The sequence below is a fragment of the Streptomyces sp. NPDC031365 genome, assembly GCF_055569765.1.
Window position 1 is genome coordinate 14,554 of the sequence record NZ_JBVIIM010000020.1, and the last position, 57,240, is coordinate 71,793.

Here is a 57,240-nt window from a genome sequence, read left to right on the forward strand (position 1 = left end):
AACCGTCAAACACATGGGGGGGGTGGGGGTCTGAAACCTCCTTCTCGCGAGGGGCAAACCTTTCGCCCTCAACGGGGGCCTGGGGGGGGGGGGGGTCCCCCCCCCCCCCCCCCCCCGCGCCGCTGCTTCCCCTCACATACCGGGAAACACGCATGAACCACTTGCAACTCGTGCTCAGCGGTCTGTTCGTCGGCTCGTTCTACGCCCTGGTCGCACTCGGCTATTCGATGGTCTACGGGGTCATCAAACTGCTCAACTTCGCCCACGGCGACCTCTACATGCTCGGGGCGTTCACCGGCTTCACCATGCTCAGTGTCAGTGCCGGTGCACTCGGCGGCGGACTCGTCGCGCTCATCGTGATCATGATCGTCGCGATGATCGCAACCGGTACCTTCGGCATGGTCCTGGAACGGGTGGCCTACCGGCCGTTGAGGAGCGCGCCGAGGCTGTCCGTTCTCATCACCGCCGTCGGCGCGAGTTTCGCGCTCGAGTACGGCATCGCGGTCGCCTTCGGGCCGACGCCTGAGGTGTACCAGATCGAAGTCCGTGGTGGCACGCTGAACATCGCAGGCGCGCAGATCACCCAGGCGCAGTTGGCGATGACGGCCATCGCGGTCGTCCTCATGATCGCTCTTGACGCTCTGGTCCGGAAGAGCCGGACGGGCCGCGCGATGCGGGCCGTCTCCCAGGACCCCAAAGCTTGCCTGCTCATGGGGGTCAACGTCGACCAGGTCATTTCGCGGACGTTCTTCCTCGGGTCGGCCCTGGCCGGCGCGGCGGGGGTCATGGCCGGCGCGTACTACGGGAAAATCGACTTCCTGATGGGCTTCATCATCGGGCTCAAGGCGTTCACCGCGGCCGTCATCGGCGGTATCGGCAACCTGCGCGGAGCCGTTCTCGGCGCGATCGTGCTCGGTCTGCTGGAGTCGTTCGGAGTCGCCTACCTCGGCAGCGAGTGGCGTGATGTCTTCGCGTTCGGCTTCCTCATCCTCTTTTTGACCGTGCGCCCGACAGGGCTGCTCGGCGAGCGTGTCACGGAGCGTGTGTGATGAACGACGAGCCCACCCTGCGTGCCGACGCGGAAGCCTCGGTGTATGCCGCCGTCGTGGAGGAGCGCGCACCCGCGAACGTCGCGCTCGCCGGCCAGGGGGCCGGAACCCCGAAACCGGGCCGCGCGGTGGCCGCGGAGGCGGTGTCGGACTTCCTGGCGAGCAAGTGGCTCGCCCTTGGCGTGGCCGTCGCCGCGCTGGCGCTGCCGTATCTCAACTCCGGCACCTATGTCATCCGGATCGCCGTGGACGCGCTCATCTTCGTTCTGCTCGCGGTCGGGCTGAACATCGTGGTCGGCTTCTGCGGGCTGCTCGACCTCGGATACGCCGCGTTCTTCGCGATCGGCGCGTACACCTCGGGTCTTCTGGCCACGGCCTTCGGGTGGCCGATGATCGCGACCGTCCCCGTGGTCGTGGTCGCAGCGGTCGTCGGCGGGCTCGTCATCGGCGGGCCCACGCTTCGGCTGCGCAGTGACTATCTGGCCATCGTCACCCTCGGGTTCGGGGAGATCATCCGCATCACGGCAAACAACCTCGATTTCACCGGCGGCCCAAACGGGCTGTACGGCATCCCCGGTTTCGGTGATGTCGGCCTGCGCGCCGATATCACGCTCTACTGGGTCACCACGGTCGTCGTGTGTGCCGCGGTGCTGTTCTCGAGCCGGCTCGGACGCGGCCGGATCGGCCGGGCGTGGCGGTTCGTCCGCGAGGACGAGGACGCCGCCGAGGCAATGGGCATCCACACCTACAAGGTGAAGTTCGCGGCCTACATCGCCGGCGCGGTCTTCGGCGGCATCGCGGGCGTGCTGTTCGCGGCACACCAGACGGCAATCTCTCCGCCAAGCTTCAACTTCCTGTGGTCGGCGCTCATCCTGATGGCCGTCGTCCTCGGTGGTATGGGCTCCACGCCGGGTGTCGTCGTCGGAGCTCTTGCCATCTCGCTGCTGCCCGAACTGCTGCGCGGCGCCGAGAACTGGCGCTATCTCATCTTCGGCCTGCTGCTGATCGTCGTCATGGTCTTTCGCCCGCAGGGACTGCTGCCGGCCCGTACGGGCGAGCCGGGAAGGCGGCGCGGACGCCGGGCACGGGGAGGTGTGTCGTGAGCAAGGTGCTCCTCGACGTAAAGGACATGGCGGTCTCGTTCGGCGGAGTGCGTGCCGTCGACGGCCTCACCTTCTCCGTCCACGAGGGAGAGGTGCTCTCGGTCATCGGTCCGAACGGCGCCGGCAAGACAAGTGCCTTCAACTGCGTCACGGGCTTCTACAAGCCGTCCGCGGGCTCCGTGACGTTCCACGGCATCGACATCACCGGAAAGCGGCCGGCCCGCATCGCCGCGAGCGGGATTGCACGGACGTTCCAAAACCTCCGGCTCTTCGGCGACCTGACAGTGCTGGACAACGTGCGAGCGGGTATGCACGTCCGCATCAAGCAGAACTTCCTCGACGCGATGCTGCACACCCCGCGCTACTGGCGAGGCGAGGACGCCGCCACCGACGAGGCGCACAAGTGGCTCGACTTCGTCGGCATGCGGTACGACCGGACCGCACGGATCCGCAACCTTCCCTACGGAGAGCAGCGGCGCGTCGAGATCGCGCGGGCACTGGCGCGCGAGCCCCGGATGCTGCTGCTCGACGAGCCGGCGGCCGGGCTCAACCACGGGGAAAAGGCACGCCTGCTCAACCTCATACGGTGCATCGCCGGCCTCGGGATCGCGGTGGTCCTGATCGAACACGACATGGGGCTGGTCATGGAAGTGTCCGAACGGATCGTCGTACTGAGCCACGGCAGGGAGATCGCCGACGGCACGCCGGCCAAGATCCGGTCGAACCCGGCGGTCATCGAGGCCTACCTCGGAGCAGAGGACGAGGAGGCTCACGCGGAGGCCGAACGCATCGCGGCCGAAGCGAGCCCGGGCGGCACGACGGAGGTAGAACGGTGAACACCGTCCTCGACATCAAGGGACTGGAAGTCGCCTACGGCAAGGTGGAAGCCCTCAAGGGCCTCGACCTCACCGTCCGCGAGAACGAGATCGTCGCCCTGCTGGGCAACAACGGCGCGGGAAAGTCCACGACCGTCTCGGCGGTCTCCGGAGTCGTACGGCCCCGGGCCGGGACCGTCACGGCGTTCGGGGAGGACATCACGAGGGCGACGCCCTGGTCGATCGTCGAGCGCGGAATCGTGCACGTCCCCGAGGGACGACGGATCTTCTCGCGGCTGACGGTGCACGAGAACCTGCAGATCGGCGGCTACACCGTGCGCGACAGCACGTCGATCGACAAGCGGATCGACCAGGTCTACGCACTGTTCCCGCGCATGGCCGAACGGCGTGACCAGCAGGGCGGAACGCTTTCCGGAGGTGAGCAGCAGATGCTCGCGATCGGCCGGGCGATGGTCGCCGGGCCCCGGCTGATCATGCTGGACGAGCCGTCGATGGGCCTGGCGCCCCTGATCGTGGCCCAGGTCATGGACGCCATCGTGTCGATCAACCAGGCGGGCACCGCGGTGCTGCTCATCGAGCAGAACGCGCGGGCCGCGCTGAAGGTCGCTCACCGCGGCTGTGTCATGGAATCCGGCCGGGTGGCGGCGACCGGATCGGCCGCCGAACTCCGCGCCGACCCACAGGTCGTCGAGGCATATCTGGGAGCGTGACGGGTTGACGAGAACGACGGAGCCGATCGGGACGATCGACTGGCACACCGGCGGTGAACCGTTCCGGATCGTGCCGGACGGTCCCGCCGCGGTGAACGGTGACGGGCTCACCGTCGCCGAACGCCGGGTCGTCGCGATGGCGAGCGACGAGGCGCAATGGATGAGGGCGCTGCTGTGCAGTGAGCCCCGCGGCCACGCGGACATGTACGGCGGCTTCCTGGTGCCACCGGACGACGACGGAGCCCATCTGGGCGTCCTCTTCTGGCACAAGGACGGATTTTCGACCGCGTGCGGTCACGGCACGATGGCTCTCGGGGCCTGGGCAGTGGTCTCGGGCGGGGTCCCGGCCCCTGACGACGGTGTCACCGACGTCGTGATCGATGTGCCCTCGGGGCGTGTCACGGCGAGTGTCCGTACCAGCGGGGGCCTGGTCGAGGACGTGACGTTCACGAACGTCGCCGGTTACGTCCACGCCCGCGGAGTCGACGTGGCGACCTCGCACGGAACGGTCGCCGCGGACATCGCCTTCGGCGGCGCGATGTACGCCGTGTTGCCGGCGGAGGCGGTCGGTCTGCGGGTCCGGCCGGAGAACGTCACGCAGCTCATCGCGGCGGGACGCGAGATCCGCAACGCCCTCAACGCCGCCGGCGCTGCCGAACACCCGGGCGATGCCAGACTGTCCGGCGTCTACGGAACGGTCTTCACCGAGGAGGTCCGCCCTCCGGTGTTCCGGGCCGACGGCAGCCGGCGACTGCACCAGCGCAACATCACGGTGTTCGCCGATGGTGAGGTCGACCGGTCTCCGTGCGGTTCCGGCACGTCGGCCAGGGTGGCACTCCTCGCCGGCACCGGAGAACTGCTTCCCGGTGACGAGTTGCTGCACGAGTCCGTGGTGGGTTCCGCGTTCCGCGCGCGGATCGCGAAGCAGACCACGGCACACGGAATCCCGGCGGTCGTCACGGCGGTGACGGGCACGGCTCACGCGGTCGGCACGTGCCGGTTCACCGTCGATCCCCGTGACGTGCTCCTTCCCGGGTTCGTGCTGCGGTGAGCGCGGTTCTCGACGCCGAGGACGTCTTCGCGCTCGGTCCGGTCGCCGCCGTCGCGGCGGTCCGTGACGCACTGGCGGCGGGGCTCGATCCGGATGACGACGTGCCCCGCGCCTTCGTTCCGCTGGCCAACGGCCAGGGACTGCTCATGCCGTCGGAGGCCGGCGGCTGGTTCGGGGTGAAGGTCGCGACGGTCGCTCCTGGAAATGCCGCACGCGGCCTGCCACGGATCAACGCGACCTATCTCCTGCACGACAGCGAGACACTGACCCCCCTCGCCCTCCTCGACGGGGTCGCACTGACCACCTTGCGCACCCCCGCCGTCTCGGTCGGAGCCTGTCTGGACCGGCTGCGCGTTCTCGCGGACTCCTCCACCGGCGGGCTGCGGCTCGTGGTCTTCGGCGCGGGTCCGCAGGGGGAGGGACACGTCCGCACGATCCGGGCACATGTGCCGGTCATCGATGTGACGGTCATCACACGTCGTGGGGGCGTGTCCCCGGTGTGGGCGAACCGCCATCTGCCGGCGGAGGACGCGGCGGTTGCCGGCCGCGTTCACCGCGCGGACGTCGTCGTCACGGCGACCTCCGCCCGCGAACCGGTCCTCGGTGGACACCTCGTGCGCGACTCCGCGGTCGTGCTGGCCGTCGGCTCCCATGAGCCGTCGGCGCGCGAACTCGACGGCGTGCTCATGGGACGGGCGACGGTCGTCGTCGAGAGCCGAGACGTCGCTCTCCGTGAGGCCGGCGATGTCGTTCTGGCGGTCCAGGAGGGCAGGCTCGCTCCGAGCTCACTGGTGACCATGGCCGATCTGCTCGGCTCGGGCGCAACCGTCCGCGCCGATCGCCCCATGGTCGTGAAGACGAGCGGCATGGCGTGGGAGGACCTGGTCGTCGCCGTCGCGGCACACCGACGCAAGCAGCAAGCATGAGCAGAAGGACGGAGGGTGGCCCATCAGATGACCGTTCCGCCCTGACATCAAGCCCCACGGCTGATGGACAAGTCGGCGATGACCCCGACCTTGACGAAAGGGGGCTGCCCACTCCAAATCCTTACATGACCGTCCATAAGGCGGCAGTGAGGTGGCGGACTGCCGGTGGATCTTGAAGCGGAAGTCTCTGCGCAGCCTCCTCCGCGCAGCCTCCTCGAGGGAACAGCCGTGACGCGCCGGCCGGTCGAGGGCCTGACGGAATCTGCGGACCGATCACTTCGTCCTGTCAGCCACGGTCGGCTGCCGGCAATGAGATCAACGGGCGCCCAGCTTCCTCACTGAGGAGGTGCGTTCTACGGCCTTCTCCTGCTTCCGTGCTGCCCACAAGGTCCGGACATGCGCAAGGTGATGGCGCATGCGTTCCTCGGCCGCTGCGGCGTCTCCGGCCAGCATGAGGTCGAGCAGTGCGGTGTGCTCCTGAGCGGAAGCCACCAGCGCCCCGGCTTCCGCGAGCTCGGTCAGGCCGTAGAGTCGGGAGCGTTTGCGCAGGTCGGCCACCGTCTCGACAAGACGGGAGTTGCCGGCGAGGCCGAGTAGGCCGAGATGGAAGCGGCGGTCCGATTCCAAGTAGCCGATGAGGTCGCCGGCGCGGGCGGCGGCTACGATTTCCTCGGCCACGGGGCGCAGGGCCTCCAGCTCTTCCCGCGTGGCCGACCGGGTGACCCTGCCAACGGTCGGGATCTCGATGAGGGAACGAATCTCGGTGAACTCGTCCAGGTCGCGCTCGGACAGCTCGGTGACGCGGAACCCCTTGTTGCGTACGGCCTCGACCATGCCTTCACGTGCCAGATCCAGCATGGCCTCGCGTACAGGAGTCGCGGAGACGCCATACTCGGCCGCGAGGGTGGGTGCGGAGTAGATGACCCCGGGCTTCAGGTCGCCCGCGATCAGTGCTGCGCGGAGGGCATTGGCCACCTGGTCACGCAGGTGCTTCTGTACCGAGATGAGTGTGCGGGGCTTCAGCTCGCTCATGGATTCCCCTCCGTGGATTTGTTACCTCACTATACAATGTCACGTTGTGCCACATCCACGCGCCCCGCCCGGTGCGACCGGTAAGGTCGGGTCCCCTTCTTGTGGCGAGCTCAGGCCGACGCAGTGGGCAGAAGGGACACCGTTCGGGTAGAGGTGTAGAAGTCCATCGTGGCTCGCTCCTTCTCCCGCACTCTGCACGGATCCTTCTCCCGCTCGAAGGGGAGAAGGAACTCGACGCCGGTGGTCGGTGCGTTCACCCGCACCATCGCCGTGTCCAGGCGGTCCACCGCCAAAAGCGCTTTTTCCAGATCGCTCGTATGCAGTGAGGACACCACGCCGTGGCGGCCGCTGTTCGCGGCCCGGATCGCCTCGTCGAAGTCCGCCGCCCCTGACAACACCGCGACGGGGCCGTAAATCTCACGGCGGTTCAGGTCATGGTGGCCGGGCACATTCTCCAGCAGCACGGGGTCGACATACCAACCCGGTGCTTCCCTCCGGCCACCCTGGGTGTTCCCCGCCAGTGCATGTGCTCCCGAAGCGAGAGCGCTGTCCCTGAGGTGGATGACACGGTCACGAGCCATTCTGGAGATGACAGGGCCGCACACCGCGTCGGTCGTGTTCGGATCACGAGCGGGCAGAGCTCGCAGAGCCTGCCTCAACGCCTCGCGCAGCTTCGGCAGGACGCTGTCCACAGCAATCACTCTTTTGGTGGCGGTGCGCTTCTGGCCCGCATAGCCGACGACCGCCATGGCGATGTCGGCGGCGGCGCGTACTACATCGGCATCCGGCAGGACCACGGCAGTGTTGTAACCACTCATGTCCGCCTGGACGGGTACGCCGCGGGACGTCGCGGCGCGTACCACCGCACTACCGACAGCGGGAGATCCGGTGAAGGAGACCACATCGACCAGGCCGGCCAGGGTGGCCCCGACTTCGGCGCCTCCGGGAGCAACCTGCAGGACGTCCACAGGGAGGACTCCCCTGAGAATCTCCGCCAGGCGCAGGGCGCACGCGGTGGCCTCCGGCGCGGGCTTGAGAACCACGGTGTTGCCGGCCGCGAGGGCCGGTGCCGCCTTCCAGGACGGCGCGGCCAGCGGGAACTGCCACGGGGTGATCAATCCAGCGACGCCGTGCGGACGTCGGCGGGTGAGCAGGAGCCCTGGCCCGGAGGTCGGCTCGTGCGCCGCTCTGGGAGCGTCCTGGGGGAGCTGGGCGTAATAGCGCCAGATCGCCACCGCGCGTGCGAGTTCCTCGCGGGCCTCGGTGAGCGGCTTGCCGACTTCTCGGACCAAGAGTCCGGTCAGTTCTTCGTACGCGGCCTCGAGGGCGTCTCCGGCCCGGTGCAGGGCCGCAGACCGCGCGGCGGCACCGATGGTGAGCCATGCGGCCTGGGCGCGGGCGGCCCGCTGCACGGCTCGTGTGGCGGTGTCAGGGCTGCAGCCGTACAGCTCGACGAGCACGTCACCGGGGTCGGCGGGGTTGCGTGAGAGCACCACGCTGTTGGCCATCGGACCGGGGTGGATGTTCACAGGAGGGGCCTTCCGGGATGAAGTCGTGATGCAGGGGGACCTCTGGACGGGCATGGAGGCCGTCTGTTCGCGCCGGTACCGGTTCCGCAGCGGGAGCAGGGGGACGTGGTACCGACGCACCTCGGGCTGATGGCGATGTCATCGCGAGGCGCCTCACGAGCACCACAGTAATATGTCACATGTCTTCCTGGGTGGGGAGGTTTGAATCCTCCCGGGGAGCAAAAGCAGAAGCCGGGGCGGGCGCAAGGATCGCGCCCGCCCCGACGGTCGGCGGTGAATCAGGGCTCAGTACTCGGTCTTGACCGTCGCTCCGGAGAAGTCCGCCGCGGCAGCCAGGCTGATGTAGTTCCAGCCGGCGGCCGGATTGGTGATGGTGAGTGTCTCGCTGTTACCTGCGCCTGTGGACCTGCTGGTGTAGCTGGAAGTGGTGGCCCAGGTGCTGCTGTTGTAGTAGAGGTCGGCGTTGCCGGTGCCCCCGGACGAGGTGATCTTCAACTGCTGGACGCCGGAGGGGATGTAGATGTAGAGGTAGGTGTAGTTCCCCGCAGTCGCGGACAGGTTGCTTCGCTTGCAGTTGCGGTCGAGTTCCCGGGTGTCGCTGCCCGTGCACTCAGGAGTGGGGTTTGCACCGCCGACGCCGATGCTCTGGGTTGCGGTGCTGGTGGCGCCCTTGTCGTCGGTGACCTTCAACGTCACGGTGTAGGTGCCCGGAGCTGTGTAGTTCTTGACGGGATGGGTCGCGGTGGAAGTGGTTCCGTCGCCGAAGTTCCATGAACGTGCAGCAATGGTTCCGTCGGAGTCTGTGGAGCGGTCGGTGAAGTCGGCTGTCAGGCCACTGACGGAGACGGCGAACGCCGCGGTCGGCGCCTGGTTGCCCGGCGGGTTGGTGGAGCCTCCGCAGTCGCCGGCCGCGCACCGTGACAGCCAGTTGTACCAGTCGCTGTCGTGGCGTGTGCCGATGCTCCCGGTGAGGTAGGCGCGGGCAGTGTTCCAGCTGCCGGCGCGGTAGTACCCCAGGACGGTGTCCATCTCGGCGCGGTGGGACTGGAGCATGTAGCGCACGGCGAGGTAGCCCCATCGATACACGCGTGTGCTGTCGTGGCTGTAGGTGGTGTCGAACAGCGTGCTCAGCGCATAGGTGCGCCTGCCTGCTTCGGTGATGGCGGCGTCGTAGCGCAGGTTGCGGTAGGAGTAGGACACGTACTCGGCGAAGCCCTCGATCCACCAGATGGTGGGAGTCGATACGTTGGCGTTGAAGTCGCCGTACATGTTGAAGCGGCCGTCGAGGTAGTGCGTGTACTCGTGGTTGAGGTTCCAGATCTGGAAGTCCGGGCGCACCCACTCGGCCTCGTAGGCGATGAACCTGGCCTGGTTGCCGGCCGCGGAGGGGTTCCCCTCGAGGTACATGCCACCATTGTTGGTGTTGATGCCCCAGTCGGCACCGGCGTAGGTCTGGTAGTCGGTGCTGCTGTTGTAGACGACCACTTCCAGGCTGGTGTTGCGGTCACCCGCGACAGGCCCGTTGTCCTTGGCGATGCTGTGGAAGTAGGCATCCTGGTTGGCCAGGCTGCGGCAGGTGGACGCCAGCTGCGCCGAGGTCATCTCCTGTGCGCGGATGCGAAGGCTGGCGCTGCAGGTGTGGTTGATCACCAGTACGCTGGCCGCCAGGCGCTGCTGGAGGTTGCAGGTGCCGTAGTAGCCGCATCGGGACTTGTCGTAGCTGGTGGTCATTTCGGCGATGCCGACCCACAGCGGAGCGGTGGCGCCCTTGAGGGAGCTCTTGCCCAATAGCGCGGCCACCTGCGGCCGGACCGTCTTCTGCATCGATGCGTGCTGCAGGAACCGGGCGAGCTCACGTCCGGCGTTGGAGGCGAGGTAGCTCCGGTCGGTACCGAGGAGGTTCCTGTGCGAGGAGGCGAAGTCGTACAGGGCCTCCAGGATGCTCCGGTCGGAGGACACCGCGTTGACGAAGCCGGGTATCCGATGGCCGCGGAAGAGAACGGTGTGGACGTTGTTGACAGCGTTCAGCATCCACCAGGAGGAGTTCCAGGAGGAGTTGTAGTCCGCCAGCAGGCGCTTGACGATGTACAGGTAGCGGGCGTTCTCCTCGGAGCTGTCGATCAGGGTGACTGCTTCGGCCAGGGTCTCGCCGTTGGCGTCGCTGACGTCCCGGGAGCGGGGGCTGGCGAAGAACGCGTCGAGACCGGCACGGATGGCAGTGCGCAGCTTCGGGCCGTAGGCACCCCCCGTGGCTTCGTCGTGCCAGTGTGCGTAGTAGCCGGCGCGCAGATAGAGCATGAGTTGGGGCATGCCGGTGCTGCTGTTGCCCGGGTAGGAGGCGGAGCCGTCCCGCAGTGCGTAGGCGACGCTCGTCATCCGGTCTTCGCGGAAGGCTCGGTGTGCGTCGCTCCCGCTGAGGTTGAACAGCGTGTCGATGCAGTCGGTCGTGGACGCCTTGATCTGCTGGACCAAGGCGTGCCCCGAACGGCTGGTGAAAGCCTTCGGGTCGCAGTCCGCGGGAGCGGACGCCTTCGCCTTGCCCCCGGCCTCCTCCGGGAGTGCTCGCATGGACGGCCTCTGAAACGGTGCAGGGGAGGCCGGGTCGTCGTAGTCCCGCCGCAGCGCATTCGTGGTCGACGGAAGCGGTGCCCGCTCCTCGACCTTCAGTGGCTCGCCGCGGACGTGCTCAGGATCTTCTCCCGAACCTGTCTGCAGCGAAGCCTGGGGCGGCACATCCTCGCGGGCATGCTGTCCGGTCGCCTGTTGGACGGCGGGAACCGGAGCGGCGTGACTCGGAGCGGCGAGCAGCCCTGTCCCGAGGCACAGGGTCAATATCAGCCCGCTCAGTCTCACGAGATGTGGTCGCTCGAGATTTCTTTTCACGCACTGCCTCCTGGGGAAGGAGCGGCCGTGCGGAAGACACGGCCGGTTGGACCCGGCAGCCCGGAGGAATCCCGGAGAGGCTCCGGGCTGCCGGCCTCGGCATGCAATGCGACAGGTGACATTGCATATTGCCGCCAATATGTGGGGGCGGAATGCAGGAACATCCACGCCTGCCCGGCTCTTCGGCCGAGTGTGCCGTCACACGTCCCGCTTCTCGTGCGACAGCGCCTTCCTGGTCAGCCGGCCAACAGGCTGACTCCCAGGGAGGACAGAGCTCGACCGATCGGCTCGTGGATCATGCCGCATCCGCTGTTGGGGCCACCGCTGAGGATGCCGTGTGCGGTGGATCCGTTATAGACACCGCTGCCGCTGTCTCCCGGTGCCACGCACGCCGTGCTCCAGGTCATGCCGGTCAGGGTGCGTCCGGGGTAGTGGACGGTGGCGTTGGTGTCAGTGATCTGTCCGCAGGTGTAGCCGGTGGTGGAGCCCTGCTTGCAGACGTACTGGCCCACATAGTCGTAGTCCCAGTTCCGGATGGGCTGAGTGGTGTAGACCCAGCCTCGCGGCTGCCAGAAGGCGGTGTCGCTGATCCGCACGATGGCATAGTCGCCGTAGTAGCCGAAGTGGTAGTCCGCCGTGCTGCCCACGCCCTGGTAGCCGTAGCTGTAGGTCGGCACCTCCCAGTAGGAGGCGGCCTCGGTGCAGTGCCCGGCGGTCATCATGTAGTAGCCGTAGCGGTCATAGGCCATGAAGGCGCTGGTGCATCGGGTATTGCCGCCATAGATGGCCAGTCCCGAGCGCAGCGGCGGGTCGCACGAGTACTGGCCGCCGCAGTACACCGGCCGGGACGCGTGCCGGTAGCTGTCGACGACCAGTGCGTTGCCGAACTTCTGCTTGGCCCAGCGCACGACGTGCCGCTGCTCGTCCGTCAGCTTCCTTCCTCGCGGGAGGTCCAGTCGCAGTACGTTCTTCTCGGTCACCACCGCGGACTGCAGGCCGTGCCGCACTCCCTTGTTCGCCTTGGCGATCCGCTTGCCCAGCGAGTCCGACATCTTCTGCAACTCGCTCATGCTGCGCTCGACAGGCACGGCCTCGACCGCAGCCTTCCCCGACGCCAAGGTGCTCACGACCGATGCCGAGGACTTCTCGGTCACCGCGACCCTCAGTCTCCCCCCTCGCTCGTGGTCCACCCACGCCCCACCGAATCGCGCTCCCAGTTTCTCGCGCAGTTCGGTGGCGAGAGCGGCCTGTTCATCCTGCCGCGCGATGCGGCGCTCGCCTTCCGCGGCCGAGACGCCGTAGTCCTCGACCAGTTGGGCCACCGCGGCCTTCTGCTGTGCGTTCGGGCCCGGCCGGGCCGGGACATCTTCCCTGGCCGAAACCGTCGGCGCGAGAAGGAGCGTGGCGATCAGAGCGGTCACCGCCGCCCCTATCGGCCCCGACAGCCGTAACGGAACACCGTGCATGGAGCACCTCCCTGTGGTGGAGCGGACGCCGGGCGGAGAGCGCGCCGCGCTCGACGCGGCCATGAACGCCCGGCGTCGGGGACATGACAGGGAACAATATGGAGGGTGACATGTCACATCGCAAGACTCAGACCCTCTTTTCGGAAGGCCGATCAGCGGAGCATGGTGATACCTCCTGGTCGGACGGCACAACGACGACGGGAGTTTCGTCGGCCCTTCACGGGCGGAGGGCCGTACGGACACTGCCGGATACGAGCTGGTCTCCGTTCGAGTGCCGCCGCCCATGGGGCGGCACTCGAACGGAGGGGGAGTGGGGTGCGAGATGCACAGCTCTCAGGGGCACCCTGAGGGCCGTGCTTTCCGGTACGGTCGCCGGTCAATGCTCCAGCAGCCGGGCCATCCACTCCTCCACGTCGGTCGCGTTACGGGGCAGGGCGTCCGAGAGGAGCTTCGCGCCGTCTGCGGTGATCAGCAGGTCGTCCTCGATGCGGACGCCCATGCCACGCAGTTCCAGCGGCAGCGTCTCGTCATCGGGCTGGAGATAGATACCGGGCTCGACGGTGAGGACGTGGCCCTCCTCCAATACGCCGTCCAGATAGGTCTCCGCGCGTGCCTGCGCGCAGTCGTGAAGGTCGATGCCGAGCATGTGCCCGCTGCTGCATAGCGTGTAGCGGCGGTACAGGCCGCTGTCCTCGGCGAGCGCCCTCTCTGGGGGTATGCGCAGGATGCCCCACTCGTACAGACCCTCGGCTATGACGCGCATGGCCTCCTGATGGAAGTCGCGGAACCGTGCGCCGGGCCGCAGGACGGAGATGGCGGCGTCCTGGGCGGCCAGGACCAGTTCGTAGACATCGCGTTGGGCGGTGGAGAAGCGTCCGGACAGCGGAAGGGTGCGGGTGATGTCGGCCGTGTAGAGCGTGTCGGTCTCCACGCCCGCATCCAGCAACAGCAGCTGAGAGGGGTCAAGTGCGCCGTCATTGCGGATCCAGTGCAGGACGCAGGCGTGGGCGCCGGATGCGGCGATGGTGTCGTAGCCGGTTCCGTTGCCCTCGGCCCGTGCACGCAGATTGAACACACCCTCGATCCAGCGTTCGCCGCGGGGATGCCGCAGGGCCCGCGGCAAGGCGCGGACCACGTCGTCGAAACCCACCGTGGTGTGATGAACGGCCAGTTGGAGCTGGCCGACTTCCCAGGGGTCCTTGACGAGCCGGAGCTCCGCCAATGCGCTCTCCAGCCCGGAGTCTCCGGCCGGAGTACGGCTCTCCCGGGTCACCAGACCGTCCAGCGCTGGATCGACGCCGGTTACCAGGCGGGTAGGCGGGCGCGGGCCGGTGAACAACTTGGGCAGGTCGTCCCGGTGCTCGCAGCGCAGGCCGGTCAGCGACGCCGTTTCGTCCATGTCTGGCCGGCGGCCCACCCAGAACTCGCCATAGCGGCGGTCGCGGTAGAAGCCACTGCTGTCGCGCGGCGAGCGGGGGCGGACATAGAGCACCGCCTCATGGCCCTCGGACCCCGTCGGTTCGAGGACCAGCACATGACCGGGCTGGTCCTCGCCGGTCAGGCCGGTCAGCCAGGCGTAGGCGCTGTGCGGGCGGAAACGGTGGTCCGTGTCGTTGGAACGGACCTTGAGGACACCGGAGGGTACGACGAGCCGTTGACCCGGAAAGCGGGCCGAGAGCCGTTCACGGCGGGCCGGCAGATCGGTGTAACCGGGTACCCGGGTGTCCTCAGGGAGCGGGGAGGGCGCCCAACCGGTGCGTATGAACGAGTCCAGTGCTGCGGAAACGGGCAGGTCATGACTGCCGGTATGCGGGCGGGCAGTGGCGTCGGGGGGCACGGAGCGCTCCTTAGGTGGTCGATCAGCGGCAAGGGGACGCAGGACGTGGTCCTCCAGCACGACACAGCCTTGGACCCCTATAAAATGTCACATTACTATGTAACGGGTTACACCTCGCCAGTCGCTGCACTGCGATCGTTGCCGCCGGCTGTTTCGGAGGCCGTGCCGATGCCGTAGTGAGCCGACTGGCGGACCTGCCACGCTCTCCGGGCATGCACCAGCGCGACATGATCGCCATGACCCTGTCCTGCGAACCCCACGCCCTCATCGCCGTCGAGCCCAAGCCCTGTCGCCCGGCAGACCTGCGGACATCGGCCAGTTGAGGACCGTCAGAAGCCAGCCGAACCCTTTGTTGCCCCGAACCCGCACCCGCGGGACAGCCTCCAACCCGGTCGGCAGCCGCCAGCGCCCGGCGATCGGGCCGGGCCGCCGGTCCGGAAAGCAGGACCCGGCGGTGATCCACCGCGAACAGCCCGCAACCATCACCAGCTCCGGCGGCCGTCCGACCTGGCCGAAGCCGCGCTGGCTGCCGACGTGCAGAACCACAGGTCTCACTGGCCGCCCCGCCCGGATCCCCGAGCACGGCCGGCCCGCGGTCCGGGCCGATGCGCTCGGCGATCATTGTCGGCGGCATCTCCGGCCACTGTTCGAGCAGTTCACAAATCTGTGGCTCGACAGCGTCCACGCCGAGTCCTTCGGCGCCCGCCGATACCTCGGCGGCGTCGTCCGCGATCGCCCTGCGGACCGTGCTTCTCGCGGCCCCGGTTTCCTTGCCATCACCCACACCGGCATCTGTTCGGCCGATGAAGCCGACGGTTCTTCGGCGTCGCCGACAACCCGGCACCTCGTCAGCCGTCGCCGACGAGTCCCGTCTGCACGCTCAAACCCACTGCCCAGAAGGCCGCACGTCTCCCCTGCTGCGCGTCAAGTTCCGGCATCCGTGGATCAATTGGCAACCCTGGATTCACCCGAACGCCTTCCATGCAACATGTCACCTGTGCAATGGTACACCTCACAGGTTGTGGTCATGCCAATCACGCATCAGACGTGCCCCATTTGATCAACGGCGTGGCCCGTCCCGATCCATGTACCTCCTCACCCCCATAGGCCACGCACCGCGTGGCTCAAACCCTCACGGGAGGCGTAGTGAGAAAGTCACTCGTCCGGCGAAGTCTGGGCGCGGCGCTGCCGCTGGCCCTGACCATCGCCATGGGCGCCGGTCTGCTGGCGCAGCCGGCCAGCGCCCGCAGCGGAAGTCCGGTGCCCGTCACACAGGCCGCGACCGCGAACGGGAAGCACACCGCTCCCCCGCCCGTGGCCCAGTCGACCACCGCGGACACCGAGCACGTCGCCAAGGGACGTCAGAAGGCTTCCGTGCTCCCGCCGCTGGCGGCGAGCAAGGACGTACTCAAGAAGTCGTACGCGGAGCACGGCAAGCCGCCGGTCCCCTCCAAGTCGATCGATACGGCAGCCAAGGGTGCCGCCGGGAAGAAGGCCGGCGCTGCGGCCGCCGCCTGCAACGTCTCCGACTTCACCTCCCGTACCGGCAGCGCGCTGGTGCAGCAGATCAAGACGTCCACGACCGACTGCGTCAACACGCTGTTCAGCCTCACGGGCAGCGACGCCTACTACGCCTTCCGTGAAGCGCAGATGACCAGCGTCGCGTATGCCGTGCGCGACGGTTCGGCGTCCTACCCGGGCAACTCCAGCACCGGTATGCCGCAGCTCGTGCTCTACCTGCGCGCCGGCTACTACGTCCACTACTACAACGCCGGTACGGTGGGCACCTACGGCAGCACGCTGAAGACTGCCATCCGCTCCGGCCTCGACGCGTTCTTCGCCAGCCCCCGCTCCCGGGACGTCACCGACGCCAACGGCGAGACCCTGGCCGAAGCAGTCACCCTGATCGACAGCTCCGAGGAGAACGCCCGCTACCTGTACATCGTCAAGCGCCTGCTGGCGGACTACAACTCCTCCTGGAACTCCTCCTGGTGGATGCTGAACGCTGTCAACAACGTCTACACGGTGACCTTCCGGGGCCACCAAGTGCCCGAGTTCGTCAGTACCGTCCAGGCAGACCCCAGTGTGATCGATGCCCTGCACAACTTCGCCTCCGGTCACATCGCGCTCCTGGGCACCGACCAGTCGTACCTGACCTCCAACGCCGGACGCGAACTGGGCCGGTTCCTGCAGCACACGAGTCTGCGAAGCAAGGTTCGTCCCCTGGCCGCCGGCCTGCTGAACCAAAGCGCGATCACCGGCCGCACCGCCCCACTGTGGGTGGGCGTCGCGGAGATGACGGACTACTACGACAAAGCCAACTGCTCCTACTACAACACCTGTGACCTTCAGGCTCGCCTGAAGAGCGAGGTGCTGCGGGTCAATTACACCTGCAGTTCCAGCATCCGCATCCTGGCCCAGCAGATGACCTCGGGCGAACTGTCCTCCAGCTGCAACAGTCTGCGCAGCCAGGACGCCTACTTCCACAACATAACCCGGGACAACGGGCCGGTCGCGGGCGACAACAACAACACGATCGAAGTCGTGGTGTACGACTCCAGCACCGACTACCAGACGTACGCCGGCGCGATGTACGGGATCGACACCAACAACGGCGGCATGTACCTGGAGGGTGACCCGGCCGCTGCCGGCAACCAGCCGCGCTTCATCGCCTACGAGGCGGAGTGGCTGCGCCCGGACTTCCAGATCTGGAACCTGAACCACGAGTACACCCATTACCTCGACGGTCGCTTCGACATGTACGGCGATTTCACCGCCAACATCACCACCCCGACCATCTGGTGGATCGAAGGCTTCGCCGAGTACGTCTCCTACTCCTACCGCGGCGTCCCCTACACAGCGGCGATGACCGAGGCCGGCCGCCGTACCTACTCCCTGAGCACGCTGTTCGACACCACGTACAGCCACGACACCACCCGCGTCTACCGCTGGGGCTACCTGGCCGTGCGATACATGCTCGAGAACCACCGCGCCGACATGGACAAGGTGCTCGGCCACTACCGTGCCGGCGACTGGAACGCCGCCCGCACCTACCTGACCGGCACGATCGGCACCCGCTACGACAACGACTGGTACACCTGGCTGGCGGGCTGCGCGGCCGGCGACTGCGGTGGAGGGACCAACCCACCGGGCAATCAGGCTCCCACCGCCGCCTTCACCACCGCCGTACAGGACTTGAAGGTCACCTTCACCGACCAGTCCACCGACTCCGACGGCACCATCGCGTCGCGGTCCTGGAACTTCGGAGACGGCACCACCTCCACCGCCACCAATCCCAGCACGACGTACACCACCGCCGGCACCTATACGGTGAAACTGACCGTCACCGACGACAAGGGCGCCACTGCTTCCGCCACCCGTACCGTCACGGTCGGCAGCGGTGGTGGCATCACCGAGTGCACCGGCACCGACACTCGGGAGCTGGGCCAGAACTGCCGACGGAGCAACCAGTCAGCCACCACCGGGAACTACGCCTACCTGTACCTCTACGTACCGGCCGGCACGACCCAACTGAGGATCACCACCTCCAGCGGCACCGGTGACGCAGACCTGTACTACAGCAACACCGGCTGGGCCAGCACCACCAGCTACACACAACGCGCCACGGGCACCGGCAACAGCCATACTCTGACGGTCAACAACCCGCAGGCCGGCGCAAACTACATCAGCCTGCACGCCGTGGACAGTTTCTCCGGCGTCACAGTCACCACCAGCTACTGACAGGCCGCAGCTCGAGAACGACCGATCCACCTTCTGGCCCGGAGCGGCTCCCCCCGCTCCGGGCCGGAAGGGCTTCTGCAGGGCAACAGCGACTGAAGCAACTTGACGTGCTCCCTGGCCCAAAGTCCAGGGATTCCGGCCTGGGTCGGCTGCCCCTTCCGGGGGCTTCCTGCTTCAACGCGCTGTGCCGGGACTTTCGTCCTGGTCCTACCGGCGCTCCACGAGGCGTTTAGCGTCTCCGCCCGTCCGGCGGCGACGATTCGGAGTCCTTCGAAGAGGACGTTGCGGGCTGCGTTGTGGTCGCGGTCGAGCACGATGCCACAGGCCCCGCATGTCCACTTCCGGACGTGCAAGGGCTTGGGGCCGGACGGGGAATCACTGCCGAGCCGCCCGTCTCCGGATCGAACCACCACTAGGATGGATGAGTTCCCAAGTGGCCATGAGGAGCGGGCATTGAGCCCCGGCCGGATCGCCCGTACCGGGGGAGAGTTGCAGGCCGCCTGCCCCCACTTCGACGCCGCCTCCTTCACTGCCCAGGTCACCGCCGATCTCCCCCGCCTGGAGCTCAGGGCCCGCATCGCCCGCACGGCAGAGGGCCTGCACCAACACCTGTCCGTCACCAGGCCGGCCGCCCTCGACACCCTGCTGCGCTCCCTGCCGGCCACGAACCCGGACGTGGTGAGCCCCGCGGGTGATGGGGAACCGGATCACCCGGTCGTAGCGTTGAGGATTGTGGACGGGCCCCGCGGTTTCGCGCCGGGGACTCGTGGGGTTGGGATTCGGCAACGATGGAGAAGCGTGTGATGACGGACGGTAAGCGGCGCAGGGGTCTGGCGGCCGCGTCCGCTCTGCTCGGCGGAGTGCTGGTGCTCTCGGCGTGTTCCGGCGGTGACGGTGGTGCCTCCGGCGGCGACGGCAAGGACACCTCGCAGGCGCAGGTCGACGAGGCGGCGGCGAAGAATTCCTCCGAGGCGCAGATCAAGATCACGCCGAAGGACGGCTCGAGCAACGCCTCCGTCAACAACTCCGCGGCCGTGACCGTGAGCAAGGGCACGCTCACCCAGGTCAAGATGACCACCTCCGAGGGCACCGCCGTCGCGGGCGAGATATCCGCCGACAAGAAGAGCTGGAAGCCCAGTGCCCAGCTGGAGCGTGCCACCACCTACAAGGTGGCGGCCACCGCCGAGGACTCCGAGGGCCTCGCCGCCCACGAGAACGCGTCGTTCACCACGGTCTCCCAGGCCAACAGCTTCATCGGCAACTTCACTCCGGACGACGGCACCACGGTCGGCGTCGGTATGCCGGTGTCGGTCAACTTCGACAAGGCGATCACCAACAAGGCCGCCGTCCAGAAGGGCGTCACCGTCTCCACCACCAGTGGTCAGGAGGTCGCCTGCCACTGGTTCAACGCCAACCGCATGGACTGCCGGCCCGACGAGTACTGGCAGGAGGGTTCCACGGTCACCCTGAAGCTGGCGCTCGACGGAGTCGAGGGTGCCGAGGGCGTCTTCGGCGTCCAGCAGAAGACGGTCAACTTCAAGATCGGCCGCAACCAGGTCTCCTACGTCGACGCCGAGACCAAGCAGATGAAGGTCACGCAGGACGGCAAGACCGTCCGCACCATCCCGATCTCCGCCGGGGCGCCCGAGAACAAGACGTACGAGGGCGAGATGGTGATCTCCGAGAAGTTCAAGGAGACCCGGATGAACGGCGCGACGGTCGGCTTCACCGGCGCCGACGGCAAGGGCGAGTACGACATCAAGGACGTGCCGCACGCCATGCGGCTGAGCACCTCCGGCACCTTCATCCACGGCAACTACTGGGGCGCCAAGTCCATCTTCGGCAGCGTCAACACCAGTCACGGCTGTGTGGGCCTGGCCGACGCCAAGGGTGCCGGCGACCCGAACACGCCCGGGTCCTGGTTCTACGACAACTCGATCGTCGGTGACGTGGTCGTCGTGCAGAACACCGGCGACAAGACCATCGCCCCGGACAACGGCTACAACGGCTGGAACATGAGCTGGGAGCAGTGGAAGGCGGGTTCGGCCCTCTGACGTCCCCTCCGGACACCGGAGCGAACCCACCCCGCGCGGCCGGGGCCCTCATCCCTTCCTCCGGGAGCGGACGGGGGCATCGGCCTTTCTCGCCGCTTCCCCGCGCGGGCGACCGCGGCAAGGGTGACGAGGCGCCAACCACGTGTGGCGGTGCCGGCCGAAACAGCGACAGACCGGCGGGGCAGTAGGCGCCCAGTTACAGACCCGCCGGGCGTCTACATGGCGATCACGTCCCTCGACCCCACCGGCAAGGGCCAGGCCCGCTGGACCATGCGCTGGAAGACCGCCCTGAACGCCTTCGACATCACCTTCGACGGCCGACTCTCCGCAGCACGCCAGTAACCCTCAACAACCCGAGTTACACCGCTCGATTGACCCAGGTCCGTATCGCGATCATCTGCGACAACTTCTCCCCGCACCTGACCACCAAGAAGTGCCAACGCGTCGGCACCTGGGCCGCGGCGAACAACGTCGAAATTGCCTACACCCCCACCAACAGCTCCTGGCTCAACCGCATCGAGGCCCAGTTCACCGCCCTGCGCTACTTCACCCTCGACGGCACCGACCACGCCAGCCACAAGGAACAGGGCAGCATGATCCGCCGCTACATCATCTGGCGAAACCGCCACGCTGACGACCAACGCCTACGCGCTGTCATCGGCAGGGCTAACGCTGCCTGATCCAACGCTAAACGCCGGTGGCGCCATCGATGCGTTCCCGGACCAGGTCGGCGTGGCCGTTGTGGCGGGCGTACTCCTCGATCATGTGGACGTAGATCCAGCGGAGGTTGACGGGCTGCTCCATGAAGCAGCCCGTATCGGCCAGAGCACGGTCGGCACAGTGCTCGCGGGCACGGGCGATCTCCGCGTGCCAGGTGGCGAGGGCGTCACTCAGGGCGGCGCCCGCAGCAAGGTCGAAGCCGCCGTCGGGGCCGTCCGGGTCGGCCTGCGGGTCGTAGATGGGCGGGGCCTGTTCTCCGGCGAGCACACGGCGGAACCAATTCCGCTCCACCTCCGCCATGTGCTGGACCAGGCCGGTCAACGTGAAGCCGGACGGCGGCACGGACGCGACGGCGGCCTGCTCATCGTCCAGACCCTCGCACTTCATGGCCAGTGTGGTGCGGTGAAAGTCGAGCCAGCTTTCAAGCGTCGTGCGCTCGTCGGCGTTCAGGGGCGGCACAGGGCGATCGATGGCGCTCATCGGTCGATTATCGCCAGCGGCCGAAGCCCTTGACAGGCGGGGCCTCACTACAGGGCGAACGTTGCCTGATGCGGCACCAGCTTGTGAGCGGCCTGGGCCGGTCCGGCCGCGCGGAAGAAGCAAGCGGTCACGTACTGACCCGAGACGCGCCTTCTCGGGTCAGTACCCGCGCACAGGCCGTCCGACATGACGAGGGCGGTGCTGTACCTGGAGCCTTCAGCACCCTCGCCGCCTGCTCCAGCCGGCGGCTGCTCGGCCGCGGTCAAGACCGGCCTACGGCCGCAGCAGGATGGACAGCACCGACTCCGCGTAGGCGCGGGCAGCATCGCCGCGCGGGAGCAGCTCGCGAACGGAGTGGGCAAGCTGCTCGTGGCCGAGGTAACCGACGTAGGCCATCAGCGCCCGTCGGCGCGCCTCGCCGTCGTCATACCCGTACTCCGCGAAAAGGCCTTCCACATACGCGATCCGGCGTTCGGTAACCCGGCGCAGGACCGGGGCGACGGCCGGGTGAGCCGCGTCGGCCTGCAGCGCCAGCTCGATCGCGTCCGGTTCGCGCTCCGCGGCCGCGCTGGTGATGGCGAGCAATCGCCTCAGCCGCTCCCGGGGTGTGCCGTCCTCGCCGACCGCGGCGATCACGGCCTCGGTCTCGCGCTCCTCCCAGCGGGCTAGGGCGGCCTCGACCAGCGCGTCCCGGCCGTTGAAATGCCAATAGAAGCTGCCCTTGGTCGCGCCCAGTCGAGCTGCGATCGGTTCCACGGCGACGGCGGCCAGGCCCCCTGCGCGGACAGCGGCGAGGGCGGCGTCCGCCCAGTCCTGGGCCGTCAGGCGTGGCTTACGGGGGCTCTTCGAAGCAGGCACGACCATACGGTAGCGTACGGAAAACCATACGGCAGCGTATGGAAGGCATCGCACTCCGGGAGCACCGATGCGCATGGTCCGCAATACGCACGAGCGTCTGATCAACGCCCCGGCAAAAAGGGCGGGCGCACTGCTCGACCGCCTCTCCGCCACGGACGATCCCATCTGGCCCGCCCCGGCATGGCCCCCCATGCGACTCGACCGCCCACTGGGCGTCGGCGCGACGGGCGGCCATGCCGGCATCCGCTACACCGTCGAGGAGTACGAGCCCGGGGCCCGGATTCGCTTTCGGTTCTGCGCGCCGCGCTCGGGCTACCACGAGCTTTCCATCCATCCACTGGACGACGAACGCTGCCTGGCCCGCCACGACATGCTCATCGGCACCCCCGGCGCGGACCTGCTGCGCTGGCCGCTCGTGGTGCGCCACCTGCACGACACTATTGTCGAGGAGGTCCTGGACAACCTCCAGCACGGCGCGGGAGACAGAGTGGCCCGTCCCGCTCGGCACTCACGCTGGGTACGCCTGCTGCACGGCCTGCGCTGGCGCCGGCCGTGCAAGGTCGATCCCCCCACCGACTCACGACTGCTGCCCGGCGCTTTGCGGCGGGTCGACTTCGCTGACGCCTTCCAGGTCCCTCTGCACCCAGCAATGCCGTCCGGTTCCGAGCTCTGGCTGCAAGAGTTCCTGCAGCCCCCCGCAGTGGTACGCGGCCTGCTGATGGTCCGCAACGCATTGGTCGGGCCGCTCGGCATCCGCCCGGCCTCCGGACACGACGCCTTCGCGGTAGTAGCCCGGGACGAGGACCGCGAGCTGATGGTGGGCAGCGACGAGGAACACCTGGACTTCCGCATCTCGGTGCTGACAGACGACGGGCACGTCACTTTCACCACGTTGGTCACCCTGCACAACCGGCGTGGCCGCCTCTACTGGGCTGTTGTACGCCCCTTCCACCCGGCCGTGGTGCGCGCCATGGCGCGCCGCGCCCACCGGCAGATCGCCCTGCGCTCCACCCCCACCGCCCGCCCCGGCGCGGTCTGAGTGGACGTTGACTGTCCCTATCAAAGCCGTTGAACGTGGCGGTGGGTGATCATGCAGAGGGCTAGCCCGAAGGGCTCCGGCCGCTGGCTGGTGTACGCGCGCGATGGTCGAGTCAACCGAGACAGCCGAGTTGAGGTCGTCGTCAGCGTCGGCCTGTGCGACCAGCGCGGTGAACACCCGCTCCCAGGTGCCATCGTGGCCCACGTTCGCAGCCGGTTGTAGACGCCTCGCCAGTTGCCGTACCTCTCGATGGAGGTGGACCCTAGTCCGACACCCTGACCTTGCACGCGTGGCAACAACCGAACGAGCCCCGCACGCTACCTGTCACCCCCGCAACGGCAGGGGTCTCACTGGCCGTTAAAGCCTGCTGGAACTGGCATGCCCGATATCTGCCTTCGACAGCTTCGCAGGGCAGTCTGAGCCTCGCAGCAGGCTCCCGATTCATAATCTTAGCCTTGCCCGACGGCCCGGGATCTCCCCGCCGAGGCCCCGACCTGAGACCAGTGAGAAGAGAGACGACGACGCGTTGATGAGAAGTTGCGCGCCCGCGCGTGGACCCAAGCCACCAGTACCCCGCCGCCTCCGGCCGTCCCTCAGGTCCTGCTCGTCGCCCTGGTGGCGTGCGGCACCTGCGGCGCGGTCATCGACGTACTCTTTCGCCCCCGCAGACCCGGCGGACCCGTCCTGAGGCGGCGCCTACGCGCTCGATACACCCAGGCGTGGTCGTGCTGCCGGACCGGGACATGAACCTCGACCACCTCGCCGCCTGGCACCTGGCGCCTGGACCCGCACGGCGGCCCTGCCAGAGAGCCTCGCCGCTTCTCCTGAGACCTCACCGGCCACGCCGCTCACCGTGACGCCCCGACCCGTCTCCTGCCCTGGGACGACACCTGCGGCATGAAGGCCATCGTCGTCGAGGGCCTCCACTTCACCGCCGAGAAGACTTGGGAGGAGCACGGCGCGGGAAGGTGTTTCAGGCAATTGGTCTCCGACATGTCCACCGGCCGGCTCCGAGCCCGCCAGAGCGATGGACACCGGCATCGGAGCGCCCAGACTGGCCCGGACAACCAAGGACGCGGGACCCTCCGCCGTGGCCCCGGACCACGGACACATACGTGCCATCGGACACGAAGCGAACCCCGGCAGCCAACACCGCTCGGGGTGTCCGCAGCGGCAGGAACGGATCCAGGACTCACCCCTGCTTACTAACTGGTCACCATCGCTACGCTGCGCGCATGGACATCGTGATACCGCTCTTCGACGGGTTCGAGCCACTCGACGCGATCGGACCGTACGAGATACTCGCCTACGCACCCGGCGCCACGGTCCGGTTCGTCACGAACCGGCCCGGTCCCGTTCAGGATGCCCTGGGTTCGCTGCCGGTACACGTGCCAACCCGCTACTCCGACGTCGAACGCTGCGACGTGCTACTGATCCCGGGCGGAGACAGCCGCCGGACCATGACCGCCGACCGGGACTTCCTGGAGTGGGTGCGCCGCATTCACGCCGGCACCCGCTTCACCACGTCGGTCTGCACCGGCGCCCTGGTCCTGGCCGCGGCCGGGCTACTGAACGGACTGACCGCCACCACGCACTGGCAGTGGACTGCCGAACTGGAGTCGTATGGCGCCGTCTACACCCCCGAGCGCGTGGTCCGGCACGACCGTGTCATCACCTCGGCGGGGGTGTCCTCGGGCATCGACATGGCCGTCCGGCTGGTCGCGCTGCTCACCGACGAGGTGACCGCCCAGGCGATCCAGCTCTACACCGAGTACGACCCCGAACCGCCCTTCGACACCGGCTCGGTGGCCAAGGCCCCGTCCGATGTGCTGGCACATGCCCGGACTTTGGGCTGAGCCAGCGGGTCGTTCGAGCCGGGCTCACAGCCGGTGGGTGAAAGCGAGGGCGGCCGCTGGTGACTCCACCGGCGCCCCGGGCCGTGACGCGGTCAAGCGATGGGAGACGGGCAAGGTCATCCCCGGCAAGCACTGGATCGGGCACCTGTCCCGCGTACTGGGCGTCCCTGTCGAACAGTTGGAGGCGGAGGCTACGCTCGACCGCGTGAACCGACGAGCCTTCCTGGGACTGTCCGCCCTGGCCGTCACGCACGGCGCGCTCACCACCGAGATGGCGGCCAGCATCGCCGGGAGCGACCCAGTCCCCCTGGCCCAAGTGCAGACCACTCACGGCTCGGACATCGTCACCGCGTCGCTGACGGACAAGGCCGCCACGGCGAACCTGCGCCGGTGGATGCTGGACGGCGACGTACCGATCCTGCGCGTCAACGCCGCAGGCATCCTCGCCAAGCTGCCCGGCCAGGGCCAGGCCAACCAAGTCGCCCGCGTCCTGGCCCACGACGAGGAGGTCCGCCACCTCTACATGACGGCCGTGACCTCCCGCGTCTGCGCCGTGGACTGGACGACGGCCGGTCGGATCGTCTCCCAGCCCGCCGCGTACTGCCACCGCGCGGACTTCCTCGCCACGCGCTTCGCGAGGGAGGCCCTCAACCCCCGGGACTCTGGCGCCCGATGGTGCTCCTCGGTCATGCTGCGGGAGCTGAGCCCCATGATCGGACGGAGTCCTGCATGATCGTCTTTGAAGTCCCCGCCGGCGAGCTGGTCGACGAGCTGAACCGCCAGGCCGCCGCCGCAGGCATCACCGACGCGGCGATCGTCTCCCTGATCGGGGCCGCCGACTCCTTCACCGTCTCGACCATGCCCGAAGGCGACGCGCTCAAGGACACCATCACCAAGTACGACCTGCCCGGCGAGATGACCGGCACCGGCGAGATCCGCAACGGCTTCGCCCACATCCACGTCGTCATGGGCGTCGAAGGCGACCGCGCCATCGCCGGACACCTCCACGAAGCGCACATCGGCACCCACTTCGCCCGCGCCTACGTCATCCCCGTCACCTGACCCCGCGTTCAGGGTGTCCGCACTCGGCCCCGGCGCCGCCCTCCCCCCGTGGGCCGCCGCCGGGGCCGACCGCTCCCCAGGCCCCGCACCCGGCACGGTCACCGCACCCACTCGTACTCGTCGTCCTGCCCACCGGAGTCGCGGTCGTCGTCGCTCAGCAGGTCGTTCACCTCGTCCTCGGTGAGCTCACGCGCATCGTCCACGGCACTCAGGATGCCGTGCCGCCGTCCCTGACCGCCCGCACGGCACGACCGCCCTCACCGTCACCCCGCGCGTCATCGCCGGCCACGGCACCCTGAACGCTGACCCCTGGCGTGACGCTGGGTGGACCGTCCGCGCCTTCGACGCCCCTGAGCCGCGGTTTCGTCGCCCGGCCCGTGACGCCTCGGCAATCGGCGCACGCGGCCGGGGCCACGCCAGAGCCGCCAAACCGTCCTGACGATCATGGACAGGATGGCACACTGGTGGGCCCAACTTTCCTATAATGCCCGGGAGATCACCTTATGAACGCCACCCTCGCCGCCGACGCCCAGGGAGCCGAAACAGCTGGGGAGCGCACCGGCGGCTGCCTCTGCGGCCGCATCCGCTTCACCGCCCGCGGGCCGGCAGTGTTCCCCCACACCTGTGAGTGTGAACACTGCCAGAAACTCGGCGGTACCCCTGTGATGTGGTGGGTGGGCTTCAAGACGATCAACTGGACCGGTGAGGGTGGCGACCCAACCTGGTACGAGACCTTCCCCGGTGAGGCGAAGCGCGGCTTCTGTCCGACCTGCGGCAGCCGCGTCGCGGCGATCGACAGCGACATCCCGGAGATCGGCATCAACGTCACGGCCCTCGACGACGCCAGCGGCGAGGACCTCGTGCCTATCCAATCATCCTTCCACGACAACGCCGTGCGCTGGCTGCCCTCGGTGGCACAGGCAGAGCAGAGCACGACCGGCTGACCCAAGGAAGTTCAGGGACGCTCAGGGCACTCCAATATGCGAAGGGCTCCTGCTTCGACGAATTCGGGCTGCCGCCCCCGCCGAGGGGCGAAAGCGGAAGTGCGAGTCAGGGCTTTGAGTTTTCGGGCGGTGCCGGTTTCGAGGAACCTGGGTGCGCCGAGCATCGGGGAATCGTGGATGAATCCCGAGCCGCTCGTGACCGGGTTTATCGACTTCATCGAAGCAGCGCTCAACGCACCTGTAAACGCGGCAGAATTGGTCTTACAGGCACTGTTCATCGCGTAGTGCTCCTCCCTGCCGCCCGTGGTTCCCGGAGCCGGCACACGGTCTCCGGGAACCACGGGTGTGGTGCGTCAGGGTCGCCAAGGTGTCAGGTTCGCAGGCACGGGACGGTGCGGCAGTCACCGGACCGCCGCCATGGCGTGCGTCAGTCCCAGGTGGGGCCAGCGCGGGGCAAGCCTCCCGAGCAGCCCGCGTAACTCGTGCCCCACGGTCACCCTCGTCGCTGCCAGGGCCTCCGCCAGCAGCGGGGAGGCAGCGGAGACCGCACTGTCCGGCCGGCCGGCGCAGGCGTGGCAGTCGGCCAGCCGTAGCCCGAGGAGCACGGCCGCGGGCCGGGGCGGATCGGGCACGAGCGACATCGCGCGTTGCATGACGTCGAGGGCGTCCCGGGCCAGTCCCCGGTCGCTCGTGGCCACCGCGGCGTCCCGCAGCGCGCCGCCGATGCCCGCCTCGACGAGCATGGCGCCCTGGGTGCCCTGGATCCAGTTGGGTCCGTCCGCGCCGTCCCGGGCCGACTCCGCGAGCGCCTCCCGGCACCTGGCGACACTGCGCATGGGCTCCCCGGCCTCGCCGAGCAGGGCGAACCCGCGGGCCAGGTGCAGGTGGGCGAGGGACTCGGCCCAGCCTTGTCCACGGACGGCCGACAACATCGTCCGGGCATGGCCCACGGCGCCCGCCCCGTCGTTCTCGAGTCGCGCGAGTGCGTTCATGTCGCACAGGACGGTCAGCGTGAGTGCGGTGTCGGCGCAGAGTGCGGCCCATCTCAGTCCTCTGTCGTAGAAGGACATCGCCGCGCCCAGTTGACCACGCAGCATTCTCAACTGGCCTGCCAGGGAGGCGTATCCCGCGGCGAGCCGGGTCAGGGCCGGGCCGAGAGGGCAGTCCGGCTCGCGACGCAGGCGGACGATCAGGCCGAGCGCGGCCTCCACCGCCTCACCCTCCAACGAGGAGTCCTTCGCCTCAGTACCGTGCACCCCCACGGACAGGTGCGCCGCCAGCACGTGGACGACCTCCTCGCTGACGATCCGCAGCGGGTCGGCCGCGAAGGCGCGCCAGATGCCGTTCGCCCTCCCGGGCGGAGGTACGGCACAGCCTGCGGATCCGTGCAGTGGACACGGTACGCCGTGGTGGGGCAGGCGGGAGGGCCAGGCCGTGACGTCCCGCACGACCAGGTCTGCGTGTCCCTGACCATAAGGGGCGCGGGAGGCCAGGTCGTGCGGCCACAGGTCGAAGTCACGGTCCGCCTCGGCTTCCGTGCGCAAACGGATGAGACGGCCACCGGTGCGGAGAAGGTCGTCGAGTCGCTTCAGTTGATCGAGCGGCGGGTTACGGTCACCTGTCTCCCAGCGGCTGACCACACTGTGGTGGTAGCCCAGTTCGGCGGCGAGTCTCACCTGGGAATAGCCCGCCAGGAGGCGCAACTGCCGCAGTGTGGGTCCCAAGCCGGGGGGCGTCGGACGGTCCGATGGGGCGACCGTGTCGTTCACCGTTCTCTCCTGCCCGTGAGGCGGGTGGGGACGGACGCGAGTGTGCCGCACGATCCCCGGCCGCACAACGAGCACGCGCGAGGCGCCCGGACCGCACAGGGAAGCCGGCCGGGCGCCTCGGGCGGGTGCTTCCCCGCCGATCGGTCGACTGTGTGCCTCAGGGGGTGTCGTAGCCGAGGGTGTAGGCACCGTTGCCGCTGTAGGCGTGGACGCGGTAGCGGTAGTAGCCCGCACCGCCCGTGTACGTCAGCTCCTCGTCGGCCGCCGGCGACGTCCCGCGCGCCACCGTCGACCAGCCCGCACCACTCCACTTCTGCAGGTACAGGTCGTAGTCCGCGCTGTCGGGACCGTCCAGACATGCCTCGAACCGGCCCGTCACCGTCGTACGGAAGTAGCCACCGTCCGGCTGGTACGCACTCGAACCGGACGTCAGTGAACCCGACTTGACCGTCTCGGCATCCTCACAACCCTCCGGAGCCGAACCCTTCACCGTCAGGGTGAAGGCCGCGGTGCGGGTGACGTCGCCGCCCGCGCCGGTGGCGGAGACGGTGACCGGGTAGGTGCCGGGGGCCGTGTCGGCGGTGGTGGCGAGGGTGAGGGCGGAGGACTCACCCGCGGTCACGGTCTTTGGGGTGAACGTCGCGGTGGCTCCGGTCGGCAGGCCGGCCGCCTTGAGGGCGATGCTTCCCGGGTCTCCCTTCACCAGGGAGGTGCTCAGTGTGGCCTTCACCGAACCACCCGGGTCGGTGGCTCCGGCCTCCGGCGAGAGCAACACGGAGAAGTCGTCCTCGGCCGGTGCCTCGTTGCCCACGTGCAGCAGCTTGTTCGGGGAGCCGGGCCCGGGATCCGTGACGACTCCGTTCGTGGCGTCGGCGACCATCGCGTCACGCACCTGCTGGGGCGTGAACGTGGAATTGGCGGCGGTCACCAGCGCTGCCACCCCGGCCGCGTGGGGCGAGGCCATGGACGTGCCGCTGATCGTGTTGGTGGCCGTGTCACCGGTCCACCAGGCCGACGTGATCCCGACACCCGGTGCGAACAGGTCCAGACACGCACCGTAGTTGGAGAAGGAGGCGCGCTTGTCCGCCTTGTCGGTGGCGCCCACCGTGATCGCCTCGGGGGTACTGGCCGGTGACTTGCGGCAGGCGTCCGTGTCCTCGTTGCCCGCCGCCACCACGAAGGTCACGCCGTCGGCGATCGCCGCTGTGATGGCGTCGTTGACCGACTGGGTCTTCTCGCCGCCGATGCTCATGTTCGCCACGGCCGGTTCGCCCGGGTCGTGGTCGGCGGCGACCCAGTCGATGCCAGCGATCACGTCGCTCCAGGCCCCGGAGCCGGCGCAGTTCATGATGCGTACGGGGACGACGGTGGCGTTCTTCGCGATGCCGTAGGCCGTCCCCGCGACCGTGCCCGCCACGTGGGTGCCGTGACCGTGGCAGTCGCCGGGGTCGTTGTCGCCGTCGACGACGTCCCGGCCGCCGGCGGCCCTGCCGCCGAAGTCCGTGTGGCTCGCCCGGACGCCCGTGTCCAGGATGTAGGCCCGCACCCCGTCGCCGGAGTTCGGGTACGTGTACGAGTTGTCCAGCGGAAGAGCGCGCTGGTCGACGCGGTCCAGGCCCCAGGACGGCGTCGGCGACTGGGTCCCCGAGACGCTCGCCCTGCGGTCCCGCTCCACGTAGGCGACCGCCGGGTCGGCGGCCAGGCGGCGGGCGTCCGACTCGGACATCCGCACGCTGAAGCCGCGCAGGGCGGTGCGGTAGGTGTGGGTCACCGTGCCGTCGTGCTCGGAGGCCAGGCGCAGTGCCCGGTCCCCGGTGGACGCGGCCGACACGGCGCCGTCGCGGAAGACGACGATGTAGGACCCGGATATGGCACCCGGTCCGGCCTCGCCGAGGACCCGGCCGGCCGACGCGGAGGGTTCCGCGGTGCCGGCCACCGCGGCCGGGAGCGGCGCGAGAGCCAGTACCGCAGCGGCGGCGGTGGCGGCGCCGAGCAGGCGCCGTCTGGAGAGCTTGGGCATAAAGACATTCCCTTTCTGAGGGGGGTGACGTGCCGCGGCGGACCTTCCGTCCTGTGAGGAGGGCCGTCGCGGCGAGGGGGAACGGCGGGAAAAGGGTTCAGGGGGTGTCGTAGCCGAGGGTGTAGTCGCCGCCGCCCGCGCGGGCCTGGATCCGGTAGCGGTAGTAGCCGGCCGGTCCTGTGTGGGTGAGCGTCGTGCCGGGTGCGGTGGCTTCGGCCACGATCTGCCAGGACCGGCCGTTCCACTTCAGGAGGGATAGGTCGAAGTCGGCGCTGTCCGGTGCTTGCAGGCAGGCGCGGTGGGTGCCGGTGACGGAGGTGCGGTAGTAGCCGCCTTCCGGCTGGTACGCCGTGGAGCCCGCTCGGAGGCTGCCCGTGCGGGTCTCCTCGTGTCCTGTGCAGGTGTCGGGGGTCGTCCGTCGCACCGTCAGTGCGAGGGCGGCGCTGCGGCTGCCGTCGGTTCCCGTGCCCGTCACGGTGATCCGGTGGGTGCCGGCGGGTGTGTCGTCGGCGGTGGACACGGTCAGGACGGAGGAGCCGCCCGTCTCGACCGACGGCGGGTCGAAGACCGCCCTCGCGCCGTCCGGCAGACCGGAGGCGGTGAGGGTGACGTTCTGGGGGTCGCCCGATGTCGTACGGGTGACGACCGTGCTCGTCGCGGTGCTTCCCGGCGGCGTCTCGACGGTCGCCGGCGTCACGTCCAGGGAGAAGGAGGACGCGGGCTGGCCGCAGTCGCCGGGGCGTCCGGGCTCGGCCGACTGCGCGGGCACGGACACCGCGTCCCAGGCCGCCTTGACGGTGTCGAAGCGCGCGCAGTCACCGGGGTACAGCTGGGTGACGGCGTTCAGGGTCGCCACCCTGGCGTCGGCGTACTCCCAGAACGACGTCTTCTGCATCAGCGCCGTCATCCAGATCCGGCCCGCGGTGCGGATGCCGAGGCCGGTCACGCTGTCCGGTCCGCCCGCGCAGACGGGACTGGACGGCTTGCCGCCTCCCGGATTCGTTCCCTCGGCCACGAGGTAGAACCAGTGGTTGGCGGGCCCCGCGGCGTCGTGCACCTCGGTGTCGGGGATCTTCGTCGACCAGCAGTTCGGTTCGTCCCGCGGCCCCGCCGACGGGTCGTACATGATGCGTTCGGGGCCGCGGCCCAGGGCGTCGGCCTCCTCCGCGTACACGTAGTCCGGCGGGTCGCTGGGGTGGTTGGCGTAGTGCTCGGTGAGGGCGCCGAAGATGTCGCCAGTGGCCTCGTTCAAGGCGTACGTCTCCGTGTAGCCGTCGAAGCCACCGGGAGTGAACTGGAAGACCGAGTGCCCGAACTCGTGTGCCACGACGTCGAGTTCGGTCAGCTGACGCTGGTTGTCCTTGGTGCGGCCGATGTTGACCGTGTGGCCGTTCCAGTAGGCGTTCACCGCGTTCAGGCCCACGAACAGGGGGAAGGCGCCACCCGAGCCGTCGAAGCCGTCGCGGCCGAGCCAGTCGCGGAGCATGTTCCACTCCTGCTGCGCCGCGTAGTAGGCGTCCGCGCACGCCGTCTCCAGGTCGGTGCCGCCGCCGTTCCCGAAGGAGTCGTCGGGCCCCGAGACCGCGCCGTTGCCCTGGATGCCGCAGAACAGGTTGCGGCGGCCCGGGTCGGACATCTCGTAGCCGGAGCCGGTACGGCGGGTGTCGATCGACGTGTCGTCGTAGTAGTAGCCGTGTCCGGTGCCGTCCAGCACCTCGTCCCAGGCCGCCGGCACCGACCCTGTACGGGCGTCCACGATCACGTGCAGCCGGCTCGGCCGGCCCTCGCGGGCTCCGGTGAGGACGATCTCGTAGGCCAGGCGCTCCTCGTCGCCGGGCGCGAACACCACCAGCCGCGGCGCCGTGGCCTCGGTGGCCCCGGGCATCCGGGTTCGTGCGGCGGCCGACGCCCCGCGGGGTGTGACGGTGGGAGTCACCGCCACCTCGATGGGGGGTTTCCCTCGTAGGGGGGTGCCCACGAGGAAGCCGGAGGCGTCGGTGACGGCCACGAAGTCGCCGCCCACCACGGGGAGTCCCCGGTAGGTCCGCTCGTAGGCGTGATAAGCGATTCCGCGCGGCCCCACGGTGGTCCCCACCGGGACGAACCTCTCGTGGCCGCGCCCGGCCGCCAGCTGCTGCTCCAGCGTGACACCGGCTTCGCCACCGGGCGCCGCGTGGGTGGGAGGCGGCGCGACCCCGGACACCGATGCCGTGAGCATGACAATAGCGCCCAGAAGTCCGAGTCTTCGCATGATCCGTCCTTGTCGGCTGAGGCGGCCGGACGCAGGGCCTGGCCGATGGGCGGAACCGTCGCAGGATCCGGAGCCGGACGACAACAGGCCCGGCACGAAGAGGCACACATCGGCAAACACGCCTGTTAGCACCCACTCAGGGTGAGGACGTGCCGTCGACGGACACCGCACAGTCACCCGGCGGAACGCATCGGCACAACCAGGCATACGACCGGGCGCTACGACGGTGGCACCGGCGGTGGGCCGTCGTGCGATCCTCGCGCGGCCGGTACTGGTGGTCCAAGCGGCGCCATGCGAAAGGGCCCGGACCATCACCAGGTGCCCCGGGCACCGATGTCAGGGCGTCAACTGTCCTGCGGCATCACTTCGTCGATGACGAACCCGGTCGGCAGATAGGTCTCCTCGGTGACCGTGAAGGTCACCGTGACCTGCTTGTCAACATAGGCGCTCAGGTCGAGCGACTGCTCGACGTATCCCTGCCTGGCTTCGGCGCTGGACCTGGCGCTGACGGTGGCGCCGTCCACCTTGACCCGGACGAAGTCGTACGGGGTGCTGGTGCGTTCCGCCGTGTCGAATTGCAGGAAGGAGGGTGACCTCGGTCAGCCATCGGTACGGTCACGGTCTGGTTGACGGGCTCGGTACGACTGCTCCCGTAGCCGGCCGGGAGAAACGCGTACTGCCGGACCTATCGGCCAGACACGCCAAGGCGAAGCAGACCGACAGGACCGCTGCTGAGAAGACCCATCAGCGCGAACAACAACAGGCAGAGCGGCGCACGTTGCTGAGCGGGCCCGGAACGAGAGCTGTCCGTCAACAGCGGAAGGACAGGGGCGCGTACGGTGCTGAAGGAACTGCGGGTCACAGTGCCGGAGAAGCTGCGGGTGCTGCTGGGCGCCGCCTCCGCCTGTGATCTTCGGGTCGGGCGGAAACAGCAGAGGGTTAACGCGGTGTGCTGAGTGCGACGCACCGGGATCTGATCGCACTCGAGGCCCATCCGGCCACGGCCTTCAACGTGTTCTGGACGCGCTGCCCCGCTTCCGCCCGCACATCGTGCACTTCTCCGGCCACAGGGCGCAGGACCTGATCGCCTTCGAGAAGGATGAGGACCGCCGCCACGAGAGCGCCGTCGTCGGTGCCGGTGCCTTCGCCGGCGCGATCGCGGCTGTAGACGACAAGTCGTTGCTCGTCCTGCTCAGCTCCCACTCCGCGGCCCAGACCGCCAACGTCATCGACATCCACCCTCTTCGTCATCGGCATGTCCGGCTCTGTCGGCGACTTCGACGCCAGCACCTATGCAGTCGACACCTCGCGTACCCGATGCGGATGTCGGGGTGTCCGGCGCGGGGGCGGGACAGCTGATGGGGCGCCACGGCCGGTGGGCACGCGCAGGCGCGTGGTCAGCCGAGGCTCACTGGTGAAGCGGCCGGTGCGGTAGGCGCCGGCCACCGCGCCGGAGCGGGAGCGGCACGCCGATCCGGGGCCGGCCCGGCAGCGTGGGCCGGGGTGTTGCTCGACCTCGTTTCGCCGGCCCTGCCGTCGCGCCCGCCCCAGCCAGCAGAGTGCGCCAGAACCATAAATCGTTTCCTATAAGGTATAGGTAATTACACACTGATGTTAGGCGCACTGAGAGTAGGTGATGATTGTGGTCCGGGCAGGACGGAGTCCGAAACGGCTGACGCTCGCTGGTGCGGAACTCGCCGGTAAGGCCGGTTTCGACCAGGTGCCCCTGTCCGCGTTCCCCCGGCGTTCCGACGTGAAGCCGGCCAGCCTGTACGCGCATGTGAGGAACTCCCACGGCCTCAAAATCCGGAACGCGCTGTTCGCGCTGGAGGAACTCACCGACCGGGTCGCAGACCCCGTGGCCGGGCACACGGGTAAGGACGCCCTAACGGTCTTCGCGAACGCTCACCGGAACTACGCCTGGACGCACCCCAGCCGGTACGAAGGAGCGCGGTACAGGCTCGACCCGCAGACCGCCGCGGCCAGCGCCGGCGTCCGGCACGCACAGATAACTCGGGCAATCCCGCGCGACTACCAGCTGGCTGAGCCGGACCAGACGCACGCGGTCCGCATGCTGGGCAGCGTCTTCCACGGCTACGCCTCCCTGAAGGCAGCCGGCGGCTTCGACCACACCGACATCGCCGCGCGGCAGTCCTGAGCCTGAACCCTGGACTTCATCGACACCACATTTACGGAGCCGATCCACGCGCTGACCAATCGCGTCACCCGCGACGGCTCCCCCATACCGGCCCGACACCCCACCCCAGAATGAAGAGACTCAAGGCAATGAGCACCGAACAGAACGTGATCGCCACCCCCATCACCGCCGACTTCCTGCACGGACACCTCGACGTGGAAGAGACTGCCCACGGCCTGCTGCCCCACCGGCTGCCTGCCTGGGCACGCCGCCAGATCCCCGACGACCTGCTGGCCGTGGCTGAGGCTCAGCCCTCCGGTGTCCGGCTGGCCTTCCGTACGAGCGCCACCACCATCCTCCTGGACACCCTTCCGACCAAACGCGTCTACCGGGGCTTCCCGCCCCCGCCGGACGGCGTTTACGACCTCCTGGTCGACGGCCGCCTCACCGCCCAGGCCACCGTGGACGGCGGGAACCTGCGCACCATCACCGACATGCGGACCCAGACCGCGGAATTCACCCCGGGCCCCGCCGGCACCGCCCGCTTCACCGACCTCCCCGCCGGCGAGAAGGACATCGAGATCTGGCTCCCGCACACGGAGATCACCGAGGTCATCGCCCTGCACACCGACGCCCCCGTCGAGCCGGCCCCGATGACCAGGCGCCGAGTGTGGCTGCATCACGGCAGCTCCATCAGTCACGGATCCAACGCCGTCTTCCCCAGCGCGATCTGGCCCGCGCTGGCCGCCTCCACAGGCGATGTGGAGCTGATCAACCTCGGATTCGGCGGCAGCGCACTGGTCGACCCGTTCACCGCCCGCGCGATACGCGGCACCCGCGCAGACCTGATCAGCCTCAAGCTCGGCATCAACGTCGTCAACGGCGACGCCATGCGTCTGCGCGCCTTCGCCCCCGCCGTCCACGGCTTCCTCGACACCATCCGCGAGGGCCACCCCACAATCCCCCTGCTCCTGATCTCCCCCGTCCTGTGTCCGACCCACGAGAACACCCCCGGACCTCTCATGCCGGACCTCTCCAGTGGAACCCTGAAGTTCAAAGCGACCGGTAATCCAGCCGAGACTGCCGCCGGACGTCTGACGCTCAAGATCGTCCGCGATGTCCTGGCCGACATCGTCAAGCAGCGGTCCGCCGATGACCCCAACCTCCACTACCTCGACGGACTCGGCCTCTACGGCAAGAGCGACCACGACGAGTTCCCCCTGCCGGACGCGATCCACCCCAGCCCTGAAGGACACCGCCGCATCGGCGAGAACTTCGCCAAGCTCGTCTTCGCAAACAACGGGCCCTTCGCCATCACAACTGGCTGACCCACATACCCGTGGCCGGCGGGGAGAGCGTGATGACTGCTCCCTGTACCGCACCACCTCGGAGGACATCCTGGCCGGGCTGAGCCTGGACATGCCCGTCGAGGAGCACCTGGCGGAGTTGGTGCGGGGCCTGGAGGCCGCCGGCTGCTGACCGCCGAGTGTGCCCCGGCGGTCAGGCTGGACTCACTTGCTGGCGAGGCTCCACGTACCGTCGCTGCCTTCGGCGGTGCTGTTGAGGGCGGTCCACTCGGCGTCGTCTAGGCCGAGGGCTGCGCGGAGGTAGGCGGAGATCGCATCGGCTGTGAGGGCGACACGGGCGGGGTCCTCGTCGGTGGTCTCGGCGACCTTCTCGCCGGCGATTCCGCCCATGGTGTGCTCGGCCTCGGAGATGCTGAGCAGGCTCTTGGGCGCCGGGCTGAGGTGGTAGGCGTCGGTGAACCACTCCGGCCCGCGGGTGGAGAGCTGCGAGTCGTCCTTGCCGCCCGCGACGACCAGGGCCGGGGTGGTCATGGTGGAGAAGTCCGGCTTCATGAACGGAAGGTTCTCGGCGGCGAACGGGGTGAGGGTGTCGCCGGTTCCCGTCGCCCCGATCAGCGCGCCGGCCGAAACCGCGGAGTGGGAGAAGTCCTCTCCCGCAACACCCTCGGCGTCCAGCACGCGCGCACCGAGGAGGGCGCCCGCGGTCTGGGCGCCCCAGGAGTGGCCGACCACGGCAGTGCGCTCACGGTCGGCGCGGGTCTCCAGGCCGGCCTGGGCCAGGACGTCTGCGAGGTGGTCGAGGATTGCGTGCAGGTCGGTGATCCGCACGCGCCAGATGGTGGCGAAACGCGGATCGTCCCAGGCGATGGCGTTGCGCCGGGAGTCCAGGTGGGTGGGCTGCACCACGACGAATCCGGCGGTGGCCCACCGGTCGACGAGGGGCTCGTACCCGTCCAGTGACCACGCGTTCCCATGGGAGAAAAGGATCACAGGCAGGTTCTGGCCCGACCGGGGTGCGGTGACCTTTACCTGAAGGTCGATGCCGCGCCCGGGCGAGGGAACAACGATGGGCTTGACCGAGACGATCTGCTGGCTGAGGGAGTGGGACGAGGACATGAGGGTCCTGCACTTTCTATGGGTACCGGGATGCCATAATTTGACGGAGCGTCGTTCCGCCAAACTAGCGGAACATTGTTCCGCGAGCAATGGGAGGCATCCGTGCCAGAGTCGGTCGGGATGCGCCAGGCACAGGCTCAGCGCACCCGCAGTAGCGTGCTGGAGGCCGCTGCGGCAGTCTTCGTGGACCGAGGCATCCAGGCACCCGTCCGCGACATCGCCGAACGTGCCGGCGTCGGTGTCGGCACGGTCTACCGAAACTTCCCGACCCGCGCGGATCTCGTCACTGCCGTCTACCGGCACCAGATCGACGCCTGCACCGCTCTCGCGCCCCGACTTCTTGAGGAATCCACCTCGCCGTTCACCGCTCTGGCCCTGTGGACGGACGCGTTCGTGGACTTCCTGGTGACCAAGCACGGCCTCGGCGCGGCGCTGGGGTCCGGTGACCCAGGACTGGAGAACCTCCACACCCTCATGCTCGACACCCTGGTCCCGGCCTGCGCGTCATTGCTGGACGCCTGCGCCGCCACCGAGGAACTTCGCCCCGGTGTCGCCGCCTACACGCTCCTGCGCGCCATCGGAAACCTCTGCATCACCGGCCCCGACTACGGCCAGGCTGATGCCAAGGGCATGGTCGCCCTCCTTCTCGCCGGATGCCGCAGCAAGGTATGACAGCTGCTGAGCCCTGGCGAGGCGTGCGCGGTCACGGCGCCCGTGCCGGGAGTTGGCGGTCTTCTCCCCGGTCGAGAGAGTCAGCAGGTGGTCGAGCCCGACATCGACACCAATGGCCGCGCCAGTGGCGGTCAGTGACTCAGTGACTGGACAGACGGGTCTTCACACAGCCGCGACAGACCCTGCGGAGACATGGGTGGTCACGGACTCGAGTCCGTGGCCGCCCTTCTCCACCACTGACAGGTATCCGGCCTTCGCATAGGCTCGGCCATCGCGCCAGCGTGGTCAGGTGGGGTTGAGCGGAGTGATGCCGGTGTCCGCGTACAGCTCGGGTTCCAGCGACAGGACCGTGAGCGGATCTCCCGCCTTCACCGCGTGCCAGGCGATCGCGGCGGCATGGGCCACCGGCCAGTCCACGTTCGTCCAGTCCGTCGCGTCCACCGCATGAGCTGCGGTGAACGGAATACTCTCCGCGAACCGCAGGGATGCCGCATGCCTGCCCGCGCCCGCGACCTGCCGTTCGGCAGCGAGCACGGAAAGGGAGGGGATGATGACACGGCCGGTGCCGCGTGAAGCCTCGATGTAGAGGCCCGTGAAAAAGGGGTCCGCGCGATACAGGGCCGCCAGTGCGGTGTGGTCCAGGACGGCCGCCAGAATCATGCGGCGCCGCCCTGATGGGCACGGATCTTCGCCCAGGCGTTCTGGCCGACCTGCTGGACCTGGTCGGTGTACTGGATGCCGAGCTCATGGGCGGCCTGAACAGCACGCTGCTCCCGCTCGGCCTCCGTGAGCTCGCGGGTGGCGAGCTCTTCCAGCAGCTCGGTGATGGTGGTGCCGCGCTCGTCGGCGAGGATACGCAGCCGGTCGCGCACACCCTCGCTCGTCTTGATGCTCGTCGGCTTGCTCATGACATCGATTCTACCACCGGTAGAATCGATGGGTACCTAGTTCCTTGGGTACCTGTTCCGCCCGGCAGCAGGGACCAAAATGAGCCCGCGCATGCGATGCCCAGCCCTCCGGGGCTATGCAGCGAACGCGAACGGTCGCACTCGGCGGGTTTTCCCCCCAGCGGCGGTCAAGGTGGCCTCCCCGGTCAGCGTGGTGCAGACGCGGGCCCGGCTCCTCTGCGCCGTCCCTACCAAGGCTGGCTCCAGCAACAGCCGCTCCTTCGTGGCCCGGGGCGCCCGCAGCGGACCAGGGGCCAGCACTCGAACCTGGTGCGGCTGCGCATCCGTGGTCGTGACGAGGATCAGCTCACCGCCGTCGTAGGCGTGCCGCAGAGGAGAGCTCCCTGCGCGCGGGTGTCCAAGGTGGGGGTCGCGTGCGTCCTATGCCAAGAAGGTCCCGGAGGCGGGGGACGCGGTCGTCATCCGTACCGCACTTCACGTCCTCGTCCTCCCCCACGGCACAGGGTACGGCGAGTGCGCAGAAGCTCGTGAAGACAGGGCTGCGGCCCGCGGTGTCATCTGCCGGATGGACCTGGATACCTCCTGTGCCGTCAAGGCGTTCGCGGACCCGCAGGACCGGCACTGCCGCCCGGCGCGCCGACGCGGCCCGGCATCTGGCCACCACCCAGCGAGTCTCCGGGCAGCCCGGCTGCCAGAACCGACATCTGTCAGCCGAGGGCGTCGTACGCTCGGCGGCCGGACGCCGCTGTCCGTCCTCCAGCACGCTGACCGTGCTGGAGGACGGGACACTCTTGGGGAAGAGGACGACGTCGACGGTGCGGGAGGCGTCGAGGCACACCCGTACGGACTCCGCCTCCAGCTCACCACTTCGCCTTCGGCGGCGGTGGCGCGTGCCGCTCGCTGCTCGCTGCTCGCTGCTCGTCCACGCGTACTGCGCTGATCCCGAAGGTGACCGCCGTACCGGATAGGGCGCACAACACCTCCCCGGCGGGCGTGAGCAGGATGACTCCGCAGCGGCAGATGGGGCCGCGGTACCGGGTGAACGTCGCTACAGTGCACCGGCTGCGAACTGCGGGAGCGGTGCACCAGGGCCAAGGGCGATCGCATTGTCACGATCCGCCCCCACCATGACCTGCTTGCTGGCCGAGGCCCACCGCCAGGCTGCCACCGACACCGACTGGCAGGACACCTACCGCGGCCGGCGGCCACCGGTTGTACGGGCTGTCGCCTGGCTCATCCGCACAACGCCCTGGCTCCACAACCGGGCCGCCGTCCTCAATCTCCGCCGTCTACTCAACCTCGGCCTCACCCACACCCACAACACTCGGCACCTCGGCCTGGCCACCGAATGACCGGAAGGGCTGCCCCTCACCAAGATCTTCCTCAGTCGTCCAGGGAGCTCACTGCTTCCCGCGCCATGGCGGTGAAGTCGTGGTAAGGCTCGGGGTCGTCACCGTCGCCGGGCCACCACTCATACGCGGTCCACTCGCCGTTTTCCCCGATACTGTCGGCGTGCAGCAGCCAGTAGCATCCGCTACCGCCGTCGTCGTCGCCGATCAGCAGGCAGCGTTTGAGCATGGGGACATGCTCCCCGAAGGCTTCTGACTCCGACCACACTTCCATGAGTTCAGCTTCCAGGTCGGCGAACCAGCCGATGTCCCCGACCTGGAAAAGGTCGACGAACCCGATGTCCTGCCAGCCGTCGCTGACCTGGAGGAAGTTGCGGTACGAGGGAGGAAGCCTCACCCCGAGCCGCTCCTCGGCGGCCACGATCGCTTCCTCGCCAGCCGGTTCGGCACCGGCCCACCCGGCCTCCAGCCGCTCCTCACTGATGACCTGCCGACCATCCTCGATGGCCTCACGGACCTCGTCCGAGTTGATGTGCCTGGCGTTGTAGTCGGTGAGGAACGCGCGCCATTCCGCGACCGTCATGGCCGAAGGGGTCGTCATACTCAACTCCGGTAATTCGTATGGTAGGTCTCGGACAGCCTCACACAACCCACTGACAGTCGAAGCTGTATATGTGCCGACGATCCGGGCTGTCGAGCCGACCTTCCGGACACAGCACCACCGGGTCCCATACTGCCCAACGATCATTGGGCAAATGTTGCCGCTTCCTTGCCCGGCCCTCCTGCACCGCACGACCGGCCGCCTCGCCTGCGGCAGAGCCGGTGTCAGCGGCCCGGCGGCCGGCACACGCGACATGCGGGTGTCCGGAACGGAGCCGGGCAGGGCGTCATACCGCAGGGCCACCTGACCGCTGCCGGGCGGCCACCGACGGTCGCAGAAGGCGTGGTCGCCGCCGGACACGCCGATGTCACCGGACTGACCAGCGCGTACTCCACCGTGTCGCAACCGCTCCGGGCACGCGGCCCGGTCATGACCCGGGGCCGGATCGCCGCCGACCTCGCGGTGACGGTGGCGGACAGCGGCGAGGCGACCGCGAACCCGACTGTCCTTCGCGACCAGGGCGATGTGTCCGCGCTGAGCACGACCACGGCGATGACTACAGCAGGTGGCCTCGAAACCGACTGCCTGGCGGCTGCCGGCCGCCGTCGACGAACCGCCTGCGCCCGGCCCGAGTAGAACCGGCAGCCAGTCGTCCCGGCAGGCGAAGGCCCCGGTGGCCTGGGGGTGGATTCCAGGGCACCGGGGCCGCACGGGCAGGGTCAGACTCCGGCCGTCTCCGGTTCGCGCGCTGCCGGCACCGTGTCGCTCAGCTCCACGTCGAGCTTTTCGCCTTCGACGTCGACGTTCGGCAGGACGCGGTCCAGCCACGTGGGCAGCCACCACGCCTTGGCGCCGAGCAGGGCGAGTACCGCGGGCACGATGGCCATGCGCACCACGAAGGCATCGAAGAGAATCGCGATCGCAAGGCCGAAGCCCATCGTCTTGATGATGGCGTCGTTCTCCATGATGAAGCCGGAGAAGACGCTGATCATGATGATCGCAGCCGCCGCGACGACCCGGCCGCCGTGGGTGAAGCCAATGACAATGGACTCGGCGGCGGACGAGCCATGCACGTGGGCTTCCCGCATGCGTGTCACAAGGAAGACCTCGTAGTCCATGGCGAGGCCGAAGACCACGCCGATCATGAAGATGGGCATCATCGACATGATCGGGCCCGGCTGGTCCACCCCGAAGACATCCGCGAGCCATCCCCACTGGAACACCGCGACCACCGCGCCGAGCGCCGCGGTCACCGAGAGCAGGAAACCGAGGGCCGCCTTCAGCGGGACCAGAACCGACCGGAACACCAGCATCAGGAGCAGGAAAGCCAGCCCGACGATCAGCGCCAGGTACGGGACGAGCGCGTCGTCCAAGGTCTGCGAGAAGTCGATGGTCAATGCGGTCGCGCCGGTGACCAGCATGCTCGCGCCGGTGTCCGCCTTGATGTCACTGGACAACGAACGGATGTCGTGCACCAGGGACTCGGTGGCCGCGTCACTCGGGCCGGTCCTGGGCACAACGGTGAGGATGGCGGTGTCGCCCGCCTTGTTGAAGTCGGCCGGGGTGACAGCCTCGGCCTTGCCCAGTCCGGTGATCTTCTTGCCGACGGCGTCGGCCGCGGCCTTCGGGTCGTCGACGCCCCGCGCGTCCACGGTGACCAGAAGCGGGCCGTTGAATCCGGCACCGAAGGATTCGGACAGCAAGTCGTAGGCCTTGCGCTGTGTGGTGTCGGGGGCCGAACTGCCCTCGTCGGGCAGGCCCAGTTCCATATCGGCAGTCGGCACGGCAGCTAGGCCGAGGCCGAGACCCGCGATCAGCAGCACGGTCACCGGGCGCCGCAGTACGAAACGGGCCCAGCGGGTGCCCAGCCTGGGCTTGGCGGCCACCCGCGCCACCGCGGGCGTTTGGCGGTCCTTGCGGCTGAGTGCCCGCTTGCCGGCGAAGCCGAGCAGTGCCGGGGTGAGGGTGAGCGCGATCAGCACGGCGATACCGACCGTGCCCGCGGCGGCCAGGCCCATCTTGGTGAGGATCGGGATGTTGACCACCGCGAGGCCGGCCAGGGCCACGACGACGGTGAGTCCGGCGAAGACGACCGCGGAACCCGCGGTACCGACCGCGCGTCCCACGGCCTCCTCCGGACTGCGGCCCTCCGCAATCTCCGCCCGGTAGCGCGAGACGATGAACAACGCGTAGTCGATGGCGACCGCGAGACCGATCATCGTGGCAAGGGTCGAGGTCGTGGCGGACAGTTCCAACGTGCTGCCGAGCGCCCCGATGACGGAGATGCCGATACCGACCCCCGTGATCGCCGACAGCAGCGGCATACCGGCCGCGACCAGTGAACCGAAGGTCAGCAGCAGTACGACCGCGGCGACGCCGAGGCCTATCAGCTCGGCGGTGCCGCCCAGTGCCTGTTCGGCCACGACCGCGTCGCCGCCGGTCTCGACGGTGAATCCGCCGTCGCGCGCTTCGTCAGTGGCGGCGCTGAGCACGTTGCGGGCCTGGTCGGTCAGCTCCATGGCGTTGACCTTGTAGGTCACGGACGCGTACGCGGTCGTGCCGTCCGAACTGACGGCATCCGCCTCGAACGGGTCGGTGACCGAGGCGATCTGAGGGCTGGTTTCCAAGGCCGCGACCAGTTCCCCGACCTGAGCCTTGCCGGCGGGGTCGGATATCTTCCCGCCCTCGGGGGAACGGATCACGACCCGTGCCGTGGCGCCCTCGGCACTGGCAGCCGGGAACTGCTCGTCGAGCAGGTCGAATGCCTCCTGCGATTCGGTGCCGGGCATCGAGAAGGAGTCTTCAGGGGGCGCGGGAGCAGTGGACGCGGCAACACCGGCGCCCACGAGGACAGCCACCCACAGCAGGACGACGAGGCCGCGGCGTCGGAACGCCCGCCGGCCGAGTCGATAGAGAAAAGTAGCCACCTGAGACCAATCCGTCGGGTTACGGGCAGAAAGGAAACCCGGCACATGAGGGAAAGCAGAAGCGCTGACCGGGGTACCCCTCCATGCTCGCCCCGGGTTTCCCGCGTCTGATCCGACTCTGGGTCTGGACTGGCGTACTGCGTCGGGTGTAGGGCGCCGCTCGCACCCCTGCCCCGCGGTCGTAGATCACGACAATGGGTGTAAGCCACATTCCGTTGCTGTCGGCATCTGATGTGCATCGGCCGGCCACGGGCGTGGTGCCACCGTGATTGCACGGCGGACGATCCAGGAGCTTGGGAGCAGGTCAGACTGTCATGAGCCACATAAATACTCACCGGAAGCGGAGCACGCGGCGGCATGCGGACATCTGCGGGCGCGGGCAAGGAAATCGCGGATATCGCTGATCAGTAAGACATCGGTGGCCACGCCATGGCCGGGGAGGACGATGTGGGGCCGGAGTGCGACGCGATCGTCCAGGACGCCGATCGAGCGTTCTGGGGCAGAATGAGCCATGGCCAGAAAGCAGTATCACCATGGAGATCTGCGCGGGGCCCTGCTCGACGCTGCCGAGGCGCTGGTCCGCGAACAGGGAGACACGGGCTGGTCGCTGCGCGAAGCGTCGGCCCGGGTCGGTGTGAGTCCGAGCGCTGCTTACCATCACTTCGCCTCGCGCGACGCACTCGTGCGCGCCCTGTCCGAACGCGTACTCGCCCAGCTCGGCACACGCATGTCCGCCGCAGCAGCAGAGGCGGTCGATGGGGAGGCCGGCGAACTGCAGAGCATCATCGCGGCAAGTTGCGCCTACGTCCGCTGGGTCATGGAGGCTCCCGCCGTCGCAAAGCTGGCCTTCGGTCTCGGTGCCCGGGATCACGACATGGCCTGTTCACCGCACCCGCATGACGTGATCGAAGTGGAACTCGACCGGCTCATCGACGCCGGAGTCCTGAACAGCGCGGTGCGCGACGGTGCCGAATTGGCCGTCTGGGCAGCCGTTCACGGCCTCGGAACCCTCCTCGCCGACAGGCTGATGATGCTCGCCGGTCCCGAGGCTGCTGACCTGCAGACAGAACGTCTCCTTCGAGCCGTCATCGCCGGTCTGGCACAGGGAGTAACAACTGCTGCGTGAACCATCAGCGCATCTCAGAAGCCGGGGAGTGCCCGGGCCTCGGCAGGTGCGGCGGCCGCGTACCGTCGGATCCGGCTACGTCTCCCCCGGTCGGCGCGGCAAGGCGTCCGGCGGCATGGCAGCGCGGAAGTCGCGATTGCCGGAGGAGTAGTTCCGCATCACACGCAGCGCGGAATTCGCAAACGCCGAGATGTTACTGCTGGAGCGCATCTCCTGAGGCACGCGCCCCCGCAGCTGTCATCAGCCGAGTCGGCGCCGGACAGGCACGCCCACGAGCATCCTGGCTCTCTCCTTGAGCGTGTCAGCCCGGGACAGCTTCTCACCACGAGACGGGCACATGTACTGTCCCGGCGAGCCACCCTCACCGGCGCCCAGGCCACGGTACTCGGGCCGAGCGACTTCCAGCACGGCGTCCCCCGATCGCCTTCCACGTATCCCCCTGCTCGCGCCGACCACTCGGCCCCGGGCTCGCAGCCGACCGGTTCTGGGGTCCAGGTCAGCCACATCCCCCGCATCCTCATACGGGTCCGATCCACCGATATGAGCCGAAGCCGCGTCGCTCAACGGGGCAAGTACATCTGGTCAAGGCTTCCCTGTGGGTGACCGGACGGGGCGATGCGGCGCCGACGGGGGGCGGCGCCGCATCGTGGTGCAGCGTATCCGACAAACATGATGGATGATCAACTGGGACATGGGCAACGAAGGTTGTGCCTCACATCGACCAGTGGCGACACTCCTGCTGCAGCCCGGGCACTGGGGCACCGGGGTTTGGCGCACGCTGCCAGTCACGCTCCAGTTCGGGGCGGCGGGGCTGGTTCGTCTCGAAGCGCGCGTTTCCGCGGGCTGAACGCCGCTCGTCCGGAGTACGCATCAGGCATCCGGGCCCGGGAGGCGGCGGCTGAAGCCGTGGCGGTAGGTGGTCGGCTGTATTGGGCCTGGCACGGTCCATCGCTGGTCCTCCCAGCCGTGCGCGGCCGGCCCCTTGGCCAGCTCTGCCTCCAGTTGGGCGAACTGCTTCTCGCTCAGCCGGCAGTGACGCCGGCCCCTGTGACCGCAGAGCCCGCGGGCCGCCTCGTCCCACATCTGCCGCCATCGCTGCATGGCCCATGCCGGCGGGCACACCGTCGGCAATGCGATCTTTCATTCGCACCGCGGGTCGCGGTATACGTCCCGCCAATTCCGGGTCACACTGGCGGAGTCGGACATCAGGCAGAGCGTCGGCCGAACCGGGTCGTGTTTCGGCAATGCAGCGGCGGAGAGCTTCTTCGCCGTCCTCAAGGCCGAGATCGGAACAACGGTCTGGGAGACAAGGACCCAGGCTCGGCAGGACGTTTTCCGATGGATCGCGGAACATTACAACCGGGAGCGGCTCCACTCGACCATCGGCTACATCACGCCGTACGAGGCGAGAACCCGCTACCGGCAACGACTCGACCTAGCGGCACAAAGCGGAAGTGTCAGTATTTGAAAGGTCATTGCAGTGGCTGCCCGGGGAGGCCAAGCCTTCGACAGCGTCCGGACAACGTTCAGTGAACGACGCGGTCCAGGGCGTTCGCTCGGAGCGCGCGGCTCTTCCGCAGATCGCGGACGACGAAGGCACGCTTGAGCCACCGGTCGGTACCGTCCATCCGACCGGTAATCTCCCGACGGCAGTACACCGCCTTGAAGTTGTCGATGAACAGCAGGTCCCCCGGCTCCAGCACCATCACACGCAGGGCGTTGTTGACCGCATTCTTCAACCGGTCGAATGCCTTCTTCGCGTCGGTGTCGTCCCCGAAGTCGGCGATGTGGTTCGGGTGCACCCGCAGATAGGGACTGTCAGGGTCGCCGAAGAGCACCGGTACCCGTTCGGGTTGCTCGAGCATGTGCCGGATGCGGGCACGGCTACGGGCAATAACCTCGGGGAGTCCGCCCACCGGCTCCATCGCGGTGTCCGCGGGTCGGCCGGTGCCTCGGTTCGACGCGTCGGGAAGAAACGCATATGCCGGCCGGAAGAGGTGGTCGCGGGTCTCGGCATCGAGGTCCAGGTCATCGACGGAGGCGTAGGTGGTGGGTACGGCATCGTGGTTGCGGACGCAGAGTAGGGCCACGTAGTCCATCCGCTCGGGATGGAAGGCAGTCTCGGTGTGCCAAAGCGGGTCCGTGCTGGTGCCGAGTTGTCCTCCCTCGTTTCCGGCGACGGGCAGCACCTGGTGGATCATGCGCCCGTTCTGCTCGGTGGCCCAAGCGATGGTCTCCCCGAGCAGATGGGCGCAGAGCAGGAGGTAGATGTCCTCCCGCCGGGCGCGAGTGCGGGCACCGTCGTCGTCCCAGTGCGGTGGAGTTGCGCCCACGGCCGCGTCGTCGATCTTCCTGCCGCGTACGAGACAGATCGGCTGGTTCTCTTCCAGCCGGAACCGAACCAGTCCCTGCCGGAGCGAGGTGGGCAGTCTGTGAGCATGCACGGCGACGTCACCCAGGAAGTCTCCGCCCTCCAGGTCCCCGTAACGTACGTCGAGTTCCGAGACCAGAGCGTCAATCGCCGTTGCCTCGCCATCCGTTAATCGGATCTCACGCATGGATGACGTACTCCTCACAGTGGTGCGCCAGTGCCCGGCTCCGGGGCCACCCGCGCCCCATGGGTGGCCCCGGCCAAGGGGTCGCTTTCGGCGCTCGTTACCAGGTGTTGGACAGTTGGCTCACCCGGTGAGAACGCGTGACTCATACTGCCCGGCGACGATTGCGCAATCGTTGTCATTTCCTTGCGATGGCGTCCCACGGTGCCCGACAGCGTGCTCCCTCGAGCGCCACTCGGTCGACGGCCGGGACACATCCGGCGAACAGCAAGCTGAGGCCGGTGCGCTTCGCCGGTGGTCTCGACCTGGCAGCGCCACTGGCGACTGGAAATGGACCTGTTGAGTCACTACACCCCCTGATTGAGCGCGCTTCCCAGATGTGGGCGGGACCGCGCGCGGCAACGGAGGGAGGGTTCCGTGTGTCGGCCGCACGGCGAGTCGCCGGCGGCCGTCCACGGTCATCCGGCTCCCCGGGCCGTGGTCGAACGCCTCGCGTGCGGCTCGAACGGCCCGCAGCCGGGCCTGGCCGGTCAGGGCAAGCATGGGCATCCAGGCCAGCAGGTCGAGCGCGAGCTGGACGATCTCCATCCAGACCCTGTTCTGCGCGGCGTCATGCAGGGGCAGGTTCCGCAGGCCCGTCGCGCGGGCGGCCCGGATGCGGTCTTCGGCGCGGGCCCGGAGCCGGTGGCGGAGTTCGAGTTCGGCGATCGGACGATCGGGGGTGTTGGTGGCGAAGCAGGTGATCCTGTGGCCGTCCGCATCGGTGATTCTCAATTGCGCTCCGGGAGGGGTGCATTCCTTACGGACGATCAGCCGCATGCCCTTGGGCCGGCCGTCCAGCAGCTTGCCGGTGAGTTCGGCGGCCCAGGCCCCGCCACGGACCTGGCCGCCGGTCTCGACGGCCGGGGTCCAGGCAGATGCGGGGATCCACAGAACATGGTGGGCTATGGTCTCGGTGATGATCACGCCGACGGAGTAGGACAGCCGGCGTCCGCGTTTCGCCAGCCAGGCCACGAACTCGTGGGTGCCGCCGGCCGAGTCGCAGCGGATGAGTGTCTGCCGACCGCGCCGGTAGGTGGTGGGCAGTACGGTGGTGATGTGGCCGGCGCCGAGCCCGCGTTCCCGGGGCGGAGGAGGGCTGCGACTACGGCCGCCTCCGACTCTCACCCGGCTCGCGCCCACTCCCCGGGATCACCCGGTTATAGAACGCGCAGCTTCCGGCAGCATCTGTCCGCAGGCCGCCGGACCGGGGAGGGCCTCCCCAGTTCCCGCTGTCACCGTCGCAACGTTTGCCCCATACGCCGGGGAGTCCTTCACGGCTGCATCTCCAGAATTTTCGCCGCTTCCATGGCCTTCGCCCTGATTTCGAGGGCTCGGCACCCCCTGTCCCCGCCCCAAAAGGGCGGGCCTCTAACGACGCCGCAGGCTTCGCGTGATGCTACGGACCGCTGCTTTGCTCCGCCGCACAGGGCTTTCGACACTGGGCTTCGACGCCGGGCGTTTCCCCCGACGCCGCCAGTCTGCTACCCGGCCTCCTGGCCGCTACCCGGACCGAACTTCCACCGGCAGGCGACAACGAGCTTACGACTCAAGATCAGCTACATCACGAAGACCTCCGAATCTGCTGGGCGCGCGAAAGAGCGAGGCTAAAAGGTTCCGGTGGGCGGGCGGATCGTCGGCCCGACCAATGAGGCTCTCGCCACGGCGGTCGCCCGCTGGGCCGCTCGGCAGTGACCGCCGAACGGCTTCCCGGTCCCTGGGGCGAAGCCGGACCACTGATCGCGCTGATCATGGTGGGCGGCTTCATGGCCGGGGTGGGCGCGGTCCGATGGAGCCGCGCTTCCGTGAACCGACCGCGAGTTCAGCCGTCGGGCGCGTCGGTGGGCGACTCGACAGCCTTGGCCAGCGCCTGGGAGAGGGCGTCCGGTGTCGGGTTCTCCAGGATGGTGCGCACCGGTACGCGCAGTCCCAGTTCGGTCCGCAGACGGGACGACAACCGGACGGCGAGCATGGAGTGCCCGCCCAGGGCGAAGAAGTCGTCGTCGGGGTCGGCCCGCGTCAGACCGAAGACCTCGCACCAGACCGCCGCGACTACGGCGGCTGTGTCGGTTCGGACGCCGTCGGGTTCGTTCTCGGCGTTGGAGGCCCCTGCCTTCTCGAGGTGCGCGCTCATGCGCCTGCCTCCCGTCCGGACGGGCGCTGCTGCAGTCGGCTGCGTCGTTCGCGCAGCCGAGCCGCACGCGCCCGGCCCACCGGATCGGCCACGGCGTGTCCTGTTCGGGTACCGCCTGCCAGGTGCCGCGCGAGCGCGGCGATCGTCGGGAACTCCAGCAGCGACACCAGCGACGTTTGTACTCCGGTGCGGGCGCCGATCAGGGTGTGCACGGTGGTGAGGGCGAAGGAAGTGCCCCCGAGGTCGAAGAAGTTGTCGTGGAGGCCGACGTCGTCGTGGCCCAGGACCTCGCGCCAGATCTGGAGGAGAGTCTGCTCCGTACCGGCGCAGGCCGGGTCCGTGGGAGCGGGCGGGGGTGGTGCCGCCGGCGGCGTGAGGGAGGGCGGGGATGGTGAGGCGGCTTCGGGCGGGCCGGGCAACGACCGGATCGCGGCCGTCGGGTCCGCGACCGCCGCAACGAGCAACTGCTCGAACTGCGTGACCATGCGGGCGATGGTGGCGGCTTCGAACAGGTCGGTCCGGTAGGTGAGCGTCAGGTCGAAGTCGTCACCCTCCTCAGGCGCGCGGAAGAGCATCATGTCGATGTCGACCTTCGCCCCGGCGGGCGGGAGATCGAAGGCGGTGGCGCGCAGGCCCGGCAGGTGCGGGCTCACGACCGGCTCCGGCTCGAGGGAGAAGAACGCCTGGACCAAGGGAGCGTGTCCGGGATCACGTGCGGGCGCGAGCTCCTGCGCGAGCTGCTCCATCGTCACGTCCCGGTGGGTCAGGACGTCCAGCAGCTCCGACTGGACCGACCGGCACAGGTCGGCGAAGCACAGGTCCCGGCCGGCTTCGACGCGTACCGGCAGCGTCGTGGCGAAGAACCCGATCACGCTCTCGAGTTCGACGCGGTCGCGGGCGCTCACCGGCACGCCGACCAGCACGTCCTGGGTGCCGGCGAGGCGGGAGAGGAAAGCGGCGTAGACGGTCAGCATCAGCACGAACGGTGTCACCCGCAGGTCCCGCGCCAGCCCCAGCGCCGGTCGTATCACCGACGCGCGCAGGGTGTGCCGGTGGTTGCCGCCGTGCGGGCCGGCGACCGCCGGACGGGGCAGGTCGGCCGGGAGCCGCAGCACCGTGGGGGCTCCGGCCAGGCGTTCCCGCCACCAGCCGAGGTGCTCGGTGTCGACGGGGCGGGCCCGCTGCCAGGCCGCGTAGTCGGCGAACCGCAGGGCCGGCGCCTCGCGCTCGGGCTCGGGCTCACCGGCGTACCCCTCCGCCAGTTCGTCGAAGAAGATCTGCAGGGACGGGCCGTCCGAGATCAGCTGGTGCATCGTGACGACGAGCAGGTGCCTGCCGGGTTCCGACCTGAGCAACCGGGTGCGCAGCAGCGGGCCCCGCTCCAGGTCGAACGGCTCGTCGGCCCACGTCTGGGCCAGTCGGAACGCCGCGGCGTCCACGTCCTCGTTCCCGTCGGCATCCACATCGACGACGGGCAGCTCCGTGTCCGGGGCGCCGATCCGCTGCACAGGTTCGAATGGCGGTGCGGTGCCGGGTGTGAAGGTCGTACGCAGTGCGTCGTGCCGCGCGACGACGCGCGCGACGGCGCTCCGGAGCCGCGGCACGTCGAGCGGGCCGTCCAGGCGGACCGCCACCGTGATGTTGTACATCGGCGTACCCGGGTGGAGCAGTTCGGCCAGGTACAGCGCCCGCTGGGTGCCCGAAAGAGGCAGCGGTCCCGCCGTCCGGTCCAGCGCCGGGATGTCGTCCGGCACCTCTGCGGTGACTTGTTCGGTCATGCTGCTCCCTCGTTCGCTGTCGGCACCGTGTTCCCGGCGGTCAGGGCGAGCCGGTCGATCTTCCCGCTGGGGGTGCGCGGCAGCGCCGGGACGACATCGGCCCGGACCGGCACCATGTGGGACGGCAACCGGTCACGCAGGTCCGCGAGCAGATCCGCCGCCCAGGCCGCGGTGTCCTCGGGGGCGGACTTCGGCACGAGGAACGCGTGGAGGTTCCGGTCCTCGGCCGCGGATCCGGCGACCACCACCACGGCCTGTGCGACGGACGGGTCTGCGCCCAGCACGCTCTCGATCTCCCCGAGCTCGATCCGGAACCCCCGCACCTTGACCTGTGTGTCCTCACGGCCGAGGAACTCCAGGAGGCCGTCCGGAGTGACCCGGCCGAGATCGCCGCTGCGGTAGGCCGGTACGGCCGGGTCCAGCGGGTCCGTGCGGTAGCTGCGCGCCGTGCGCTCGGGGAGGTTGAGGAAGCCGGGCCCCACGGCCGCGCCGGTGATCCACAGTTCCCCCACCTCGCCGTCCGGCACCGGCCGGCCGTCCGGATCGCAGACCCGGACACCGGTGCCGGTGATCGGCCTGCCGATCGAGGGCAGGTCGGACCACGTGGTCACGTCCGGGGGCAGCTTGTACCAGGTGGCGACGTGGGTCTCGGTGGTGCCCCACTGGTTCACCAGACGACAGTCCGGCAGCCGGGTGAACATCGCCCGGATCGGGGCCGTGCACTGAACCTGCTCCCCCGACGTGAGGATCTCGCGCAGCGGGTGCCGCCGCGGGGTGGCGTCGTCGGCGAACAGGGCGAGCGACTGGATCATCACGAAGGGCACGAACAGACGGTTGACCCGTTCGCGTTCGATGAGGTCCCAGAGGAGTTGCGGGTCCAGCCTGTCGTCCTCGTCGCAGCAGACCACGGTGCCGCCCTCGCCGAGCGTGGGGAGGACCTCCTGGTAGATCACGTCGAACGACGCCGGGGAGAACTGCAGCGTTCTGTCGCCCGGCCCGCACTCGCCGACGCCGGACTGCCAGGTCACGAGGTTGGCGAGGTTGCGGTGTGCGTAGCGCACGCCCTTCGGGCGTCCGGTCGACCCGGAGGTGTAGACGACGTAGGCGGTGTCGTCACCGGAGATCCCGGGGTCCTCGAAGGCCGGGGCGGCGCCCGGCGCGGGGCCCGCCGGGCCGGCGAGGGCGTAGCCGACGTCCGGGTCGGTCACGACCGTGGTGAAGCCGCCCAGCCGGTCGAGGGGCCGCTGGTGGCCGACGACCAGTTCCACACCGGCGTCTGCGCACATGAAGCGCAGACGCTCGGTCGGGTACCCGACGTCCAGCGGCACGGCGACGCAGCCCGACCGCAGCAGCCCGACCAGGGTCACGACCAGGTCCACCGACCGCTCCAGATGGACGCCGACGGCCGTGCCGGGGGCGGCGCCCAGCTGCCGGACCCGCGCCGCGATCCGCGCGGAACGCTCCCACAGGGTGCGGTAGTCGACGGTTTCGCCCTCCGAGCGGATCGCTTCCGCGTCCGGCGCGAGCCGCACGCGGTCGGCGACTGCGCGCAGCGCCGGGACCGTGGTCCGCACGGTGCCGGGATCGGTACTCATTTGTGCCACTCCTCAGTCGTCGCCCTGCACAGGGTGATCCGGTGTGGTCGCTCGGCGCGCAGCAGGACGCGGTTGAGCGCGTTCTCGATATCGGCGGTCTGCCGGGGCCCGGGGTCGTCCACGGCGACATCCAGCCCGTAGCGCATCTCGTTGTCGTCGTCGCGGTAGACGGTGGTGGTGACGCGGCGGACACCGGGGACGCCGGCGGCGATCCGCCGCACCGACGGCAGCCAGATCTTCTCGCCGCCGATGACGACCGAGTCGCCGGACCGGCCGAGGAAGAAGTGGTAGCCGTCGGCGTCGATGGCGAAGCGGTCGCCGGTGGTGACGGTGCCCGCGACGGTCTGGGTGCCCCCGGGCAGCCGCCGGCGCAGGACCGTGTCGGATTCGACGACGAGTTCCGCGCCGGGCCCGTCGCCTGTGGAGTCGCGCAGGTACGTCCGTACCCCCGGCAGCGGGACGCCGACCGAGCTCCAGCGGTGTTCCGGTTCGCGGTGCGCGGCGAGCGTGGTCACGCGCGGACCGGCCTCGGTGAGGCCGTAGGTGAGGTAGAGCTCCTGAAGGCCGCCTGCCAGCAGGGAGCCGACGTGCCCCGGGTCGAGCGCGTCGCCGCCGACGGTGAGCACGCGCAAGGGGCCCGGTCCGGCATGGGGAGTCTCGGCCAGCCGGACGGCCGTACTGGGGGTCAGTGCGGACACCGTCACGTCGTGGTCGCGGACGGTTTCGGCGAAGGACCGGGGGGTGAACGGTGGTCCGGAGACGACCAGTCGCGAGCCCCGCACGAACGCGGCCAGGGCCTGCGCGACCAGGCCGTAGGAGTAGTGCAGGGGCAGGGACACCAGGACCGTGTCGTCGGCGCGCTGTCCGATGGCGGTGGCGTGGCGGTCGGCGTTGCGCAGCAGCGCGTCGACGCCGTGCAGGCAGCCGCTGGCGATCCCGGAGGTGCCCGACGTCATCAGGACGACCTCGCCCGACTGGTACCGCTGGTGCGCCCCCTCCTTCAGCAGCGCCGCCTCGCACCGGCCGCCGAGCGGGTGCACCGCTGTCGTCCCGTGCCGCGCGGGGTCGATCCGCGGCGCGATCAGCGCGGCGCCGCCCAGCCGCCGGCGGATCGCGGCGATCCGCGCCCCTCCGGCCGCCGGGGGGAGCAGCACGGGGACCGCGCCGGCGAGCAGAACCCCGAAGAACGCGGCGAGGGCGGCCCGGCCGTTCGGCATCGTGATCAGCACCGGGGAGCCGGGCGGCAGGTTCAGGCCGGCGACCGCGTCGACGACGGCCCCGGGCCGTTCGGGCGCGCTGCCGGACCGACCGCGGGGACCCGGCCCGGCGTCCACGGACGCGTCCAGGAAGGCCAGCACCGCGGCGCGCTCCGGGACGCCTGTGATGTCGGCGCTCACCGCGGTGCTCCGGACGGACGCAGGCCGGGTGCGGCCCTTACCACGACGCACCGGGCATCGTGCCCGTGCAGTGGATCGTGGTCGTGCACGGCGACCACGACGTGGGCGGCCGCACCGGTCCGCAGCCAGTGCCGGGCCGTCGTCAGGGCCGCCGGCAGTCCCCTGGCCGGGTCGGTGGTGATCGTGAGGCTCGGTCCTCGCAAGCCGTGCACCATGCAGACGAGACTGACCGGTCCGCCGGCACTGGCACCGGCGAAACGCAGCGGCGACAGACGCCCGCCCGGTACGGCGCGGGCGATCCCCGCCATCGTGTCCAGGGTGCTGTGGGTGCTGACCAGGACGGTCGCCGTCGTCTCGGGTTCCCGCGGCCCGTCCGGCCATCCGGCCCACAGTTCGTCGACGGCTTCGAGGACCGCCCACGAGGCCGGGTCGGCGTAGAGGGACGGGATGCGCCGGTACGGTGCGGCCTGCGCGGCGCGGTGGATCCGGGCGGTGGCCAGGGCGACAAGACCGGATCCCTCCGGTACCGCGATGTCCCCGGCCGGTGTGGGCTCGTGGCGGACCGTCATACGGCAGCCTCCAGCACGAGGCAGGTGGTGAAGCCGCCGAACCCGAGCGTGACGCTGAGCCCGACGTCGCCGGTGAACGGCTGTGGCGCCCCACCGGTCGGGAGGGGCAGCGGGAAACCGGGCATCACTGTGCCCAGCCCGGGCACCGGTGGCACCCGCTTCTCGCGCAGGGCCAGCAGCACGGTGATGGCCTCCAGTGCTCCGGTGGCGCCCAGCGTGTGGCCGAAGGCGCCCTTGGTCGCGAACACGACGGGTGCCGCCCCGTTGGTGAAGGTGCGCGCGAAGCCGCGGCTTTCGGCGTCGTCGTTGACGGGGGTGCCCGAGCCGTGCGCGTTCACCACACCCACCTCGCCGGTGTCGCGGCAGGCCGCGGCGAGCGCGGCGGTCACCGCCCGGACGACGGTGCCGCCGCTCGGGTCCGGGGCCGTCGGGCCGGCCGCGTCGTTCGCCGAACCGGCGCCGGACAGTCTGCCCCGCACACGCGCCCCGCGCGCCCGCGCGGAGCGAGCGCGCTCCAGCACGAGGAAGGCCGCGCCCTCGCCGAGGACCGTGCCGTCGTGGCTCTCGTCGAAGGCCCGCAGCGTGGTGGGCGACATGGTGCCGAGCGCGGAGTGCCCGAGCCGTTTGGCCGGGGTCAGCACGTCCACGCCGCCGACGACGCAGATGTCCTCCTCACCCTCGGCGATCAGCGCGGCGGCGACCAGTAGGGCGTCCGAGGCCGCCGAGCACGCGGTGCTCACCATCAGCGGCGGGCGGGCCATGCCCAGCCCTGTCGTGAGTGCCTCGCCCCACCGGTCCAGCCCGTCGGCCAGGACGTCCAGGTGTGATCCGTAGCTCGTGCCGATGACCGGCCGCAGCCGCGGGTCGGTGACATCGAGGCCGGCGTCCGCCACCGCGGCTCGCAGGGCACGCGAACCCAGCTCGTGCTGGCGCTGCTCCGGGTCGAGGTCCATCGGCAGGTCCGTCAGGGCTGCCGCCTCGTCGTTGCGCAGCGGGTACGCGCTGGGTACCGGCGCCACACCGGTCGCCCCCGACAGCAGCGCCTGCCACACCTCGTCCAGGTCCGAGCCCAGCGCCGTGGACCAGGCCATCCCCGTGATCAGGGCGCCGCGGCCGCCTTCCGGGTCGCTCACCACCACTGGTGCCCCATGTCAGCGGTCTTGCGCCGCACCAGGTTGGCCCGGAACGCCGCCACCGTCGTGGAGTCCACGACCGCACGGCCGGAGAAGAAGAAGGTCGTGCCGCCCACGAGGCGGTCGGCCGACACGGTGATCGTGACGGTGTCGCCGGGGGCGACGATCCGGAAGAACCGCGAGTTCATCGCACCGACCAGCGTGAGTTCGTCGTCGGCGAGCGGCGAGGTGCCGAGCTGGTACAGGATGATCCCGGACTGGGCGAACGCCTGGCTCAGGTGGCTGGCCGGGAAGACCGCGCGTTCCGGGAAGTGCCCCGCGATCGCGTCCATCTGCGCGGACACCGAAAGCCTGCTGACCAACCGTACGCCCGGCTCGTAGTCCACTACGCGGTCGAGGTAGAGCATGGGGTGCCGGTGCCGCAGCCAGCTCTTGATTTCGGTGAAACCCATGGTCCTGCTCGGGTCGGTCACGGCAGCGGGTTCAGCCAAGGACATGGGAGCGGGTCTCCTCGAGGACGGTGCGCAGGGCGGGGGGCAGTGCACAGGGTGCGCCGGTCACGCGGTCGGTCAGCGCCACGACCAGGGATCCGGCGGCGAGTTCGACGCCGTCCGCGGCCCGCCGGATCGTCGTGTCGATCCGGGCCCGCGCGACGCCGAGGTGCCCGACGGCGGGTTCGAG

At 69.1% G+C, this 57,240-nt stretch carries 47 protein-coding genes and 5 pseudogenes (1 of these 52 only partly in view); 22 read left to right on the plus strand and 30 right to left on the minus strand.

Going from position 1 to position 57,240, the window contains the following annotated elements; genetic code table 11:
- The first annotated feature begins 152 nt into the window (after positions 1-152).
- From ACZ5C2_RS25975 to ACZ5C2_RS26000, 6 genes are read left to right on the plus strand one after another with little or no spacing between them, the layout of a single operon-like run.
- The gene (locus ACZ5C2_RS25975; protein WP_468795541.1) at positions 153-1,049 is read left to right on the plus strand and encodes a branched-chain amino acid ABC transporter permease; all 897 of its coding nucleotides are present in this window, start codon (positions 153-155) and stop codon (positions 1,047-1,049) included.
- A complete protein-coding gene (locus ACZ5C2_RS25980; RefSeq protein ID WP_468795543.1) occupies positions 1,049-2,152 on the plus strand; it encodes a branched-chain amino acid ABC transporter permease in 1,104 nt (367 codons plus the stop codon). Before ACZ5C2_RS25975 ends, ACZ5C2_RS25980 begins: the two co-directional genes overlap by 1 nt.
- A complete protein-coding gene (locus tag ACZ5C2_RS25985; protein ID WP_468795545.1) occupies positions 2,149-2,988 on the plus strand; it encodes an ABC transporter ATP-binding protein in 840 nt (279 codons plus the stop codon). The genes ACZ5C2_RS25980 and ACZ5C2_RS25985 overlap by 4 nt, the downstream gene beginning before the upstream one ends.
- Positions 2,985-3,698, plus strand: a complete 714-nt coding sequence (locus ACZ5C2_RS25990; protein WP_468795547.1) for an ABC transporter ATP-binding protein — start codon at positions 2,985-2,987, stop codon at positions 3,696-3,698. The genes ACZ5C2_RS25985 and ACZ5C2_RS25990 overlap by 4 nt, the downstream gene beginning before the upstream one ends.
- A 4-nt stretch (positions 3,699-3,702) precedes the next feature.
- Positions 3,703-4,749, plus strand: a complete 1,047-nt coding sequence (locus ACZ5C2_RS25995) for a proline racemase family protein (protein ID WP_468795550.1) — start codon at positions 3,703-3,705, stop codon at positions 4,747-4,749.
- The gene (locus tag ACZ5C2_RS26000) at positions 4,746-5,675 is read left to right on the plus strand and encodes an ornithine cyclodeaminase family protein (protein WP_468795553.1); all 930 of its coding nucleotides are present in this window, start codon (positions 4,746-4,748) and stop codon (positions 5,673-5,675) included. The genes ACZ5C2_RS25995 and ACZ5C2_RS26000 overlap by 4 nt, the downstream gene beginning before the upstream one ends.
- 315 nt (positions 5,676-5,990) lie before the next feature.
- On the opposite strand, the gene ACZ5C2_RS26005 is transcribed toward ACZ5C2_RS26000, so the two are convergent.
- From ACZ5C2_RS26005 to ACZ5C2_RS26025, 5 genes are all read right to left on the minus strand, one after another.
- The gene (locus tag ACZ5C2_RS26005; RefSeq protein WP_468795556.1) at positions 5,991-6,707 is read right to left on the minus strand and encodes a GntR family transcriptional regulator; all 717 of its coding nucleotides are present in this window, start codon (positions 6,705-6,707) and stop codon (positions 5,991-5,993) included.
- Positions 6,708-6,817: 110 nt separating this feature from the next.
- Entirely contained in the window at positions 6,818-8,215 is a 1,398-nt protein-coding gene (locus tag ACZ5C2_RS26010; RefSeq protein ID WP_468795559.1) for an aldehyde dehydrogenase family protein, read from the minus strand.
- Between the two features lie 306 nt (positions 8,216-8,521).
- Entirely contained in the window at positions 8,522-11,119 is a 2,598-nt protein-coding gene (locus tag ACZ5C2_RS26015) for a collagenase (RefSeq protein WP_468795562.1), read from the minus strand.
- A gap of 236 nt (positions 11,120-11,355) precedes the next feature.
- Entirely contained in the window at positions 11,356-12,540 is a 1,185-nt protein-coding gene (locus ACZ5C2_RS26020) for a S1 family peptidase (protein WP_468795565.1), read from the minus strand.
- A gap of 421 nt (positions 12,541-12,961) precedes the next feature.
- On the minus strand, positions 12,962-14,422 hold the full coding sequence (locus tag ACZ5C2_RS26025) for an aminopeptidase P family protein (RefSeq protein WP_468795568.1): 1,461 nt from the start codon (positions 14,420-14,422) through the stop codon (positions 12,962-12,964).
- 1,146 nt (positions 14,423-15,568) lie between these two features.
- Between ACZ5C2_RS26025 and ACZ5C2_RS26030 the strand changes: the two genes are divergently transcribed.
- On the plus strand, positions 15,569-18,163 hold the full coding sequence (locus tag ACZ5C2_RS26030) for a collagenase (RefSeq protein ID WP_468795571.1): 2,595 nt from the start codon (positions 15,569-15,571) through the stop codon (positions 18,161-18,163).
- Here the strand turns inward: ACZ5C2_RS26030 and ACZ5C2_RS26035 are convergent.
- Positions 18,157-18,741: a zinc ribbon domain-containing protein gene (locus ACZ5C2_RS26035; RefSeq protein WP_468795574.1), complete on the minus strand. Its 585-nt coding sequence runs from the start codon at positions 18,739-18,741 to the stop codon at positions 18,157-18,159. The genes ACZ5C2_RS26030 and ACZ5C2_RS26035 overlap by 7 nt on opposite strands.
- Before the next feature lie 225 nt (positions 18,742-18,966).
- Here ACZ5C2_RS26035 and ACZ5C2_RS26040 point away from each other — a divergent pair, with 225 nt between their 5' ends.
- From ACZ5C2_RS26040 to ACZ5C2_RS26050, 3 genes and pseudogenes are all read left to right on the plus strand, one after another.
- Positions 18,967-20,217 carry a L,D-transpeptidase gene (locus ACZ5C2_RS26040; RefSeq protein WP_468795577.1) on the plus strand — a complete coding sequence of 417 codons (1,251 nt, stop codon included), beginning with the start codon at positions 18,967-18,969 and terminating at the stop codon, positions 20,215-20,217.
- Between the two features lie 213 nt (positions 20,218-20,430).
- Positions 20,431-20,559: pseudogene (locus ACZ5C2_RS26045) on the plus strand (IS256 family transposase); the annotation flags it as partial.
- A 35-nt stretch (positions 20,560-20,594) separates the two neighbouring features.
- Positions 20,595-20,897, plus strand: a pseudogene (locus tag ACZ5C2_RS26050) (IS630 family transposase); the annotation flags it as partial.
- A gap of 7 nt (positions 20,898-20,904) precedes the next feature.
- Here ACZ5C2_RS26050 and ACZ5C2_RS26055 read toward each other — a convergent pair.
- Both ACZ5C2_RS26055 and ACZ5C2_RS26060 read right to left on the minus strand, forming a co-directional pair.
- Positions 20,905-21,417 carry a DinB family protein gene (locus ACZ5C2_RS26055; RefSeq protein ID WP_468795580.1) on the minus strand — a complete coding sequence of 171 codons (513 nt, stop codon included), beginning with the start codon at positions 21,415-21,417 and terminating at the stop codon, positions 20,905-20,907.
- 273 nt (positions 21,418-21,690) lie between these two features.
- On the minus strand, positions 21,691-22,281 hold the full coding sequence (locus ACZ5C2_RS26060; protein ID WP_388241693.1) for a TetR/AcrR family transcriptional regulator: 591 nt from the start codon (positions 22,279-22,281) through the stop codon (positions 21,691-21,693).
- A gap of 67 nt (positions 22,282-22,348) precedes the next feature.
- Here ACZ5C2_RS26060 and ACZ5C2_RS26065 point away from each other — a divergent pair, with 67 nt between their 5' ends.
- From ACZ5C2_RS26065 to ACZ5C2_RS26085, 5 genes are all read left to right on the plus strand, one after another.
- The gene (locus ACZ5C2_RS26065; protein ID WP_468795584.1) at positions 22,349-23,314 is read left to right on the plus strand and encodes a DUF2867 domain-containing protein; all 966 of its coding nucleotides are present in this window, start codon (positions 22,349-22,351) and stop codon (positions 23,312-23,314) included.
- 1,235 nt (positions 23,315-24,549) lie between these two features.
- Positions 24,550-25,170: a DJ-1/PfpI family protein gene (locus tag ACZ5C2_RS26070; RefSeq protein ID WP_468795587.1), complete on the plus strand. Its 621-nt coding sequence runs from the start codon at positions 24,550-24,552 to the stop codon at positions 25,168-25,170.
- A gap of 37 nt (positions 25,171-25,207) precedes the next feature.
- Positions 25,208-25,903 carry a hypothetical protein gene (locus tag ACZ5C2_RS26075; RefSeq protein ID WP_468795590.1) on the plus strand — a complete coding sequence of 232 codons (696 nt, stop codon included), beginning with the start codon at positions 25,208-25,210 and terminating at the stop codon, positions 25,901-25,903.
- Entirely contained in the window at positions 25,900-26,232 is a 333-nt protein-coding gene (locus ACZ5C2_RS26080) for a PCC domain-containing protein (protein ID WP_402147940.1), read from the plus strand. Before ACZ5C2_RS26075 ends, ACZ5C2_RS26080 begins: the two co-directional genes overlap by 4 nt.
- A 503-nt stretch (positions 26,233-26,735) precedes the next feature.
- Entirely contained in the window at positions 26,736-27,176 is a 441-nt protein-coding gene (locus ACZ5C2_RS26085; RefSeq protein ID WP_468795593.1) for a GFA family protein, read from the plus strand.
- A 401-nt stretch (positions 27,177-27,577) separates the two neighbouring features.
- Here ACZ5C2_RS26085 and ACZ5C2_RS26090 read toward each other — a convergent pair whose 3' ends face one another.
- The 5 genes from ACZ5C2_RS26090 to ACZ5C2_RS26110 form a co-directional block, all read right to left on the minus strand.
- Complete coding sequence (locus tag ACZ5C2_RS26090; protein WP_468795596.1) at positions 27,578-28,900, minus strand: helix-turn-helix domain-containing protein; 1,323 nt, start codon at positions 28,898-28,900, stop codon at positions 27,578-27,580.
- Positions 28,901-29,102: 202 nt separating this feature from the next.
- Positions 29,103-30,965, minus strand: a complete 1,863-nt coding sequence (locus ACZ5C2_RS26095) for a S8 family serine peptidase (RefSeq protein WP_468795599.1) — start codon at positions 30,963-30,965, stop codon at positions 29,103-29,105.
- 97 nt (positions 30,966-31,062) lie between these two features.
- Complete coding sequence (locus ACZ5C2_RS26100) at positions 31,063-33,216, minus strand: M4 family metallopeptidase (protein ID WP_468795602.1); 2,154 nt, start codon at positions 33,214-33,216, stop codon at positions 31,063-31,065.
- Positions 33,217-33,560: 344 nt separating this feature from the next.
- Complete coding sequence (locus ACZ5C2_RS26105) at positions 33,561-33,740, minus strand: hypothetical protein (protein WP_468795605.1); 180 nt, start codon at positions 33,738-33,740, stop codon at positions 33,561-33,563.
- 415 nt (positions 33,741-34,155) lie between these two features.
- Complete coding sequence (locus ACZ5C2_RS26110) at positions 34,156-34,506, minus strand: hypothetical protein (RefSeq protein ID WP_468795608.1); 351 nt, start codon at positions 34,504-34,506, stop codon at positions 34,156-34,158.
- Between the two features lie 352 nt (positions 34,507-34,858).
- On the opposite strand from ACZ5C2_RS26110, the gene ACZ5C2_RS26115 reads away from it, so the two are divergent.
- A complete protein-coding gene (locus tag ACZ5C2_RS26115; RefSeq protein ID WP_468795854.1) occupies positions 34,859-35,374 on the plus strand; it encodes a TetR/AcrR family transcriptional regulator in 516 nt (171 codons plus the stop codon).
- Positions 35,375-35,502: 128 nt separating this feature from the next.
- Positions 35,503-36,681, plus strand: coding sequence for a GDSL-type esterase/lipase family protein (locus ACZ5C2_RS26120; protein WP_468795611.1), 1,179 nt, complete (start codon positions 35,503-35,505; stop codon positions 36,679-36,681).
- 183 nt (positions 36,682-36,864) lie between these two features.
- Here the strand turns inward: ACZ5C2_RS26120 and ACZ5C2_RS26125 are convergent, their stop codons facing one another.
- Complete coding sequence (locus tag ACZ5C2_RS26125) at positions 36,865-37,776, minus strand: alpha/beta hydrolase family protein (protein WP_468795614.1); 912 nt, start codon at positions 37,774-37,776, stop codon at positions 36,865-36,867.
- 102 nt (positions 37,777-37,878) lie between these two features.
- Between ACZ5C2_RS26125 and ACZ5C2_RS26130 the strand changes: the two genes are divergently transcribed.
- Positions 37,879-38,448: a TetR/AcrR family transcriptional regulator gene (locus ACZ5C2_RS26130; protein ID WP_468795617.1), complete on the plus strand. Its 570-nt coding sequence runs from the start codon at positions 37,879-37,881 to the stop codon at positions 38,446-38,448.
- A 3-nt stretch (positions 38,449-38,451) separates the two neighbouring features.
- Here the strand turns inward: ACZ5C2_RS26130 and ACZ5C2_RS26135 are convergent.
- From ACZ5C2_RS26135 to ACZ5C2_RS26145, 3 genes and pseudogenes are all read right to left on the minus strand, one after another.
- A pseudogene (locus tag ACZ5C2_RS26135) lies at positions 38,452-38,583 on the minus strand (RNA-guided endonuclease TnpB family protein); the annotation flags it as partial.
- A 150-nt stretch (positions 38,584-38,733) separates the two neighbouring features.
- The gene (locus ACZ5C2_RS26140; RefSeq protein ID WP_468795620.1) at positions 38,734-39,108 is read right to left on the minus strand and encodes a PIN domain-containing protein; all 375 of its coding nucleotides are present in this window, start codon (positions 39,106-39,108) and stop codon (positions 38,734-38,736) included.
- The gene (locus ACZ5C2_RS26145; protein WP_468795623.1) at positions 39,105-39,356 is read right to left on the minus strand and encodes a hypothetical protein; all 252 of its coding nucleotides are present in this window, start codon (positions 39,354-39,356) and stop codon (positions 39,105-39,107) included. Before ACZ5C2_RS26145 ends, ACZ5C2_RS26140 begins: the two co-directional genes overlap by 4 nt.
- Before the next feature lie 1,127 nt (positions 39,357-40,483).
- On the opposite strand from ACZ5C2_RS26145, the gene ACZ5C2_RS26150 reads away from it, so the two are divergent.
- The gene (locus ACZ5C2_RS26150; protein WP_468795626.1) at positions 40,484-40,708 is read left to right on the plus strand and encodes a hypothetical protein; all 225 of its coding nucleotides are present in this window, start codon (positions 40,484-40,486) and stop codon (positions 40,706-40,708) included.
- Between the two features lie 31 nt (positions 40,709-40,739).
- Here the strand turns inward: ACZ5C2_RS26150 and ACZ5C2_RS26155 are convergent, their stop codons facing one another.
- Entirely contained in the window at positions 40,740-41,306 is a 567-nt protein-coding gene (locus tag ACZ5C2_RS26155; RefSeq protein ID WP_468795629.1) for an SMI1/KNR4 family protein, read from the minus strand.
- Positions 41,307-41,648: 342 nt separating this feature from the next.
- Here ACZ5C2_RS26155 and ACZ5C2_RS26160 point away from each other — a divergent pair, with 342 nt between their 5' ends.
- Positions 41,649-41,942 (plus strand): hypothetical protein, encoded by a 294-nt coding sequence (locus ACZ5C2_RS26160; RefSeq protein WP_468795632.1) that lies wholly within the window; start codon positions 41,649-41,651, stop codon positions 41,940-41,942.
- Between the two features lie 83 nt (positions 41,943-42,025).
- Here ACZ5C2_RS26160 and ACZ5C2_RS26165 read toward each other — a convergent pair whose 3' ends face one another.
- Positions 42,026-44,233, minus strand: a complete 2,208-nt coding sequence (locus ACZ5C2_RS26165; protein WP_468795635.1) for an MMPL family transporter — start codon at positions 44,231-44,233, stop codon at positions 42,026-42,028.
- Positions 44,234-44,744: 511 nt separating this feature from the next.
- Here ACZ5C2_RS26165 and ACZ5C2_RS26170 point away from each other — a divergent pair.
- Entirely contained in the window at positions 44,745-45,359 is a 615-nt protein-coding gene (locus ACZ5C2_RS26170; protein WP_468795638.1) for a TetR/AcrR family transcriptional regulator, read from the plus strand.
- Positions 45,360-46,298: 939 nt separating this feature from the next.
- On the opposite strand, the pseudogene ACZ5C2_RS26175 reads toward ACZ5C2_RS26170, so the two are convergent.
- Positions 46,299-46,463, minus strand: a pseudogene (locus tag ACZ5C2_RS26175) (IS630 family transposase); the annotation flags it as partial.
- On the opposite strand from ACZ5C2_RS26175, the gene ACZ5C2_RS26180 reads away from it, so the two are divergent.
- The gene (locus ACZ5C2_RS26180) at positions 46,459-46,827 is read left to right on the plus strand and encodes a transposase (protein WP_468795641.1); all 369 of its coding nucleotides are present in this window, start codon (positions 46,459-46,461) and stop codon (positions 46,825-46,827) included. The pseudogene ACZ5C2_RS26175 and the gene ACZ5C2_RS26180 sit on opposite strands and share 5 nt — an antisense overlap.
- A gap of 58 nt (positions 46,828-46,885) precedes the next feature.
- Here the strand turns inward: ACZ5C2_RS26180 and gntD are convergent, their stop codons facing one another.
- From gntD to ACZ5C2_RS26230, 10 genes and pseudogenes are all read right to left on the minus strand, one after another.
- Positions 46,886-47,917, minus strand: coding sequence for a guanitoxin biosynthesis L-enduracididine beta-hydroxylase GntD (gene gntD, locus ACZ5C2_RS26185; protein WP_468795644.1), 1,032 nt, complete (start codon positions 47,915-47,917; stop codon positions 46,886-46,888).
- 432 nt (positions 47,918-48,349) lie between these two features.
- Positions 48,350-49,059, minus strand: a pseudogene (locus tag ACZ5C2_RS26190) (transposase); the annotation flags it as partial.
- A gap of 716 nt (positions 49,060-49,775) precedes the next feature.
- Positions 49,776-50,087 carry a phosphopantetheine-binding protein gene (locus ACZ5C2_RS26195; RefSeq protein WP_468795647.1) on the minus strand — a complete coding sequence of 104 codons (312 nt, stop codon included), beginning with the start codon at positions 50,085-50,087 and terminating at the stop codon, positions 49,776-49,778.
- Positions 50,084-51,865: a condensation domain-containing protein gene (locus ACZ5C2_RS26200; RefSeq protein ID WP_468795649.1), complete on the minus strand. Its 1,782-nt coding sequence runs from the start codon at positions 51,863-51,865 to the stop codon at positions 50,084-50,086. The genes ACZ5C2_RS26195 and ACZ5C2_RS26200 overlap by 4 nt, the downstream gene beginning before the upstream one ends.
- Positions 51,862-53,460 (minus strand): amino acid adenylation domain-containing protein, encoded by a 1,599-nt coding sequence (locus ACZ5C2_RS26205; protein WP_468795652.1) that lies wholly within the window; start codon positions 53,458-53,460, stop codon positions 51,862-51,864. The genes ACZ5C2_RS26200 and ACZ5C2_RS26205 overlap by 4 nt, the downstream gene beginning before the upstream one ends.
- Positions 53,457-54,857 (minus strand): class I adenylate-forming enzyme family protein, encoded by a 1,401-nt coding sequence (locus tag ACZ5C2_RS26210; protein ID WP_468795655.1) that lies wholly within the window; start codon positions 54,855-54,857, stop codon positions 53,457-53,459. The genes ACZ5C2_RS26205 and ACZ5C2_RS26210 overlap by 4 nt, the downstream gene beginning before the upstream one ends.
- Positions 54,854-55,426 carry a beta-ketoacyl synthase N-terminal-like domain-containing protein gene (locus ACZ5C2_RS26215; RefSeq protein ID WP_468795658.1) on the minus strand — a complete coding sequence of 191 codons (573 nt, stop codon included), beginning with the start codon at positions 55,424-55,426 and terminating at the stop codon, positions 54,854-54,856. Before ACZ5C2_RS26215 ends, ACZ5C2_RS26210 begins: the two co-directional genes overlap by 4 nt.
- Complete coding sequence (locus ACZ5C2_RS26220) at positions 55,423-56,559, minus strand: beta-ketoacyl synthase N-terminal-like domain-containing protein (RefSeq protein WP_468795661.1); 1,137 nt, start codon at positions 56,557-56,559, stop codon at positions 55,423-55,425. Before ACZ5C2_RS26220 ends, ACZ5C2_RS26215 begins: the two co-directional genes overlap by 4 nt.
- A complete protein-coding gene (locus tag ACZ5C2_RS26225; protein WP_468795664.1) occupies positions 56,556-57,056 on the minus strand; it encodes a 3-hydroxyacyl-ACP dehydratase FabZ family protein in 501 nt (166 codons plus the stop codon). Before ACZ5C2_RS26225 ends, ACZ5C2_RS26220 begins: the two co-directional genes overlap by 4 nt.
- A protein-coding gene (locus ACZ5C2_RS26230; RefSeq protein ID WP_468795667.1) for an acyl-CoA thioesterase crosses the window boundary here: on the minus strand, positions 57,043-57,240 show its end. The gene runs 264 nt beyond the window's last position; 198 of the gene's 462 nt are visible here — the last part of the coding sequence; its start codon lies beyond the right edge, outside the window — the gene reads right to left on this strand; the stop codon is at positions 57,043-57,045. The genes ACZ5C2_RS26225 and ACZ5C2_RS26230 overlap by 14 nt, the downstream gene beginning before the upstream one ends.

Excerpts from the sequence above, each read along its gene's own strand:
- ACZ5C2_RS25975 (WP_468795541.1), top strand. The coding sequence starts at position 153 with ATGAACCACTTGCAACTCGTGCTCAGCGGTCTGTTCGTCGGCTCGTTC.
- ACZ5C2_RS25980 (WP_468795543.1), top strand. The coding sequence starts at position 1,049 with ATGAACGACGAGCCCACCCTGCGTGCCGACGCGGAAGCCTCGGTGTAT.
- ACZ5C2_RS26005 (WP_468795556.1), bottom strand. The coding sequence starts at position 6,707 with ATGAGCGAGCTGAAGCCCCGCACACTCATCTCGGTACAGAAGCACCTG.
- ACZ5C2_RS26010 (WP_468795559.1), bottom strand. The coding sequence starts at position 8,215 with ATGGCCAACAGCGTGGTGCTCTCACGCAACCCCGCCGACCCCGGTGAC.
- ACZ5C2_RS26035 (WP_468795574.1), bottom strand. The coding sequence starts at position 18,741 with ATGCGGGCCCTGAGCTCCAGGCGGGGGAGATCGGCGGTGACCTGGGCA.
- ACZ5C2_RS26040 (WP_468795577.1), top strand. The coding sequence starts at position 18,967 with ATGACGGACGGTAAGCGGCGCAGGGGTCTGGCGGCCGCGTCCGCTCTG.
- ACZ5C2_RS26055 (WP_468795580.1), bottom strand. The coding sequence starts at position 21,417 with ATGAGCGCCATCGATCGCCCTGTGCCGCCCCTGAACGCCGACGAGCGC.
- ACZ5C2_RS26060 (WP_388241693.1), bottom strand. The coding sequence starts at position 22,281 with ATGGTCGTGCCTGCTTCGAAGAGCCCCCGTAAGCCACGCCTGACGGCC.
- ACZ5C2_RS26065 (WP_468795584.1), top strand. The coding sequence starts at position 22,349 with ATGGTCCGCAATACGCACGAGCGTCTGATCAACGCCCCGGCAAAAAGG.
- ACZ5C2_RS26070 (WP_468795587.1), top strand. The coding sequence starts at position 24,550 with ATGGACATCGTGATACCGCTCTTCGACGGGTTCGAGCCACTCGACGCG.
- ACZ5C2_RS26080 (WP_402147940.1), top strand. The coding sequence starts at position 25,900 with ATGATCGTCTTTGAAGTCCCCGCCGGCGAGCTGGTCGACGAGCTGAAC.
- ACZ5C2_RS26085 (WP_468795593.1), top strand. The coding sequence starts at position 26,736 with ATGAACGCCACCCTCGCCGCCGACGCCCAGGGAGCCGAAACAGCTGGG.
- ACZ5C2_RS26095 (WP_468795599.1), bottom strand. The coding sequence starts at position 30,965 with ATGCCCAAGCTCTCCAGACGGCGCCTGCTCGGCGCCGCCACCGCCGCC.
- ACZ5C2_RS26100 (WP_468795602.1), bottom strand. The coding sequence starts at position 33,216 with ATGCGAAGACTCGGACTTCTGGGCGCTATTGTCATGCTCACGGCATCG.
- ACZ5C2_RS26120 (WP_468795611.1), top strand. The coding sequence starts at position 35,503 with ATGAGCACCGAACAGAACGTGATCGCCACCCCCATCACCGCCGACTTC.
- ACZ5C2_RS26125 (WP_468795614.1), bottom strand. The coding sequence starts at position 37,776 with ATGTCCTCGTCCCACTCCCTCAGCCAGCAGATCGTCTCGGTCAAGCCC.
- ACZ5C2_RS26140 (WP_468795620.1), bottom strand. The coding sequence starts at position 39,108 with ATGATTCTGGCGGCCGTCCTGGACCACACCGCACTGGCGGCCCTGTAT.
- ACZ5C2_RS26145 (WP_468795623.1), bottom strand. The coding sequence starts at position 39,356 with ATGAGCAAGCCGACGAGCATCAAGACGAGCGAGGGTGTGCGCGACCGG.
- ACZ5C2_RS26150 (WP_468795626.1), top strand. The coding sequence starts at position 40,484 with ATGACCTGCTTGCTGGCCGAGGCCCACCGCCAGGCTGCCACCGACACC.
- ACZ5C2_RS26155 (WP_468795629.1), bottom strand. The coding sequence starts at position 41,306 with ATGACGACCCCTTCGGCCATGACGGTCGCGGAATGGCGCGCGTTCCTC.
- ACZ5C2_RS26170 (WP_468795638.1), top strand. The coding sequence starts at position 44,745 with ATGGCCAGAAAGCAGTATCACCATGGAGATCTGCGCGGGGCCCTGCTC.
- ACZ5C2_RS26180 (WP_468795641.1), top strand. The coding sequence starts at position 46,459 with ATGGCCCATGCCGGCGGGCACACCGTCGGCAATGCGATCTTTCATTCG.
- gntD (WP_468795644.1), bottom strand. The coding sequence starts at position 47,917 with ATGCGTGAGATCCGATTAACGGATGGCGAGGCAACGGCGATTGACGCT.
- ACZ5C2_RS26195 (WP_468795647.1), bottom strand. The coding sequence starts at position 50,087 with ATGAGCGCGCACCTCGAGAAGGCAGGGGCCTCCAACGCCGAGAACGAA.
- ACZ5C2_RS26200 (WP_468795649.1), bottom strand. The coding sequence starts at position 51,865 with ATGACCGAACAAGTCACCGCAGAGGTGCCGGACGACATCCCGGCGCTG.
- ACZ5C2_RS26205 (WP_468795652.1), bottom strand. The coding sequence starts at position 53,460 with ATGAGTACCGATCCCGGCACCGTGCGGACCACGGTCCCGGCGCTGCGC.
- ACZ5C2_RS26215 (WP_468795658.1), bottom strand. The coding sequence starts at position 55,426 with ATGACGGTCCGCCACGAGCCCACACCGGCCGGGGACATCGCGGTACCG.
- ACZ5C2_RS26225 (WP_468795664.1), bottom strand. The coding sequence starts at position 57,056 with ATGTCCTTGGCTGAACCCGCTGCCGTGACCGACCCGAGCAGGACCATG.